At 61.0% G+C, this 55,316-nt stretch carries 56 protein-coding genes and 3 tRNA genes (1 of these 59 running past the window's edge); 36 read left to right on the top strand and 23 right to left on the bottom strand.

Features of this window, described 5'->3' with window-relative positions; genetic code table 11:
* From pyrI to LRL22_RS12935, 4 genes are all read right to left on the bottom strand, one after another.
* A protein-coding gene (gene pyrI, locus LRL22_RS12950; RefSeq protein ID WP_005339730.1) for an aspartate carbamoyltransferase regulatory subunit crosses the window boundary here: on the bottom strand, positions 1-58 show its start. 407 nt of this gene lie to the left of the window's left edge; only the first 58 of its 465 coding nucleotides appear in the window; the start codon lies at positions 56-58; the stop codon falls past the left edge of the window.
* A 15-nt stretch (positions 59-73) separates the two neighbouring features.
* Positions 74-994: an aspartate carbamoyltransferase gene (gene pyrB, locus LRL22_RS12945; protein WP_005339735.1), complete on the bottom strand. Its 921-nt coding sequence runs from the start codon at positions 992-994 to the stop codon at positions 74-76.
* Positions 975-1,169 (bottom strand): hypothetical protein, encoded by a 195-nt coding sequence (locus tag LRL22_RS12940; RefSeq protein ID WP_270905534.1) that lies wholly within the window; start codon positions 1,167-1,169, stop codon positions 975-977. Before LRL22_RS12940 ends, pyrB begins: the two co-directional genes overlap by 20 nt.
* A gap of 99 nt (positions 1,170-1,268) precedes the next feature.
* Complete coding sequence (locus LRL22_RS12935; protein ID WP_216976612.1) at positions 1,269-1,811, bottom strand: hypothetical protein; 543 nt, start codon at positions 1,809-1,811, stop codon at positions 1,269-1,271.
* 201 nt (positions 1,812-2,012) lie between these two features.
* Between LRL22_RS12935 and LRL22_RS12930 the strand changes: the two genes are divergently transcribed.
* Positions 2,013-2,089, top strand: a tRNA-Trp gene (locus LRL22_RS12930).
* A gap of 145 nt (positions 2,090-2,234) precedes the next feature.
* Here LRL22_RS12930 and LRL22_RS12925 read toward each other — a convergent pair.
* Positions 2,235-3,107 (bottom strand): LysR family transcriptional regulator, encoded by an 873-nt coding sequence (locus LRL22_RS12925; protein WP_216976615.1) that lies wholly within the window; start codon positions 3,105-3,107, stop codon positions 2,235-2,237.
* A 100-nt stretch (positions 3,108-3,207) separates the two neighbouring features.
* Between LRL22_RS12925 and LRL22_RS12920 the strand changes: the two genes are divergently transcribed.
* Both LRL22_RS12920 and LRL22_RS12915 read left to right on the top strand, forming a co-directional pair.
* Entirely contained in the window at positions 3,208-3,705 is a 498-nt protein-coding gene (locus tag LRL22_RS12920; protein ID WP_216976617.1) for a lactoylglutathione lyase family protein, read from the top strand.
* Positions 3,706-3,912: 207 nt separating this feature from the next.
* Positions 3,913-5,805, top strand: a complete 1,893-nt coding sequence (locus tag LRL22_RS12915) for a methyl-accepting chemotaxis protein (protein ID WP_216976618.1) — start codon at positions 3,913-3,915, stop codon at positions 5,803-5,805.
* 65 nt (positions 5,806-5,870) lie between these two features.
* Here LRL22_RS12915 and LRL22_RS12910 read toward each other — a convergent pair whose 3' ends face one another.
* Positions 5,871-6,383, bottom strand: coding sequence for a lipocalin family protein (locus LRL22_RS12910; RefSeq protein WP_127007115.1), 513 nt, complete (start codon positions 6,381-6,383; stop codon positions 5,871-5,873).
* Positions 6,384-6,400: 17 nt separating this feature from the next.
* Positions 6,401-7,303 carry an AraC family transcriptional regulator gene (locus LRL22_RS12905; RefSeq protein WP_019446575.1) on the bottom strand — a complete coding sequence of 301 codons (903 nt, stop codon included), beginning with the start codon at positions 7,301-7,303 and terminating at the stop codon, positions 6,401-6,403.
* A 157-nt stretch (positions 7,304-7,460) separates the two neighbouring features.
* On the opposite strand from LRL22_RS12905, the gene yqhD reads away from it, so the two are divergent.
* From yqhD to LRL22_RS12865, 8 genes are all read left to right on the top strand, one after another.
* Positions 7,461-8,624: an alcohol dehydrogenase gene (yqhD, locus tag LRL22_RS12900; RefSeq protein WP_139405384.1), complete on the top strand. Its 1,164-nt coding sequence runs from the start codon at positions 7,461-7,463 to the stop codon at positions 8,622-8,624.
* 508 nt (positions 8,625-9,132) lie between these two features.
* Entirely contained in the window at positions 9,133-10,659 is a 1,527-nt protein-coding gene (pntA, locus tag LRL22_RS12895) for a Re/Si-specific NAD(P)(+) transhydrogenase subunit alpha (RefSeq protein WP_040070064.1), read from the top strand.
* 11 nt (positions 10,660-10,670) lie between these two features.
* The gene (gene pntB, locus LRL22_RS12890) at positions 10,671-12,155 is read left to right on the top strand and encodes a Re/Si-specific NAD(P)(+) transhydrogenase subunit beta (protein WP_139472537.1); all 1,485 of its coding nucleotides are present in this window, start codon (positions 10,671-10,673) and stop codon (positions 12,153-12,155) included.
* Positions 12,156-12,253: 98 nt separating this feature from the next.
* Complete coding sequence (locus LRL22_RS12885; RefSeq protein WP_216976622.1) at positions 12,254-13,033, top strand: substrate-binding periplasmic protein; 780 nt, start codon at positions 12,254-12,256, stop codon at positions 13,031-13,033.
* A gap of 147 nt (positions 13,034-13,180) precedes the next feature.
* Positions 13,181-13,849 carry a helix-turn-helix transcriptional regulator gene (locus tag LRL22_RS12880; protein ID WP_216976625.1) on the top strand — a complete coding sequence of 223 codons (669 nt, stop codon included), beginning with the start codon at positions 13,181-13,183 and terminating at the stop codon, positions 13,847-13,849.
* 21 nt (positions 13,850-13,870) lie between these two features.
* A complete protein-coding gene (locus LRL22_RS12875; protein ID WP_216976627.1) occupies positions 13,871-15,172 on the top strand; it encodes an L-cysteine desulfidase family protein in 1,302 nt (433 codons plus the stop codon).
* Between the two features lie 133 nt (positions 15,173-15,305).
* Positions 15,306-16,706: an L-cystine transporter gene (locus LRL22_RS12870; protein WP_270905533.1), complete on the top strand. Its 1,401-nt coding sequence runs from the start codon at positions 15,306-15,308 to the stop codon at positions 16,704-16,706.
* Positions 16,707-16,804: 98 nt separating this feature from the next.
* Positions 16,805-18,133, top strand: coding sequence for a CoA-disulfide reductase (locus tag LRL22_RS12865; protein WP_270905532.1), 1,329 nt, complete (start codon positions 16,805-16,807; stop codon positions 18,131-18,133).
* A 145-nt stretch (positions 18,134-18,278) separates the two neighbouring features.
* Here LRL22_RS12865 and LRL22_RS12860 read toward each other — a convergent pair whose 3' ends face one another.
* Positions 18,279-19,034 carry an outer membrane protein assembly factor BamD gene (locus tag LRL22_RS12860; RefSeq protein WP_019446583.1) on the bottom strand — a complete coding sequence of 252 codons (756 nt, stop codon included), beginning with the start codon at positions 19,032-19,034 and terminating at the stop codon, positions 18,279-18,281.
* 117 nt (positions 19,035-19,151) lie between these two features.
* Here LRL22_RS12860 and rluD point away from each other — a divergent pair, with 117 nt between their 5' ends.
* From rluD to LRL22_RS12840, 4 genes are all read left to right on the top strand, one after another.
* Positions 19,152-20,132 (top strand): 23S rRNA pseudouridine(1911/1915/1917) synthase RluD, encoded by a 981-nt coding sequence (gene rluD / locus LRL22_RS12855; RefSeq protein ID WP_227341786.1) that lies wholly within the window; start codon positions 19,152-19,154, stop codon positions 20,130-20,132.
* Positions 20,133-20,345: 213 nt separating this feature from the next.
* Positions 20,346-21,083 carry a peptidoglycan editing factor PgeF gene (gene pgeF, locus LRL22_RS12850; RefSeq protein WP_270905531.1) on the top strand — a complete coding sequence of 246 codons (738 nt, stop codon included), beginning with the start codon at positions 20,346-20,348 and terminating at the stop codon, positions 21,081-21,083.
* A 202-nt stretch (positions 21,084-21,285) separates the two neighbouring features.
* On the top strand, positions 21,286-23,859 hold the full coding sequence (gene clpB, locus LRL22_RS12845) for an ATP-dependent chaperone ClpB (RefSeq protein WP_270905530.1): 2,574 nt from the start codon (positions 21,286-21,288) through the stop codon (positions 23,857-23,859).
* 60 nt (positions 23,860-23,919) lie between these two features.
* Complete coding sequence (locus LRL22_RS12840) at positions 23,920-24,744, top strand: MBL fold metallo-hydrolase (protein ID WP_270905529.1); 825 nt, start codon at positions 23,920-23,922, stop codon at positions 24,742-24,744.
* 223 nt (positions 24,745-24,967) lie between these two features.
* On the opposite strand, the gene asnA is transcribed toward LRL22_RS12840, so the two are convergent.
* Complete coding sequence (asnA, locus tag LRL22_RS12835; RefSeq protein WP_245097261.1) at positions 24,968-25,960, bottom strand: aspartate--ammonia ligase; 993 nt, start codon at positions 25,958-25,960, stop codon at positions 24,968-24,970.
* A gap of 154 nt (positions 25,961-26,114) precedes the next feature.
* On the opposite strand from asnA, the gene asnC reads away from it, so the two are divergent.
* On the top strand, positions 26,115-26,576 hold the full coding sequence (asnC, locus tag LRL22_RS12830; RefSeq protein WP_005339783.1) for a transcriptional regulator AsnC: 462 nt from the start codon (positions 26,115-26,117) through the stop codon (positions 26,574-26,576).
* An 8-nt stretch (positions 26,577-26,584) separates the two neighbouring features.
* Here the strand turns inward: asnC and LRL22_RS12825 are convergent, their stop codons facing one another.
* Positions 26,585-27,349, bottom strand: coding sequence for a substrate-binding periplasmic protein (locus LRL22_RS12825; RefSeq protein WP_123173967.1), 765 nt, complete (start codon positions 27,347-27,349; stop codon positions 26,585-26,587).
* 87 nt (positions 27,350-27,436) lie between these two features.
* Between LRL22_RS12825 and LRL22_RS12820 the strand changes: the two genes are divergently transcribed.
* Complete coding sequence (locus LRL22_RS12820) at positions 27,437-27,973, top strand: DUF2301 domain-containing membrane protein (protein WP_005357578.1); 537 nt, start codon at positions 27,437-27,439, stop codon at positions 27,971-27,973.
* Here the strand turns inward: LRL22_RS12820 and LRL22_RS12815 are convergent.
* Positions 27,970-28,374: a CBS domain-containing protein gene (locus LRL22_RS12815; protein WP_021231463.1), complete on the bottom strand. Its 405-nt coding sequence runs from the start codon at positions 28,372-28,374 to the stop codon at positions 27,970-27,972. The two genes, LRL22_RS12820 and LRL22_RS12815, sit on opposite strands and share 4 nt — an antisense overlap.
* A gap of 162 nt (positions 28,375-28,536) precedes the next feature.
* On the opposite strand from LRL22_RS12815, the gene LRL22_RS12810 reads away from it, so the two are divergent.
* The gene (locus tag LRL22_RS12810; protein WP_064337527.1) at positions 28,537-29,241 is read left to right on the top strand and encodes an SDR family oxidoreductase; all 705 of its coding nucleotides are present in this window, start codon (positions 28,537-28,539) and stop codon (positions 29,239-29,241) included.
* On the opposite strand, the gene LRL22_RS12805 is transcribed toward LRL22_RS12810, so the two are convergent.
* Positions 29,167-29,742 carry a 2-amino-4-hydroxy-6-hydroxymethyldihydropteridine diphosphokinase gene (locus LRL22_RS12805; protein ID WP_270905528.1) on the bottom strand — a complete coding sequence of 192 codons (576 nt, stop codon included), beginning with the start codon at positions 29,740-29,742 and terminating at the stop codon, positions 29,167-29,169. The two genes, LRL22_RS12810 and LRL22_RS12805, sit on opposite strands and share 75 nt — an antisense overlap.
* A 124-nt stretch (positions 29,743-29,866) precedes the next feature.
* Here LRL22_RS12805 and cydH point away from each other — a divergent pair, with 124 nt between their 5' ends.
* The 4 genes from cydH to LRL22_RS12785 all read left to right on the top strand — a co-directional run bounded on the left by cydH (position 29,867) and on the right by LRL22_RS12785 (position 33,264).
* On the top strand, positions 29,867-29,959 hold the full coding sequence (gene cydH / locus LRL22_RS12800) for a cytochrome bd-I oxidase subunit CydH (RefSeq protein WP_005339800.1): 93 nt from the start codon (positions 29,867-29,869) through the stop codon (positions 29,957-29,959).
* A 103-nt stretch (positions 29,960-30,062) separates the two neighbouring features.
* The gene (locus LRL22_RS12795; protein WP_270905562.1) at positions 30,063-31,463 is read left to right on the top strand and encodes a sensor histidine kinase; all 1,401 of its coding nucleotides are present in this window, start codon (positions 30,063-30,065) and stop codon (positions 31,461-31,463) included.
* Between the two features lie 5 nt (positions 31,464-31,468).
* Positions 31,469-31,987 carry a hypothetical protein gene (locus LRL22_RS12790; protein WP_040070048.1) on the top strand — a complete coding sequence of 173 codons (519 nt, stop codon included), beginning with the start codon at positions 31,469-31,471 and terminating at the stop codon, positions 31,985-31,987.
* Positions 31,984-33,264, top strand: a complete 1,281-nt coding sequence (locus LRL22_RS12785; protein WP_005339807.1) for a sigma 54-interacting transcriptional regulator — start codon at positions 31,984-31,986, stop codon at positions 33,262-33,264. The genes LRL22_RS12790 and LRL22_RS12785 overlap by 4 nt, the downstream gene beginning before the upstream one ends.
* Position 33,265: 1 nt before the next feature.
* Here the strand turns inward: LRL22_RS12785 and LRL22_RS12780 are convergent, their stop codons facing one another.
* Positions 33,266-33,748, bottom strand: coding sequence for a DUF1097 domain-containing protein (locus LRL22_RS12780; RefSeq protein WP_257700277.1), 483 nt, complete (start codon positions 33,746-33,748; stop codon positions 33,266-33,268).
* 369 nt (positions 33,749-34,117) lie between these two features.
* On the opposite strand from LRL22_RS12780, the gene msrP reads away from it, so the two are divergent.
* Positions 34,118-35,119: a protein-methionine-sulfoxide reductase catalytic subunit MsrP gene (gene msrP / locus LRL22_RS12775; protein WP_064338937.1), complete on the top strand. Its 1,002-nt coding sequence runs from the start codon at positions 34,118-34,120 to the stop codon at positions 35,117-35,119.
* Positions 35,110-35,736, top strand: a complete 627-nt coding sequence (gene msrQ, locus LRL22_RS12770) for a protein-methionine-sulfoxide reductase heme-binding subunit MsrQ (protein WP_005339821.1) — start codon at positions 35,110-35,112, stop codon at positions 35,734-35,736. The genes msrP and msrQ overlap by 10 nt, the downstream gene beginning before the upstream one ends.
* Here the strand turns inward: msrQ and LRL22_RS12765 are convergent.
* Positions 35,733-35,981, bottom strand: a complete 249-nt coding sequence (locus tag LRL22_RS12765) for a PepSY domain-containing protein (RefSeq protein ID WP_013724184.1) — start codon at positions 35,979-35,981, stop codon at positions 35,733-35,735. The genes msrQ and LRL22_RS12765 overlap by 4 nt on opposite strands.
* A gap of 63 nt (positions 35,982-36,044) precedes the next feature.
* Here LRL22_RS12765 and LRL22_RS12760 point away from each other — a divergent pair, with 63 nt between their 5' ends.
* From LRL22_RS12760 to LRL22_RS12745, 4 genes are read left to right on the top strand one after another with little or no spacing between them, the layout of a single operon-like run.
* Positions 36,045-36,383 carry a PepSY domain-containing protein gene (locus tag LRL22_RS12760; protein WP_005339825.1) on the top strand — a complete coding sequence of 113 codons (339 nt, stop codon included), beginning with the start codon at positions 36,045-36,047 and terminating at the stop codon, positions 36,381-36,383.
* A gap of 21 nt (positions 36,384-36,404) precedes the next feature.
* The gene (locus LRL22_RS12755; protein ID WP_005339826.1) at positions 36,405-37,061 is read left to right on the top strand and encodes a response regulator transcription factor; all 657 of its coding nucleotides are present in this window, start codon (positions 36,405-36,407) and stop codon (positions 37,059-37,061) included.
* Positions 37,058-38,407 (top strand): sensor histidine kinase, encoded by a 1,350-nt coding sequence (locus LRL22_RS12750; protein WP_005339828.1) that lies wholly within the window; start codon positions 37,058-37,060, stop codon positions 38,405-38,407. The genes LRL22_RS12755 and LRL22_RS12750 overlap by 4 nt, the downstream gene beginning before the upstream one ends.
* A 41-nt stretch (positions 38,408-38,448) precedes the next feature.
* Positions 38,449-38,910 (top strand): hypothetical protein, encoded by a 462-nt coding sequence (locus LRL22_RS12745; protein WP_108542312.1) that lies wholly within the window; start codon positions 38,449-38,451, stop codon positions 38,908-38,910.
* A gap of 84 nt (positions 38,911-38,994) precedes the next feature.
* Here the strand turns inward: LRL22_RS12745 and torA are convergent, their stop codons facing one another.
* Positions 38,995-41,475, bottom strand: a complete 2,481-nt coding sequence (gene torA, locus LRL22_RS12740; RefSeq protein WP_270905527.1) for a trimethylamine-N-oxide reductase TorA — start codon at positions 41,473-41,475, stop codon at positions 38,995-38,997.
* 23 nt (positions 41,476-41,498) lie between these two features.
* Positions 41,499-42,629 carry a NapC/NirT family cytochrome c gene (locus tag LRL22_RS12735; protein ID WP_005339847.1) on the bottom strand — a complete coding sequence of 377 codons (1,131 nt, stop codon included), beginning with the start codon at positions 42,627-42,629 and terminating at the stop codon, positions 41,499-41,501.
* Positions 42,630-42,905: 276 nt separating this feature from the next.
* On the opposite strand from LRL22_RS12735, the gene LRL22_RS12730 reads away from it, so the two are divergent.
* The 3 genes from LRL22_RS12730 (at position 42,906) to LRL22_RS12720 (ending at position 47,467) form a co-directional block, all read left to right on the top strand.
* Positions 42,906-44,873, top strand: coding sequence for an ATP-binding protein (locus LRL22_RS12730; RefSeq protein WP_204384640.1), 1,968 nt, complete (start codon positions 42,906-42,908; stop codon positions 44,871-44,873).
* Between the two features lie 55 nt (positions 44,874-44,928).
* Positions 44,929-45,426: a response regulator gene (locus LRL22_RS12725; protein ID WP_005341867.1), complete on the top strand. Its 498-nt coding sequence runs from the start codon at positions 44,929-44,931 to the stop codon at positions 45,424-45,426.
* A 67-nt stretch (positions 45,427-45,493) separates the two neighbouring features.
* On the top strand, positions 45,494-47,467 hold the full coding sequence (locus LRL22_RS12720; RefSeq protein ID WP_270905526.1) for a DNA topoisomerase III: 1,974 nt from the start codon (positions 45,494-45,496) through the stop codon (positions 47,465-47,467).
* Positions 47,468-47,507: 40 nt separating this feature from the next.
* Here LRL22_RS12720 and LRL22_RS12715 read toward each other — a convergent pair whose 3' ends face one another.
* Entirely contained in the window at positions 47,508-47,948 is a 441-nt protein-coding gene (locus tag LRL22_RS12715) for a DUF417 family protein (protein WP_005341854.1), read from the bottom strand.
* Between the two features lie 13 nt (positions 47,949-47,961).
* Positions 47,962-48,495, bottom strand: coding sequence for a carboxymuconolactone decarboxylase family protein (locus tag LRL22_RS12710; protein ID WP_201909772.1), 534 nt, complete (start codon positions 48,493-48,495; stop codon positions 47,962-47,964).
* 101 nt (positions 48,496-48,596) lie between these two features.
* On the opposite strand from LRL22_RS12710, the gene LRL22_RS12705 reads away from it, so the two are divergent.
* Positions 48,597-49,427 (top strand): AraC family transcriptional regulator, encoded by an 831-nt coding sequence (locus tag LRL22_RS12705; RefSeq protein WP_270905525.1) that lies wholly within the window; start codon positions 48,597-48,599, stop codon positions 49,425-49,427.
* A 40-nt stretch (positions 49,428-49,467) separates the two neighbouring features.
* On the opposite strand, the gene LRL22_RS12700 is transcribed toward LRL22_RS12705, so the two are convergent.
* Positions 49,468-50,823 carry a TrkH family potassium uptake protein gene (locus LRL22_RS12700; RefSeq protein ID WP_005356363.1) on the bottom strand — a complete coding sequence of 452 codons (1,356 nt, stop codon included), beginning with the start codon at positions 50,821-50,823 and terminating at the stop codon, positions 49,468-49,470.
* Entirely contained in the window at positions 50,820-51,473 is a 654-nt protein-coding gene (locus tag LRL22_RS12695) for a potassium channel family protein (protein ID WP_005339863.1), read from the bottom strand. The genes LRL22_RS12700 and LRL22_RS12695 overlap by 4 nt, the downstream gene beginning before the upstream one ends.
* A 127-nt stretch (positions 51,474-51,600) precedes the next feature.
* Between LRL22_RS12695 and murB the strand changes: the two genes are divergently transcribed.
* Both murB and birA read left to right on the top strand, forming a co-directional pair.
* Positions 51,601-52,638, top strand: a complete 1,038-nt coding sequence (gene murB / locus LRL22_RS12690; protein ID WP_270905524.1) for a UDP-N-acetylmuramate dehydrogenase — start codon at positions 51,601-51,603, stop codon at positions 52,636-52,638.
* The gene (gene birA, locus LRL22_RS12685) at positions 52,635-53,600 is read left to right on the top strand and encodes a bifunctional biotin--[acetyl-CoA-carboxylase] ligase/biotin operon repressor BirA (protein ID WP_270905523.1); all 966 of its coding nucleotides are present in this window, start codon (positions 52,635-52,637) and stop codon (positions 53,598-53,600) included. The genes murB and birA overlap by 4 nt, the downstream gene beginning before the upstream one ends.
* Positions 53,601-53,700: 100 nt before the next feature.
* Here the strand turns inward: birA and coaA are convergent, their stop codons facing one another.
* Positions 53,701-54,639 carry a type I pantothenate kinase gene (gene coaA, locus LRL22_RS12680; RefSeq protein WP_270905522.1) on the bottom strand — a complete coding sequence of 313 codons (939 nt, stop codon included), beginning with the start codon at positions 54,637-54,639 and terminating at the stop codon, positions 53,701-53,703.
* Complete coding sequence (locus tag LRL22_RS12675; RefSeq protein ID WP_157188376.1) at positions 54,636-54,785, bottom strand: hypothetical protein; 150 nt, start codon at positions 54,783-54,785, stop codon at positions 54,636-54,638. The genes coaA and LRL22_RS12675 overlap by 4 nt, the downstream gene beginning before the upstream one ends.
* Before the next feature lie 117 nt (positions 54,786-54,902).
* Here LRL22_RS12675 and LRL22_RS12670 point away from each other — a divergent pair.
* Positions 54,903-54,987 (top strand) — tRNA-Tyr (locus tag LRL22_RS12670).
* Positions 54,988-55,025: 38 nt separating this feature from the next.
* Positions 55,026-55,100: transfer RNA gene (locus LRL22_RS12665), tRNA-Gly, on the top strand.
* A 15-nt stretch (positions 55,101-55,115) separates the two neighbouring features.
* Here the strand turns inward: LRL22_RS12665 and LRL22_RS12660 are convergent.
* Positions 55,116-55,316: hypothetical protein (locus tag LRL22_RS12660; protein WP_213324834.1), on the bottom strand; the 201-nt coding region annotated here is incomplete at its 5' end.

Raw genomic sequence — 55,316 nt, 5'->3', positions numbered from 1 at the left:
GATCGATGACGGAGCCGTGACGGATGGCTTCGACTTGCAGTTGGTTCTTGTCAGACATGATATTCCCCTAAGCTCAGACAGTTTCGTTCAGTACCAGTGCCAGCAGCGCCTGGCGTGCATAGACCCCGTTCTCCGCCTGCTGGAAGTAGCAAGCGTGGGGAGTCTTGTCGACCGCTACATCGATCTCGTCGACGCGGGGCAGGGGATGCAGGATCTTCATGGTGGGCTTGGCCCCTTCCAGAGTCGCCAGTTCCAGAATGAACTTGGCGGCCATGTGCTTGTATTCAGTCTCGTCGAAGCGCTCTTTCTGGACGCGGGTCATGTAGAGGATGTCCAGCTCCGGCATCACCTCTTCCATGGTCTGGTGGACGCTGAACTGGATGCCCTTCTCTTCCAGCTCTTCACAGATGTAGTCCGGCATCGCCAGCGCTTCCGGGGAGATAAAGAAGAAGCGACAGTTGAACAGGCTGAGGGCCTGGGCCAGCGAGTGCACGGTGCGGCCATATTTCAGGTCACCGACGAAGGCGACGTTGAGGTTGTCCAGACGGCCCTGGGTCTCATGGATGGTGAACAGGTCGAGCAGGGTCTGGCTCGGATGCTGGTTGGAGCCGTCGCCGCCGTTGATGACCGGCACGCGGGAGAATTCGGAGGCTAGACGGGCCGCACCCTCTTTCGGGTGGCGCATCACCACCGCATCCGAGTAGGAGCCGATGATCTTGATGGAGTCAGCCAGCGTCTCGCCCTTCTTGGCGCTGGTGTTGCCACCGTCGGCGAAGCCGATGATGTTGCCGCCAAGGCGCTGTACCGCGGTCTCGAAGGAGAGGCGGGTGCGGGTGGAGGCTTCGAAGAAGCAGCTGGCAACCAGCTTGTCTTTCAACAGGCTGGTGTCAGGTTCAGCCTTCAACCGTTGTGCGGTTGAGACTACCAGTTCCATTTCTGACCGGGTCAGGTCCGAAATGGAGATGACATGTTTCTTATAGAGTGGATTGGTCATCGTCTGCATTCCCTTTGACATCATTGGAGGTTTTTCGGGCACAAAAAAAAGCCCCTGAAACAGGGGCTTTTTTTAAAAATAACTGGGGATCTTTGGGGTGGGAACCGGAAAAAATGGGGCCGCTCTGGTGCGCACCACCCGTCTGCAAGGCTGTTTTCTGAATCAAAAACTGCATCGTTTCGTCCCGACCTTTTTCAAAAACGGACAGATTATAGGGCCGCTTTTTTAATTGTCAAAATTTTATTTCTGATGCCAATTTCAGCGTGAAAAACGTTTAAGTGGCGGAAACATGACGACAAATCCACACCTTGTGCGTCTCTTGCAGCGATTCCCCATCGCGGGCCATGGCGCGCAAATAACCGAGTCTGTGGTGCCCTTCCAGCAGGCAGTATGGTTGTGGCAGCGGTTGCCCGTTCGGGTAACTGCACCCCTCGGCGGGCACCAGCACGATGACAGGTTCGGGCCAGGTGCCTTCGCTCAGCATCTTCTCGCCGAGCCAGGAGCGACGGACATAGCGGTTGCTGCGCAGCATCTCGCCCCAGCGCTCGATCACCTCCATATGGTGGGAGTCTATCTGATCCACCAGTTGCGCGGTGGGCCAGCTTTCACAGGTGAACTGATGGCTGGCGAGATCGATAAAGCTCCAGTTGGACTCAAAACCGCGCCAATGACGGTAAATCCACTGGGAAAGCACATTTTCAGGAATAAAGGGCACCAGCGGCGCGACCCGTTCAAGATAGGCGGGCAGGGCCTCTGTCTTGCGTTCATCCCTGAAATTGAGGGGCGCCAGTTGTTGGAGCAATCGGTAATTGAGCATAAGTGGCCTCCCGGTACCTGATTTCACCCTACCCCCATTTATGTCCCATTCCTACCCCGGCAGGGCTGCAAATACAGCAAGTTATCCCGCTTTGCTGCACAAACAACCGCGACTTGTTCGGGATTTGTGCAATCGCATCGAAAGCGTAAAAAAAGCCTTTACCTTTGATCTCCACTTTGTATACTACGCCTCGTTTGTTGCAGGGGCGTAGTTCCAATTGGTAGAACAGCGGTCTCCAAAACCGATGGTTGCGGGTTCGAGTCCTGCCGCCCCTGCCATTTTCAGAAAGGCCAGCTCATTGAGCTGGCCTTTCGCATTTCCGGCGTTCGCCAATTTATCCCTCTCTCCTTTCTCTTCTCCTTCTTGCCGTTAGCAGTCCGGTGACTGTGGCCAGATTGATCTCGATGTCTGTCGCAAGAGCGTTCAATGTGCAGCAACCCGCTGTTTCAGGACGGTGACCAGCCGCTGGTGGCGGGCGGGGAGCGGCCACTCGGCGCGGTAGATCAGCCAGAGGGTGTCGATCACTTCAATGCGGCTATGGATCACCCGGATCTTCTCCTGCTGGGCAAAGGCGGTGACGGCGAAGCGGGGCAGCACGGTAAAGCCGAGGCCGCGGGCGACCGGCTCCAGGATCAGGCCGATCTGGTTGGTAAAGCCGCGCAGGGGGATCTCGTCAACGCGCTGGCCGGGGTAGCGTCGTCCCAACAGGCGTTGTGCCATGCTGCGGCCATCCGGATGGTCGATAAAGCCGAGCTGACAGAGGTGCTGCCAGCTCTGCTCCTCGCCATCGTTGGGAACCACCAGACAGAGGGGTTCGCGGGCGAAGGGCTCGGCGGCGATGCTGGGGTGCTCCGGCGGTTGATCCACCAGTCCCAGATCGCTGCGCCCCGCCAATACCGCCTGCACTATGTCGGGGGTGGGGGCGAAACGGTGCTGGATGGTGAGTCCGGGGTGCTCCTGTTGCTGGTCGAGCAGCAGGGGATAGAGCAGCAGGCCGATGCTGCCGGGGGTGGACAGGGTGATGGCGCCGCGGTGAGGGTCGTCGTCAGAGAGACGGGCCCGCAGCTGTTCGGCGGCCTGCGCCTGCTGGCGGGCGAAGTCGAGCAGCACCAGCCCGCGCGGAGTGAGCTCCAGCTGACGAGGCTTGCGCAGCAGCAGGGGGCCGAATTCGGCCTCGAGGCGCGAGATATGCTGACTGACGGCGGCCTGGGTGAGATCCAGCCGTTCGGCGGCACGGGTAAAACTGCCGGTTTCATGCACCACCACCAGGGTGTGGAGCCAGAGCGGATTAACCATAAATTTAATTTATGCCTTCCATTAGTTTGACCTTATTTTTCATTATGTCGCCCCTTCCTATCATATCACCTGTTTCCCACACACAATTTCAAGGTGACGTATGACCTATCCACGCAACTTCTCCCACATCGGCATCACGGTGACTGACCTCGACAAGGCAGTCGAGTTCTATACCAAGGTGATGGGCTGGTATCTCATCATGCCGGCGACCACCATCACCGAGGATGATTCCGCCATCGGCGTGATGTGCAACGACGTGTTCGGCCCGGGCTGGGGCTCCTTCCGCATCGCCCACCTCTCCACCGGCGACAAGATCGGCATCGAGCTGTTCGAGTTCCCCAACAGCGAGCAGCGCGAAAACAACTTCGAATTCTGGAAGAGCGGGGTGTTCCACTTCAGCGTGCAGGATCCGGATGTCGAGGGGCTGGCGGCGCGCATCGTCGCGGCGGGCGGCAAGCAGCGGATGCCGGTGCGCGAGTACTACCCGGGCGAGAAACCCTACCGCATGGTCTACATGGAAGATCCCTTCGGCAATATCGTCGAGATCTACAGCCACAGCTATGAGCTGACCTACTCCGCCGGTGCATATCAGGGGTAAGTGACAGGCCGCCTTAGGGCGGCCTGCTGCTTTGTTGTTACAAGAGTCAGTAGCATGGAATAGCGATCTGGTTCACACGAATAGCGCGTTCTATTGTTGATAGATGGGAAAATATACAGATTCACTAAAGTCTGTTCATATTGCGGCCGATAGCCTTTGATACATCAGGGTTTTCCCTGCCTGACACAACAACAAGGATTCGTCGTCATGACCCTCTCTCTGCGCGGCAAGCTGCTGGCCACCAGTCTTGGCGTAGTGCTGCTGATGGCATCACTGCTCGGCATCGTTGCCTTTCACACCCTAAAATCCCGCACCATGAGCGCCATCCAGAGCGAGGCGGTCAACTATGGCCACGCCTACTCGGTCGCCATCGGCGAATGGATGACGGATCGCAAGAACACCGTCCATGCGTTGGTCAACCTGATCAGCGACAACCCCCAAGCCGAGCTGGTGCCGCACCTGAAGCAGGCCTACACCTCGGGCGGCTTCGGGCTCACCTATTTTGGCTCCGCGCAGGGGGTGATGACCCGGCAGGATCCCTCCCTCAACACCGGCAACTATGACCCGCGCGAGCGCCCCTGGTATCAGGATGCGGTGAAGGCGGGGCAGCTCATCGTCACCGCCCCCTATGTCAGCGTCACCATGCAGAAGCTGGTGGTCACCCTCTCCGAGCCGGTACTCCATCAGGGGGAGCTGGTCGGTGCCGTGGGGGCCAACCTGGCGCTCGACAAGCTGATCGACGAAGTGCTGGCGATGAAGGTGCAGGGTGAGGGCTACGCCATGCTGCTCGACAGCAGCGGCCTCATCGTCGGCCATCCGCAGAAGGATCTGGCGCTCAAGCCCATCGCCGAGCTGGCGCCGGGACTCTCTGCCGCCACCTTCCAGCAGTGGGGCCGCGAGAACAGCGAGCTGCACGCCGCCACTCTCGACGGGCGGGATGTGCTGCTGGCGGTACAACCGGTGCCGGGCACCGACTGGCTGCTGGCCATGGTGATGTATCGCGATGTGCTGGAGGCGCCGCTCAGCAGTCTGCTGTGGGAGCTGGTGGGGCTGACCCTGGTGCTGATGCTGGTGTTCAGCGCCCTGCTCACCGCCACCTTCAAATACCTGTTCGCCGATCTCGGTCGGGTCGCGCACGCCCTGCACGACATTGCCCACGGCGAGGGGGATCTCACCGTTCACATCAACACTCACAGCAAGGATGAGGTGGGTCAGCTGGCCCAGAACTTCAACCAGTTTGTGGCGCGGCTGCACGGTATCGTCAGCCGGTTGCGGGATGTGACCGTCGAGCTGGCGGCCCAGTCCCGTGCCCAGGCGGCCGGGGCGCAGGCCCGCAGTCAGCGGGTACGCCAGCAGCAGGACGAGATCGTGATGGTGGCGACCGCGGTGACCGAGATGGCCTCCGCTACCCAGGAGATCGCCGGTAACGCCGAGTTTGCCGCCACTACCGCCACCGATGCGGTTGCACTGGCGGTCGCCGGTCAATCCCAGGTTGGCCAGAGTCAGCGCAGCATTACCGGTCTGGCGGACGAAGTGGCCGATGCCAGCCAGATCATCAATGAGCTCGACAGCCATGCCCAGAAGATCAGCGGCATTCTGGCGACCATCAGCGGCATCGCCGAGCAGACCAACCTGCTGGCGCTCAACGCCGCCATCGAGGCGGCCCGGGCCGGTGAGCAGGGGCGCGGTTTCGCGGTAGTTGCGGACGAGGTGAGGGTGCTGTCGCGCCGTACCCACGACTCCACCGACGAGATCCAGCAGATGATCGAGACCCTGCAGCAGACTACCCGTCGCGCCGTGGGTGGCATGGAGACCAGCCGTCAGCTGGCGGGTACCAGCGTCGAGGATGCCGAAGCGGCCAACCAGAGCCTTGCCCGGATCAACGAGGCGATCGGCTCCATCAGCGACATGGCGACCCAGATCGCCGCAGCGGCCGAGGAGCAGACTTCAGTGACCGGCGAGATCAGCCGCAATACCGAGAATATCCGCCACGTCTCGCAAGAGCTGGCCGAGCAGGCGGGCAGCGAGGCGGCGCAGGCGGCCGAACTCAAGTCGTTGACCGAGCGGCTGGAGCAGGAGATCGGCCGCTTCCGGCTCTGACATCCCGCCACTCCAGCAACAGAAAGGGCAGCCCGCGGGCTGCCCTTTGTTTTTTTACGGCTGGCTTAAGGGGTCTGCTTGACCCAAATCAGCTGGTCGGTGGCAAAGCCCAGCGACTTCGCCTTGGCGACCAGCGCATCCACTTTCGCCTTGGGCGGGTTGGGTGAGCGGGAGAGGATCCAGAGGTAGTCGTGGTTGTAGCTGGTCACCAGCGAGAGCTGGTAATCGGGGTCGAGGTCGATGACGTTGTAGCCGCCGTAGAAGGGGCCGAAGAAACTCACCTTGAGCCGCGCCTCGTCCGGGTTGCCGACGAAGTAGGCCTTGCCCTCGGCTTCGCGCCAGCTGCCATCGCTCTGCTTGCCGCGGTTGAGCACCTTGACGCCACCGTCATCCCGCATGCTGTAGGTGGCGCTCACCTGCTCCAGCCCCCGCTCGAAGCTGTGGTCGAGGCGGGCGATTTCGTACCAGGTACCAAGATAACGATCGAGCTGGAAGCCGGTAACGGGGCGAATGCCATCGGCTATCCCGGTACAGGCCGTCAGCAGTAAAGCGGTGAACAGGCAAAGCAGTGAACGCATAAGTAATCCCTCTCTTGTTATCCCTCAATGATGCGCAGCTGGCCATCCCGGAAGCGGGAGGCCTGATCCGTCGGCGTGCTGCCGAAGAAGCGCTTGTACTCCCGACTGAACTGGGAGTTGCTCTCGTAACCGACTCTGGCTGCCGCGGTGCCCGCCTTGATACCGTCATGCAGCATCATCATCCGCGCCTTGTGCAGGCGAAACGACTTGATGTACTGCAGCGGCGAGGTGGCAGTGACCGCCTTGAAGTGGTGGTGAAAGGCGGAGACGCTCATGTTCACCTCCCGCGCCAGCTCCTCCATGGTGAGGTTGTCGGCATAACGGGACTCTATCATACGCAGCACCCTGGCGATCTGGCCCACATGGTTGTGGCGATTGGCGAGCGCCTGCAGCGCCGGGCCGCCCCCCTCGGTGAGAGCGTGGAACAGCATCTCCCGCACCGTCTGCGGCCCCAGCACCCTGGCGTGCAACGGGTTATCCATCAGCTCGATCAGTCGCTCGGCGGCGCAAAACATGGTTTCCGACAGGGGGACCGAGTGGACACCGCTCTTTTGCGGCGCGGGGGCGGGCAAGGCATCGCCCAGCTCCAGCAGCAGCTCTTGCAGGGTGACCAGATCGATCTCGATGGTAAAACCGATAAGCGGCTGCTCGGGGGAGGCGAAGCACTCGCACTCGCAAGGGAGCGGCAGGGTCATCAGCAGATAGTGGTTGGGGTCGTAGCGAAACACTTGATCCGCCAGATAACCCACCTTGTGTCCCTGCAGGATAACGATCATCCGCGGTTGGTAGAGCACCGGGGTGCGGCCATGGTGCTCGGTGGTATAGATGAGGTTGACCTGTTTCACCGGTGACGGGGTGATGCCGGGGGCGGTGACGTGGCGGGTCAATCTGGCGGCGAGGTCGCTGTAACGGTTTTGCATGGGCGCTCTTTGATTCGACAGTTCCGGTTTTCGCTGCTTTGTAGAAATAGGCAAGAATCAAGCAGGATGTTGTCTTGATGGTAGGGTGGTTCTGGAGAAAAATGCAATCACGATTTCGCGGCCAGGCCGCCCTGACTATCAGAAGAAGGCAATGTCGATGAACAACTTTACTCTCCATACTCCGACCAAAATCTTGTTCGGCCAAGGGCAGATCGCCCAGCTGCGCGAGCAGCTTCCGAGCGATGCCCGCGTCATGATCACCTACGGTGGCGGCAGCGTGGTACGCAGCGGCCTGCTGGAACAGATCCGCAACGAGCTGGCTGGCATGACCCTGTTTGAATTTGGCGGCATCGAACCGAACCCGGCCTACGAGACCCTGATGGGCGCCGTGGAGCTGGCCCGTGCCGAGCGGGTCGACTTCCTGCTCGCCGTTGGCGGTGGTTCCGTGCTCGATGGCACCAAGTTTATCGCCGCTGCCGCGCACTACGATCTGGCCAAAGATCCCTGGCACATTCTCGAGACCGTCGGCAGCGAAGTGCGTTCCGCCATCCCGCTCGGTTCCGTGTTGACCCTGCCGGCGACCGGTTCCGAAATGAACATGGGCGCCGTCATCACCCGTCGCAGCAGTGGCGACAAGGTGCACTTCTTCTCGCCGTTCGTGATGCCGCGCTTCGCCGTGCTGGATCCGGTGCTCACCTACACCCTGCCCGAGCGTCAGGTGGCGAACGGGGTGGTGGATGCCTTTGTTCACATCGTGGAGCAGTACCTCACCTATCCGGTCAATGCCAAGGTGCAGGATCGCTTCGCCGAAGGCTTGCTGCTGACCCTGATCGAAGAGGGCCCCAAGGCGCTGGCCGAGCCGCACAACTACGAGGTGCGCGCCAACATCATGTGGAGCGCCACCATGGCGTTGAACGGCCTGATTGGTGCCGGTGTGCCACAGGACTGGGCCACTCACATGCTGGGTCACGAGCTGACTGCCCTGCACGGCCTCGACCACGCCCAGACTCTGGCGGTGGTGCTGCCTGCCCTGCTGCAGGCCAAGCGCAAACAGAAACATGCCAAGCTGCTGCAATACGCAGAGCGGGTGTGGGGTCTGCACAGCGGTAGCGAAGCGGAGCGCATCGACGATGCCATCGCCGCGACCCGCGACTTCTTCGAGCGGATGGGGGTCAAGACCCGACTGCGCGACTACGGTCTGAAAGATCTGGGTATCGACACCCTGATCGGCAAGCTGGGTGAGCACGGCATGACCCGTCTGGGCGAGCACAGCGATATCGATCTGGTGCAGAGCCAGCATATTTATGAAGCGGCCTGGTAAGGGCCGCCAATCGGTGCCAAACGGGCGAAACGATTGAATTGCCGGGGCCCTCTCCCGCCATATGGCGGCTGAGTGGTCCCGCTTTTGTTGGGAAAATGTTACTTTTCGGCGTTTCGCTGCGAGAAGTGAGACGAAAGCGGATTTCGTAAGAACAAAAAACGCTAAGATAGAGGGCCGGTAAAACATTTTTTTTGACTGGTTGGATCACTTTTTTCAGCCGTTTTTACTGGTATAAGCCTCTAATTTGGTTTGTTTTTTTTAATCGTAGCCAGGGATGGGCTGAATTCTGTACGAGTGCCGTCGGGACTGCGGTTGTAATAAAACTCCAAAATTTGATACTAATCACCTTCGCGCCTGAAAAGCGGGGGGCCTGACCATGACAGGAGGTTGAGGTAAAGCCTACTGATTTTCATAACAAAGAGCCCTGGACCTGCACTTTGGTCATGTCTTGTTTCGTCAGAAGTGAGACACTGGGCAGCGATTGTTTATTAACCATCAGGGAATAGTCATGCAGATTGGAATACCGAGAGAGAGTCTCGCCGGTGAGACCCGGGTCGCAGCGACCCCGGCTACCGTCGAGCAGCTGAAAAAGCTCGGCTTCGAGGTCGCCATCGAGACCGGCGCAGGCCTGTCGGCCAGCTTCGATGATGCCGCCTTCGAGGCTGCCGGTGCCAGCGTGGTGCCGAATGTCTGGCAAGCCGACCTTATCTTCAAGGTCAATGCGCCGACCGATGCCGAGATCGCACAAATTAAAGATGGCGCCACTCTGGTGAGCTTCATCTGGCCTGCCCAGAACCCTGAGCTGGTCAAGAAGCTGTCCGAGCGCAACATCAATGTGATGGCGATGGATATGGTGCCGCGGATCTCCCGTGCCCAGTCCCTCGATGCCCTCTCCTCCATGGCCAACATCGGTGGCTATCGCGCCGTGGTTGAAGCTGCGCACCAGTTCGGTCGCTTCTTCACCGGTCAAATCACCGCAGCCGGTAAAGTGCCGCCTGCCAAAGTGCTGGTGATCGGTGCCGGTGTAGCCGGTCTGGCCGCCATCGGTACGGCCGGTTCCCTCGGCGCCATCGTGCGTGCATTCGACACCCGTCTGGAAGTGGCCGAGCAGATCGAATCCATGGGTGGGGAATTCCTCAAGCTGGACTTCGGTGGCGAAGACGGTGCATCCAGCGATGGTTACGCCAAAGTCATGTCCGATGAGTTCATCAAGGCCGAGATGGAGCTGTTCGCCCAGCAGGCCAAAGAGGTGGACATCATCATCACCACCGCCCTGATCCCGGGCAAGCCGGCTCCCAAGCTGATCACCAAAGAGATGGTCGACAGCATGAAGCCGGGCTCCGTCATCGTGGACATGGCCGCTCAGGCTGGCGGTAACTGTGAATACACAGTGCCGGGTGAGCTGCATGTCACCGCCAACGGCGTCAAGGTGATCGGTTACACCGATCTGCCGGGTCGTCTGCCTGCCCAATCCTCCCAGCTCTACGGTACCAACCTGGTCAACCTGATGAAGCTGATGTGCAAGGAGAAGGACGGCAACGTTGCCATCGACTTCGAAGACGTGGTTCAGCGCAACATGACGGTGATCCAGGCCGGTGAAGTGACCTTCCCGCCGCCCGCCATCTCCGTCTCTGCTGCCCCGCAGAAACCGGCAGCCGCCAAACCGGCCGCCAAGAAGGAAGAGGCCAAGCCCTCCAACAAGAAGTTCGTGTTCGGTGCCCTCGGCATCGCCGCCTTCGGCTGGATTGCGTCCGTTGCCCCGGCAGCTTTCCTCTCTCACTTCACCGTATTCATCCTGGCCTGTGTGGTCGGTTACTACGTGGTGTGGAACGTATCGCACGCCCTGCATACGCCGCTGATGTCGGTCACCAATGCCATCTCCGGCATTATCGTGGTCGGTGCCCTGCTGCAGATCGGGCAAGGGTCGACTCTGGTTACCGCGCTGGCGTTTATCGCCGTGCTGATTGCCAGTATCAACATCTTCGGCGGCTTCACCGTCACTCAGCGCATGCTGAAGATGTTCCGTAAGGATTAAGGGGGTTTAACGTGTCTCAAGGACTGGTAACAGCATCCTATATCGTTGCCGCCGTGCTCTTCATCCTCAGTCTCGCGGGACTGTCGAAGCAAGAGACGGCCAAACATGGCAACCTGTTCGGTATCGCGGGTATGGCCATCGCCCTGATCGCGACCGTGTTCAACCCGGAGACCAGTGGCGTTCACTGGATCATCCTAGCCATGGTGATTGGCGGTGCCATCGGCGTGCGTCTGGCACTCAAGGTCGAGATGACCGAGATGCCCGAGCTGGTGGCCGTGCTGCACAGCTTCGTGGGTATGGCAGCGGTGCTGGTGGGCTTCAACAGCTTCATCGATTTGCACCCTTCTGCACCTGCTGAGGTCGTCGTCTCCGTCGGTTCCAACCTGGATGCCACCCTGGCAGCCGCCCGTGCGGCGTTCGAGCAGGCCAACAGCGTTGCCCAGGTCGAGCACCTGACCGGCGCCATGCTGAACATCCACCTGGTCGAGATCTTCCTGGGCGTCTTCATTGGTGCCGTAACCTTTACCGGTTCCGTGGTTGCCTTCGGCAAACTGCGTGGTCTCATCTCCTCCAAGCCGCTGATGCTGCCGCACCGCCACAAGCTGAACCTGCTGGCCGTGGTCGCTTCTCTGGCGCTGATGGTCTACTTCGTCAACGCGGGCGGCTCTACCTTCGCCCTGCTGGTGATGACCCTGATCGCCTTCGCCTTTGGCTGGCATCTGGTTGCCTCCATCGGTGGCGCAGACATGCCGGTGGTGGTCTCCATGCTGAACTCCTACTCAGGTTGGGCGGCGGCTGCGGCGGGCTTCATGCTCTCCAATGACCTGCTTATCGTCACCGGTGCCCTGGTGGGTTCCTCCGGTGCGATCCTCTCTTACATCATGTGCAAGGCGATGAACCGCTCCTTCATCTCCGTTATCGCCGGTGGCTTCGGCTCCGACGGCGTAGCCTCCACGGCTGATCAGGAGATGGGCGAATACCGCGAAACCAGCGCCGAGGAAGTGGCTGACCTGCTGAAGAACTCCAGCTCCGTCATCATCACCCCGGGCTACGGCATGGCGGTGGCGCAGGCACAGTATCCGGTGGCTGAAATCACCCAGAAGCTGCGTGATCGTGGCGTCAAGGTGCGCTTCGGTATCCACCCGGTTGCCGGTCGTCTGCCTGGCCACATGAACGTGCTGCTGGCGGAGGCGAAAGTCCCGTATGACATCGTGCTGGAAATGGACGAGATCAACGACGACTTCGCCGATACCGATACCGTGCTGGTGATCGGTGCCAACGACACCGTCAACCCGGCCGCGATGGAAGATCCGGGCAGCCCGATCGCCGGTATGCCGGTGCTGGAAGTGTGGAAAGCGCAGAACGTCATCGGTTTCAAGCGTTCCATGAATACTGGCTACGCCGGTGTCCAGAACCCGCTGTTCTTCAAGGAAAATACCCAGATGCTGTTTGGCGATGCCAAGGCCAGCGTCGAGGCAATCCTGAAAGCACTGTAAGTGCCACTCAGAGACTGGATATCAAGGAGGCTTCGGCCTCCTTTTTTATTGCTCATCCCTTGTATATCCTCAATCCATACGGACCATGAGGGATCTCCATGATGTGGTGTCAGGGTTGGCGAAGGATCGGGTTGTACGGCTGGCTGCTGGCCTCCCTGTTGGGTGCCGGTTTGGCGGCTGCGGCGGACAAACCGCCGACACTGACGCTGCTGACCGAGCTGTGGCCCCCTTATGTGATGCGTGGTGACAATGGCGAGCTGGCCGGCGCCGATCTCGATCTGGCCTGTACCGTGTTGCGCCAGATGGGTTATCGCACTGAAATCAGGGTGCTGCCCTGGAAGCGGGTTCTGCAGCAGGCCCGTCTCAGACAGGGGGATGCGGTGCTTGATGTCTTCTTTGAACCTTCCCGCCAGCACTGGCTCCACTACCCCGAAGAGCCGCTCTCTTACAGCGGTGAAGTGCTCTTCTATCCGACGGTTCGTCCGGTGGATTTCAAGCAGCTCTCCGACCTCAAGGGTCTGCGGATAGGTATTCAGGAAGATTATGCCTACAGCCCCGATTTTCTGACCGATCCCGGGGTGATCCGGATGCCGATGACGGGGGAGGGGAATGCCATCAAACAGCTGCATCTGATGATGGCCGGTCGGCTGGACGGGGTGGTGCTCAACGAGCGGGTCGGTCGCTACTTGCTGCATACCCAGGGGCTGCAGGATCAGGTGAGCCACGGCTCGCGTCTGCTGACCGACGACAACCGCAATTTCCTCGCGTTTACCCACAAGCCCGGCCACGATCAGCTGGCTATCCGCTTCTCCTCTGCCCTCAAGGCGTTCAAACAGACTCCCGCCTACAAGCAACTGCTGGCCCGCTATCACCTCTGAGTTGCCGCCCTGCTGTGCGCCGCTTCACAATTTGTCGCACTTTGTTAAAAGGTGGGCATAATGGCGAGCAAAAAGGGGATGCCGCTCAACATTAGTTGATCTTGTTGATAGTAGAATCAACTGCGGTTTACTCAGAGTTACTCATATATGTCCACAGCAGCCACCACTGACCAGATCAATTCGTTAACGGATGAAGAACGTCATCTGATCGCCAGTTTTGAGCCCGCGGTCGAGGCGCTGGCCGCGCTGTTTGGCGCAGGGTGCGAGGTGGTGTTGCATGCGTTCGATACGCTGGATGCATCGGTTATCAAGATTGCCAACGGCCATGTCACCGGTCGTCGGGAGGGGGCGCCGGTCACCGACTTTGCCCTCAACCGCTTGCAGGGGGAGGCGGGCAGCCAGTGGAGCAGCTACTTCAGCCGTACCCGCGACGGGACGCTGATGAAGTCCTCTTCCATCACCATCAGCAACCGGCAGGGCAAGCCCATCGGCATGCTCTGCGTGAACTTCAGTCTGGATACCTCCCTTGGCAGCCTGCTCGATACTTTTGCGCTGCCCGCGGCACCGGCGCCGCTCAACAACGAGACCTTTGCCAGCTCGGTGGACGATCTGGTGACTCAGGTGATTGAGAAGGTGGATCGGGACGATTCGCTCTCCTGCACGGTGCGCAACAAGGAGATAGTGACCCGGCTCTTCGACATGGGGATCTTCGAGATCAAGGAGGCGGCCCAGCTGGTTGCCCGGATGCTCGGCATCTCCCGTCATACTGTTTATCTGCATATCCGCAACTACAAGGCGGATCTGAACAAGCAATAACTGCCTGCGGGCATCCTGAACATGAGAAACACTGCGATGAAAGCACAATGGACCGACTTTATTACCCTGCTCAAGCGTGAAGTGGTGCCGGCCCTGGGCTGTACCGAGCCGATGTCGGTGGCGCTGGCGGCGGCCAACTGCCGCAAGCTGCTGGGGGTGACCCCGACCCGCGTCAGCGTCTGGGTCAGTGGCAATCTGTTCAAGAACGGCATGGGAGTCGGGGTGCCGGGCACCGGCATGATCGGCCTGCCGGTAGCCGCTGCGGTCGGTATAACAGGGGGCAATCCCGATGCCGGGCTGGAGGTGCTCAAGACCCTCACACCAGAACAGGTGGAAGCGGCCAAGGCGCTGCTGCCGGTGATCAAGGTGGATGTGAAGGATGTACCGGATGTGCTCTACGCCGAGGTGCTGGCCGAAGTGGAGGGCCATAGTGCCCGGGTGGTGATCTGCACCGACCACACCCGCATCATCCTGATGGAGAAGGATGGCGAGGTGCTGATGGAGCAGGCCAGTGCCCCCGGCGTGCAGATCCAGCCAGCCAAATCCGCCAAACCGGCCATGACCCTGCGGGAGATCGTCGATTTTGCATTGGAAGTGCCGCTGGCGGAGATCGACTTTATCCGCGAGGCCGCCACCATGAATCAGGCGCTGGCGGACGAAGGGTTACAGGGCTACGGCCTGAAGATCGGCAAGATCCTCACCGAGCAGGTGGAGCGCAAGCTGCTCTCCGATGACCTGATGACGCTGGCGATGCGCCTCTCCTCTGCTGCCTCCGATGCGCGGATGGATGGCGCCATGCTGCCCGCCATGTCCAACTCCGGTTCCGGCAATCAGGGCATTGCCGCCACCATGCCTGTGGTCGCGGCTGCCCGCTTCCTCAAGGCGAGCGACGAGCAGCTGACCCGAGCACTGGTGATGAGCCATCTGGTGGCCATCTACATCAAGACCTATCAGAACAAGCTGTCGGCCCTCTGCGCCGCCAGTACCGCCGCCATGGGTGCCGGTGCCGCCATCACCTGGCTGCTGGGCGGCCAGTATCAGCAGATCAGCCACTGCATCAACAACATGATTGGCGATGTCTCCGGCATCATCTGCGACGGCGCGGGCAGCGCCTGCTCCATGAAGGTCTCCACCTCCACCTCGGCGGCGGTTAAGTCTTCGCTGATGGCTATCAACAACCTGCATGTCCCCCAGAGCGAGGGGATCGTCTCCGACGATGTGGACCAGACCATCGCCAATCTGGGCCGCCTCTCCAAAGAGGGGATGCTGGATACCGACATCGAAATCATCAACATCATGCGAGCGAAACAGCAGAAGCAGTGAATCTGTGACAAGGGGGCGATAGACCCCCTTGTTCTTGTCACGACGGCGCAGACCGTCTGACACGGTTGCCAGGGCAAGCATGGCGCTTGCTCTTGTTTCTCGGGCGCAAGCCCGCTTTTTGGGGAGTCACACCATGACATTTAGCGTTATCGGCAATCTGGCCATCGCCGCCATCTTGCTGTTCTTTCTCTACCGGTTACAGGAAAAACATGTGAGCTTCACCCGCCGGGTATTTGCCGGTCTGGGGCTCGGTATTCTGTTCGGCGCTGCGTTGCAACTGCTTTACGGTGCTGGTTCGCCGGTCATTGTTCAGACCATCGACTATCTGGATATCGTGGGTAGCGGCTATGTGAAGCTGCTGCAAATGATCATCATCCCGCTGATCATGGTCTCCATCATCAGCGCTATCTTGAAGCTCAATGGCGGCACCGCGCTGGGCAAGATCAGCGCCATGACCATAGGCGTGTTGATCTTCACCACCGCCATCGCCGCCGGGGCGGGCATCCTGATGTCCAACCTGTTTGGCCTGACGGCTGAAGGGCTCACCTCCGGTGCCGCCGAAAGCGCCCGTGGCGCCGCGCTGCAGAGCACCCTCGGCAGCGTCGAGAGCATGTCTTTCGCCAAGATGATGCTGGAGTTCATTCCCGCCAACCCCTTCCTCGACATGACCGGGGCCCGCAAGACCTCCACCATCGCCGTGGTGATCTTCTCCATCTTCATTGGCCTCTCCGCTACCGGCATCGCCCGCAAGAAGCCGGAGATCTTCGCCAGCTTCAGCCACTTCGTGGCCGTGGCTCATGCCATCGTAATGCGAATGGTGACTCTGGTGCTGCGCCTGACCCCGTTCGGCGTACTGGCGCTGATGACCAAGGTGGTCTCCGGCTCCAACTATGCGGATATTCTTAACCTGCTCAGCTTTGTGATGGCCTCTTACGGCGCCATCGCCATCATGTTTGTCGTGCACCTGCTGCTGGTGAGCATGGTCGGCATCAACCCGCTGCGCTTCCTCAAGAAGATCACGCCGGTGCTGGCGTTTGCCTTCACCTCGCGCACCAGTGCGGGCTCCATCCCGATGAACGTGCAGACCCAGACCAAGTCGCTGGGTATTCCTGAGGGGATCGCCAACTTCGCCGCCTCCTTTGGTTCCACCATCGGCCAGAACGGCTGTGCCGGTATCTATCCGGCCATGCTGGCCGTGATGATTGCCCCGACCGTCGGGGTCAACCCGATGGATCCCGGTTTTATCATGACCCTGATCGCCATCATCACCGTCAGCTCCTTCGGGGTGGCCGGGATTGGCGGCGGCGCCACTTTTGCCGCGCTGATCGTGCTCTCCGCACTGGACTTCCCGGTGGCGCTGGCCGGTCTGCTCATTTCCATCGAGCCGCTGATCGATATGGGCCGTACCGCGCTCAACGTCTCCGGCTCCATCACCGCAGGGGCGGTCACCAGCCGCCTGATGGGCGAGACCGACATGCATGTGTTCAACAGCGATCACGAAGTGAGTCTGGACGGCGAAGAGTCCACCGTCTGATTTGCTGTCGGTTGATCTGCCCGTGGAAAGGGGCGACCCTTTCCCGTCATAGACCGCAGGGAGGGCATGCCCTCCCTGCGCCATTGAGAGGAAAAACTATGAGAATTCTGATCATCGGTGGCGAAGCCGCCGGTATGAGTGCGGCCGCCAAGGCGCGCCGTCTGGCCAAAGATGCCGAGATCGTGGTGTATGAGGCCTCCGAAGTGATCTCTTTCGGTGCTTGCGGCCTGCCTTACTTCGTCGGTGACGAGTTTCAGGAGCCCGGCTACATGGCCGAGTTCACCCCGGAGCAGTTCGCCGCCAAGGGGATCGAGGTCAAGATTGGCCATCGGGTGCTGAGCGTTGACGCAACTGCCCAGACCCTGCAGGTGGAGCACAACGGCGACACCTTCACCGATCGCTACGATCGGCTGATGATCGCCACCGGCGCCCGCGAAGTGATGCCCCCCATCCCCGGCTTGCAGCAGCAAGGGGTATTTGGTCTGCGCCGGATGGCCGACGGACTGGCGCTCAAAGCTGCGGTGCAAGACAAGAACAATCGCCGCGTTGTGGTGATTGGCTCCGGCTTTATCGGGCTGGAGGTGGTCGAGGCGCTGGTCCATCAAGGCAAAGAGGTGCGTCTTATCGAGCTGGCGGATCGGGTCATCCCCGACGCGTTTGATGGCGAGATCACCCAGCACATCGAAACCGAACTGCGCGAGCAGGGGGTCTCTCTCCATCTGGGTGAGCGAGTTGAAGCGCTGCTGGGGGATGGCCGGGTGACCGGCGTGCGCACCAGCCAGGGTGAGTACGAGGCCGATATCGTGGTGGTCTGCACTGGGGTCAAGCCCAACACCGAGTTTCTGGTCGATACCGGCATCGAGCGGCTCGGCAACGGCGCCATCAAAGTGGATCGTCAGGGACGCAGCTCGCTGGCCAACGTCTGGTCGGCCGGCGACTGTGCCAGCGTCTGGCACAGCGTAAAGCAGCAGCAGGTCTATGTACCGCTCGCCACCATCGCCAACAAGCTGGGGCGCATGGTGGGTGAGAACCTGGCCGGGGCCGAGCAGGAGTTCCCGGGTACCCTCGGTTCTGCGGCGCTCAAGGTGTTGGGGCTGGAGGCGGGCCGTACCGGCCTCTCCGAGCAGGAAGCCAAGGCGATGGGCATCGACTATCGCACCGTGGTGATAAAGGACAAGTGCCACACCAACTACTGCCCGGGTCAGTCCGACATTCACGTCAAGCTGGTCTACGAGGCGGGCAGCAAGCGGCTGCTGGGCGGCCAGATCCTCGGTCGCAAGGGGGCGGTACACCGCATCGACGCGCTGGCGGTGGCCATCACCATGGGGGTGACCACCGAGCAGCTCGGCATGCTGGACTTTGCCTATGCGCCGCCCTTCTCCCGCACCTGGGATGCCCTGAACGTGGCGGGTAATGTCGCGAAGTAAGCGTTGCGATGACGGCGTTGGGAAGGCGCCGTCACGCTGACCCAGCTCTGCAGAGCTTCTGCGGGTAATATCAGTGGCTAAATTGCAGCGATAAAAAAACCGATGCCTTGGCATCGGTTTTTTGTTACCGGTTTATCCGTATCACTCAGCCACGGCCGAGGCGGTTCTCCGGGTAGTTCTTGGCCAGCACTTCGCGGGCATGCTTGGCCAGCTGTGGCATTTTCAGGGCGTCGTAAGACTCGACCATGATCTCCAGTGCCTTCTCGGTTTCGGCTGTGTCGGGGTAGGTCTCGACAATCAGCTTGGCCCGGTTGGCGGCCGCGACCAGTGCATCACGCTTCACGTAATACTCGGCCACGCTCAGGTCATATCGGGCCAGACGATTCTTCAGGCCAATCATGCGGGCGCGGGCATCGGCGGCATAGACGCTGTTGGGGTAGTTCTGCAGCAGGGTCTTGAAATCCTGGAATGCCTGACGGGCATAAGCAGGGTCTTTGTCATCCCGATCGATACCGAACAGGCTCTGGAAGAAGTTGTAATCCGCCGCCATGTTGGTCAGGCCGCGCATATAGAAGACGTAATCGATATTTTTATGCGCCGGATTGAGGCGGATAAAACGGTCGATATTGGCGATCGCCTGAGCGGTATCATCCTGCTTGTAGTAGGCATAGATGAGGTCAAGTTGCACCTGATTGGAGTAGGCACCGAACGGATAGCGAGAGTCCAAAGCCTCCAGCAATTCAGTGGCTTGCACGTAATTGCCAACGTCCAGTTTGAGGCGTGCTTTCTGGTACAGGGTCTCCGGCGGTTCGTCGGGTACCTTGGGTTTGGTGCTGGAACAGCCTGTGATCAAGGTAGCGACCAAGGCGAGCGACATCAGCAGGTGAGACTTCTTTCCCATCAACAACATCCGGTCCATTTCCACGAAATTGGCAAAGTATCCGTTATGCTTGGCTAAAAGAAAAGCTAGAATACCCGGATTATTTCGAATTGATACCCCCCGCTCAAGAGACCATACATGAGCCAGCATATTGAACTGACAGGCGAATTCCAGGATCACCAATTCGGGCAGCGACTCGACCAGGCCCTGGCCGAATTGTTTCCAGACTACTCCCGCACCCGCATCAAGGAGTGGATTTTACAGGACAGAGTGACCCTGGACGGTCAGGTTGCCAACACCCCGCGCGAGAAGATTCTGGCCGGGCAGCAGGTGCATGTGAATGTCGAGCTGGAAGATGATACTCGCTGGGATGCCCAGGATATCGAGCTCAACATTGTTTATGAAGATGAACACATTCTGGTGATCGACAAACCGGCCGGTCTGGTGGTTCACCCGGGCGCAGGTACGCCGGATGGCACCATCCTCAACGCCCTGCTGCACCGCTACCCCGGCATTGCCGAGGTGCCCCGCGCCGGTATCGTGCACCGTCTGGATAAAGACACCACTGGTTTGATGGTGGTTGCCAAAACCGTACCCGCCCAGACCCATCTGGTGGAAGCGTTGCAGGCGCGCCAGATCACCCGTGAGTACGAAGCGATCGCCATCGGTCACATGACCGCAGGTGGTACGGTTGATGCGCCCATAGGCCGTCACCCGACCCAGCGTACCCATATGGCCGTGGTGCCCAATGGCCGCCCCTCTGTGACCCACTACCGGGTGCACGAGAAGTTCCGTGGCCACACCCGTCTGCGTCTGCGTCTGGAAACCGGCCGTACCCACCAGATCCGTGTCCACATGGCGCACATCAAACACCCGCTGGTGGGGGATCCCGCCTACGGTGGCCGTCTGCGCCCGCTGCGCAACGCGACCCCCGAGCTGACCGAGGCGCTGCGCAACTTCCATCGTCAGGCGCTGCACGCCACCATGCTGCAGCTGGCTCATCCCATCACGGGTGAAGTGATGCAGTGGCACTCCCCCACGCCGCAAGACATGGTGGCGCTGATGGAGGTGCTGCGTGCCGACACCCTCGCCAATCCGGATGAATTGGTCTGGAAATAGTGGCTTGATTGAGGCACTGCACTCCTGAATAGCCCTCGCCAACCTGGACGAGCTGGTCTGGAAAGGGTGATGAATCTGGCGGTATTGCGACAACTTCTGCCGTAACCCGCCGATACAGCGCGTAGCACACAGAACCTTGAAACGGGGCGTCTTGACTGGTTGCAGCCAAGAGCCCCGTTTCCATTTGAACGATAGAGCGTGAAGGAGTGAGCAATGAAATGGATTGAACCCGACTGGCCTGCGCCAGCGCGCGTCCGGGCGCTTTCGACCACCCGTGACGGTGGCGTCAGCGAAGGGGTCTTTGCCGGTCTCAATCTGGGCGCCCATGTGGGGGATGAACCGGTGCGAGTCGAGGCCAATCGGGCCCGGCTGCAGCAGGCGGCCGCCATCCCGGGGCCCCTTAACTGGCTCAATCAGGTGCACGGCACCGTGGTTCATCCAGTCAGCAGCCATTATGAGCAGGCGCCGGATGCCGATGCCGCCTGCGCCCATGAGGCGGATCAGGCCTGCATCGTGATGACCGCCGACTGTCTGCCGGTGCTGTTCTGCGATCGGGCAGGCACAGTGGTGGCCGCTGCCCATGCTGGCTGGCGTGGACTGAAAGAGGGCGTGCTGGAGGCGAGCATCGTCGCCATGGGCTGCGAGCCGGGCGAGCTCCTGGCCTGGATGGGCCCGGCCATTGGCCCTACCGCATTTGAAGTGGGGGGGGAGGTGCGCGAGGCCTTTATGGCTGAGCAGGCTGAAGCAGAAGCTGCGTTCGTCCCTTCGTCCAACGACGGCAAATGGTTGGCGGATATCTACCAGCTGGCGCGGTTGCGCCTCGCCCGTGCCGGCGTTACCGCCGTCTATGGCGGCGAATACTGCACCTTCAGCGACAGCGAGCAGTTCTACTCTTATCGTCGCGACGGCCAGACCGGCCGGATGGCCTCCCTCATCTGGTTGGCCCGCTAAGCAATCACCCGCCAAGTAATAGCCCGTCTCTCTCAAGACCAGAGCCATATGAGAGAGGCGGGGATCATGTTCTTGTCCCGTCTTGCAGAAAAAATAACCAGTCCATGCCCTTGAAATAGCCCGTACGGGCCTCATCTTTCATCTCAGAAAGTTATGTTGTTTGCCGCGCAAGCGGCGTCTGCCTGTTTGAAGGGGGAGTGCAATGCGCCTCGATCGCCTTACCAGCAAATTCCAGATTGCTATTTCCGATGCCCAGTCTCTTGCGCTGGGTCGTGACCACCAATTTATCGAACCCGTTCACCTGATGACCGCACTGGTCAATCAGGATGGCGGCTCTATCCGTCCGTTGCTCACCCTGACCGGGATGGATATCAATGCCCTGCGCTCCCGTCTCGGTGAGGAGCTGGATCGCCTGCCGCGCGTCAGCGGCGTAGAAGGGGACGTGCAGCTCTCCAACGGCCTCGGCCGCCTGCTCAACGTCTGCGACAAACTGGCCCAGCAGCGCAAGGATCAGTTCATCTCCTCCGAGCTGTTCGTGCTGGCAGCCCTCGACGACAAGGGAACGCTAGGTGAGCTGCTGCGCGCCCAGGGGCTGACCAAAGAGAAACTAGAAGCGGCCATCGACAAGGTGCGTGGCGGCAAGAAGGTGGAGGATGCCAACGCCGAGGAGAATCGTCAGGCGCTGGAGAAGTACACCATCGATCTGACCGAGCGGGCCGAAATCGGCAAGCTCGACCCGGTGATCGGCCGTGATGACGAGATCCGCCGTACCATTCAGGTGCTGCAACGCCGTACCAAGAACAACCCTGTGCTGATCGGTGCCCCCGGTGTCGGTAAAACCGCCATCGTCGAGGGACTGGCTCAGCGCATCATCAACGGCGAAGTGCCGGAAGGGCTCAAAAACAAGCGGGTGCTGTCGCTGGACATGGGGGCGCTGGTGGCCGGTGCCAAGTATCGCGGTGAGTTTGAAGAGCGGCTCAAGGCTGTACTGACCGATCTCGCCAAGGAGGAGGGCAACGTCATCCTCTTTATCGACGAGCTGCACACCATGGTCGGCGCCGGCAAGGGCGAAGGGGCCATGGACGCGGGCAACATGCTGAAACCTGCGCTGGCCCGTGGCGACCTGCACTGCGTCGGCGCCACCACCCTGGATGAGTACCGTCAGTACATCGAGAAAGATGCCGCGCTGGAGCGCCGTTTCCAGAAGGTGCTGGTGGAAGAGCCGAGCGTGGAGGACACCATCGCCATTCTGCGCGGCCTGAAAGAGCGTTACGAGCTGCACCACCATGTGCAGATCACCGATCCTGCCATCGTGGCGGCGGCCCAGCTGTCCCACCGCTACATCGCGGATCGCCAGCTGCCGGACAAGGCCATCGACCTTATCGACGAGGCGGCAGCCAGCATCCGGTTGCAGATCGACTCCAAGCCGGAGGCGCTCGATCGCCTCGAGCGGCGCATCATCCAGCTCAAGCTGGAGCAGCAGGCGCTGATGAAAGAGGACGATGACGCCAGCCGCAAGCGTCTGGAGCTGATCAATCAGGAGATTGGCGAGAAGGATCGGGAATACAACGAGCTGGACGAAGTGTGGAAGGCCGAGAAGGCCGCCCTCGCTGGCACCCAGCATATCAAGGCTGCGCTGGAGCAGGCCCGTCAGGATCTCGATGTGGCGCGCCGGGCAGGCGACCTGGGCCGGATGTCCGAGCTGCAGTACGGCCGTATCCCCGAGCTGGAGAAGCAGCTGGATCTCGCCACTCAAGCCGAGATGCAGGAGACCAGTCTGCTGCGCAACCGGGTCACCGATGTGGAGATCGCAGACGTCCTGGCCCGCTGGACCGGTATTCCGGTCGCCCGCATGCTGGAAGGGGAGCGCGACAAGCTGCTGCGGATGGAAGATCAGCTGCACAGCCGGGTGATTGGACAGGAAGAGGCGGTCGATGCGGTTTCCAACGCCATTCGTCGCTCTCGTGCTGGTCTCTCCGATCCGAATCGCCCCATCGGCTCCTTCCTGTTCCTGGGGCCCACCGGGGTGGGCAAGACCGAGCTGTGCAAGGCGTTGGCCGAGTTCCTGTTCGATACCCAGGATGCCATGGTGCGGATCGATATGTCCGAGTTCATGGAGAAACACAGCGTGGCCCGTCTGGTGGGGGCGCCTCCCGGATACGTGGGTTATGAAGAGGGCGGTTATCTGACCGAGGCGGTACGCCGTCGTCCCTACTCGGTGATCCTGCTGGACGAGGTGGAGAAGGCGCACCCGGATGTCTTCAACATCCTGCTGCAGGTGCTGGATGATGGCCGCCTGACCGATGGTCAGGGGCGTACCGTCGATTTCCGCAACACCGTGGTCATTATGACCTCCAACCTTGGTTCGGATCTGATTCAGGAGCACCACTCCGAGAAGGATTACGACGAGATGAAGGCCATGCTGATGGAGGTGCTGACCCGCAGTTTCCGGCCGGAGTTTATCAACCGGATCGACGAGACCGTGGTGTTCCATCCGCTCGGCGAGGAGCACATCAAGTCCATCGCCCGCATCCAGCTCAAGAGCCTGATGGGCCGTCTGGAGGCTCAGGGTTACGAGGTGGAGGTGAGCGAAGCGCTGCTCAACAAGCTGGTTCACGCCGGGTTCGACCCCGTCTACGGGGCACGACCCCTCAAGCGGGCGATCCAGCAGAAGGTGGAGAACCCGCTGGCGCAGGCGCTGCTCTCCGGCCGCATCGTTCCCGGCAAGAAACTGCTGCTGGGAGCCGACAGCAACGGCCTCACCATGACCCAGTAATGGGATTGTCGATGAAAAACGCAGGCCTTGTGCCTGCGTTTTGTTTTCAGGGGAAGCGAGATGCTGAAGTTTTCCGTGCTGGTGGATGACGACGTTCATCTGCCAGGCTGTCTGCCCGAGCGAGGGTTGGCGCTGCTGCTGGAGTGTGACGGCCTCAGGGTGCTGTTTGATAGCGGCCGTGGCCGGGCGCTGTGCCACAACGCCGCCGTGATGGGGATCGATCTCGCCTCGCTCACGCATGTGGTGCTCTCCCACGGTCATTATGACCATGTGGGCGGGGTCGGCTCGCTGCCCGTCTATCCAAGACCCATCCCGCTCATCGCCTGTCCGGACGTGTTTTGCGAGCGGGGCTACTTCCTGTCGCTGCCCTTCTGGCGACGCAACCTCTATCGCCTGTCGGGGGCGCTGGCTCGGGAGTCGCTGCCGGCCAGAGGCTTGCTTCCCCACTGCTCAGCCGAGCCGGTGTGGCTCTCGGATCGTCTGGTGTTCCTCGGCAGCATTGTGCGGCGCGACCGGGCTGCGCCTTCGCTGCTCGGCTACATAGTGCGGGGTGGGCGGGTGGAGAAAGACCTCATCAGCGACGACTCGGCACTGGCTTTTAAGAGCTCCAAGGGCCTTATCGTCTTTATCGGCTGCGGTCACGCCGGGGTCGAGAACATCGTCGAGTGGGCCAAGGAGGTGTGTGGTGACGAGCGGATCCACGCCGTCATCGGCGGCCTGCACCTGAAGTTTTCCGGCCCACAGCGGGCGGTGGCGCTCGGTTCCTATCTGCAGGAAGAGGCGGTAGAGCTGTTGTTTGCCTGCCACTGCACTGGCAGCAGAAAGGCGGGGTTGCCGCGCCAGCGCCAGATCGGGGCGGGTTTTGAGCACAGTTTTTCGGCGTAAAAAAAACGGCAATCCGAAGATTGCCGGGAGGAATGTAGTGAAGCGACCTGACGTGGGTTGAGCGGGTCGCAGGGGCAAGCCCCGGTTTCGCCGTGGGCCATCAGGGATGACCACGCGACTTACAGCATGTCCGGACTGCGCTCGTTCAGTCCGCACCGCCACACAACTTCAGTGCTGACCCGCGTGCCACTGCGCGCAGGCCAGACCGATGAAATCAACGCGTTTACAGCATGCCCGGGATGGCGGCCTTCATTTCAGAGGGCCACACACCAACCTGTACCTGACCAATATGCTCTTTTTGCAGCAACAGCATGGCCAGACGAGATTGGCCGATGCCGCCGCCGATGGTCTGCGGCATCCGTGCTGCCAGCAGATCCTGATGCCAGTCGTACTGCAGGCGATCCTCATCGCCGGTGATGGCCAGCTGGCGGCGCAGTGCCTCGGCGTCAACCCGGATCCCCATGGAGGAGATCTCGAAGCTGTCTTGCAGCACCGGGTTCCACACCAGAATGTCACCGTTCAGACCTGCCAGACCCAGCTCGCTGTTGCTGCTCCAGTCGTCATAGTCCGGGGCGCGGACATCGTGACGCTCACCGTGGGAGAGGGCACCGCCGATGCCGATCAGGAACACGGCCCCCAGCTCTTTGGCGATGGCACGCTCGCGCCCCTTGGCATCGAGATCCGGGTAACGGGCCAGCAGCTCTTCGCTGTGCAGGAACTGGATCTCGGCCGGCAGGAAGGGGGTCAGCTCATGCTCGGCACAGACCGCGCGCTCGGTGGCCTTGATGGCGGCCCAGATGCCGCGCACGGTTTCCTGCAGATAGGCCAGATCGCGGCGCTCGCTCGGCATCACCTTCTCCCAGTCCCACTGATCCACGTAGACGGAGTGGATGGGGGTGAGCTTGTCTTCATCCGGACGCAGCGCCTTCATGTGGGTGTAGATCCCTTCGCCCGGGCCGAACCCGAAGCGACCCAGGGTCTGGCGCTTCCATTTGGCGAGTGAATGGACCACTTCGTAGCTGTGCTCCGGCAGGGTTTTCACTTTGACCTGCACTGCATTCTCGTGGCCAGAGAGGTTGTCCTGAGTGCCATCACCGACTCGGCTCAGAATGGGGGCTTGCACCTCCATCAGACCCAGTTGTTGGGCGAGTTGGCGGGAGAACATCTCTTTGACGAAGCTGATCTGCTGTTGGCTGCGAATGTAGTGCTGTTTCATGCTGAATTCCTGTTTCAAACCCCGTTGGATGTGGTGATTCTTCAACGGAATACCAACTAAATTCAATATTCGATAATAGAAATAGGTTTTGTGTATTTTTTTCTTCAAAATAAGCCGTTATTTAATGAGGTATCGTCAATGGGAGTGCAAAAAAATGCCGGAAAATTACCGAATCGATAATCTCGATCAGGCCATCCTCACCGCTCTGATGGAGAATGCGCGGATCCCTTACGCCGAACTGGCGAAACAACTGGCGGTCAGCCCGGGCACCATCCATGTGCGGGTGGAGAAGATGAAACAGGCGGGGATCATCGAGGGGACACGGGTGCAGGTTAACCCCAAGAAGCTGGGTTACGACGTCTGTTGCTTTATCGGGATCAATCTGAAGAGTGCCAAGGATTACCCCTCGGCACTGGCCAAGCTGCAGGCGCTGGACGAGGTGGTGGAGGCCTACTACACCACCGGCCACTACAGCATCTTCATGAAGGTGATGACCCGCTCCATCGACGAGCTGCAGATAGTGCTGATCAACAAGATCCAGACCATCGACGAGATCCAGTCCACTGAAACCCTGATTTCGCTGCAAAACCCTATCCTGCGGGATGTGAAACCCTGACCCCTTGATCAGGGTTCGATATAGGGGATGGCATACTTGTCGTAGAGGGCCTTGAGGCTGCCGTTGCGTTTCATGCGCAGCAGTTCGGCATCGTAGGCCGCCATCAGGGCGGGGGTTTGTGCATCCGCCCGTGCGCGGGCCCAGGTGTTGAAGTAGGGGCTGCTCTTGAGCGGTTTGGGCAGGTAATCGATCTTTCCCGTCAGCCCCTCTTCCTTGATCTGGGTGAAGGCGGTGACCAGCGGCATGGGCACGGTATCGATCCGTCCGGCCAGCAGTTTGCGCAGTTGCAGCTGGTTCATGGTGATCTCCTGAAACTGATAGGCCGGGTCGGTCATGGCTGCTGCCAGTTCAGGGGTATAGGAGAAATCCTTGGTCACGCCGATGCGCCAGGGTTTGAGATCGGCCAGCGTTTCGTAGCGGATCTTCATCAGGTCCGCCTTGCGCACGAAGAAGTGCCAGCTGTGGCGAAGATGGGCCTGTTGGGGATAGATGAGATAACTCTCCCGCTCTGCCTTGTAGGAGTGGGTCATCACCAGGTCGCAGGCGCCGGTTTCGGCGTTGCGGGTGAGGCGGGCACCGGAGTCGGCCAGCTCGATCCGAAAGGGCGTCTCCAGCTTGTCGAAGATGGCGGTGACTATGTCGATATCGAGTCCGCGGGGTTTCTGATCGGCATCGAGAAACTTGAGCGGGGGCTCCATGGTGCCGCAGATCACCAGCTCCTTGGCGGGCAATCCGAGTGGAAACAGCAACCAAAACAGGGGGATCACACGCAAACTACGTCTCCTGAGCCCGTTTGAAGATATTCCAAGACCTGATTCCAGTATATTGGATGGCACCTGATCCGTTGGAAGCGACTGTTTATGGCAAATCCTGAAATCGAGAGCCCGCTGGACGGGATCGACAAGTTGACCGTCTCGCTCTACCGCCTTGGCTTGAGTGCGGCAGCCTTGTTGCTGCTTTGCCGCGGTGCGGCGCTGCTGAGCGGGATGGCACTGCTCCCGTCGGCACAATGGTTGATGTCGCTGGCAGTGGCAAGCGCAATCTGCGGCTTCTCGCTGCATATCTACGACAAGCGGATTCGCCTGATTCTGCAGGGATTTGGGTGGGGCGCACTGGCCCTGGCAGCGGTGGGGGCTCCGGATGCGCTGGTGCTGGGGGCGGCGTTGGCGACCCTCTCCGGGCTGGCGTTCAAGGAGCAGTTTTGTTTCGCCATTCCCGGCATCAAGCTGGTGCCCGTATTGCTGCCGGCGTTATGGCTGCTGGAGTGGTTGCGGGTGGAGTGGGCCGCCGCACTGGTGGCGCTGGTATGCGGGGCCCTGTTGACCTTGCTGGCGCTGGCCAAGTGGCGGATGCCCCTGCACTTCGATATCGGTGACAAGGGGCGTTACCAGATCTAGGTCTGTTGGCACACCTTCATCTGCTGGTTGAGGGCCTGCATCACCTGACGGCGGCTGATGATGCCGATCACCTTGCCCTGTTGCAGCACCGGGTAGATCTTGGGCTTGGCATCGGCCATCTGGCGAGCCAGATCCAGAATGCTCTCATCCGGCCCGACCGAGAGGGGCGAGCGGTTCATCAGATCCTCCACCCGGGTGCGGGTATCGCAGTGGTAGCTGCCGGTGAGCAGGCTGGGGATGCAATCTTGTTCGGAAAGAAAGCCGATCAGCCGTTTCTGCTCATCCAGCACCGGCAGGCCGCCAAGACCCGATTGATGCAGGCGATCCAGTGCTTCTGCCAGGCCGAGTCCGGCAGTGAGGGTGTGGGTCAGGCGACCCATGTGGTGGTGTACTTTCAGCATGGTGGTGACTCCGCAAGAGGGTGATGCCGCCACTATGACGCGGGTGGGTGGCCCGCGACCAATGGCTTGTGCCGCAGGGATTGATAGGCACAAGCCATCGGCGGTGATCCGCTGGTAGGCGGGCTTCGTTCATGCAAGACCATGAAAGGGAAAGGAGATCGTATGCGTGCATTGGTTACGGGCTGCGGCCGTCGACTCGGATTTTATCTCTGTGAACAGCTGGTGGCGGCGGGCTGGCAGGTGACGGGCAGTTATCGCAGCGAGCGGCCGGAGCTGGCCACGCTGGCGGCACTGGGGGTCGAGCTGGTGCAGGCGGATTTTGGCCGGGAAGAGGACGTTGGCAAGCTGATTGATGTGCTGGCTGCCCATCAGGATCTGGCGCTGGTGATCCACAACGCCTCTGCTTTCGAACCTCAGGCAACTGATCCGGCGGCGCAACTGGCCCAGTTCGAGCAGTTCTACCGGGTACACATGGCGGCCCCCTTCCAGCTAAACCGGGCGTTGGCCCCCCGGCTGGCCAGCAATCCCAACGCCAGCATCATTCACATCACCGATATCTATATCCATGCCCCGGCCCCCCGTTTTGCCAGCTATGTGGCGACCAAGGCGGGAGCCCATTCACTGGCCATGAGCTTTGCCCGGGAGCTGGCGCCTGCGGTTCGGGTCAACACCATAGAGCCGGGCCCCATTCTGTTTCTCGACGAGCATGACGAGGCGTGGCGCCAGCAGGTGTTGGCAAAAACACCGCTGGCGCGGGAGGGGGGACTTGAGCCCATCTGGCAGGCGGTGCAGCTACTGGTGGGGAACAGTTATATGACGGGGGCCAGCATCAAGGTGGATGGCGGGCGCGCGCTGGCTACCCTCTGAAGATTTGCCAAGCACCAGCGGCTCCAGCCCGACCTGCCGGGTCAGCAAGTCCTTGCCGGGTTTGAGCTTGCCCGACGGGGCAGGGAGCGTCACTTGCAGCGCCACCTTGGGGTCATGCACCTCGCCATGGCCGTAGAGCTCGGCCAGCAGCTCCGCCAGATAGGAATCGACCTCTGCCGAGGTAAAGTCACCGCTCCTGTTGCTGGCCAGAATATCGATGTCGAGCGGCCGGTCGTGCACCTTGCAGAGCGGATCGCTGCGATCCCGGCCGTGGGCCACCTCGAGGGCGACAAAGTGCTGCTTGAGGCGGGCGGTATCGAGCGGGCTCTCCACCACCAGCAGGCAGTTGAGAAAGTCGTGGTTTGAGTGCATTCCCACCGGCTTGGTGCGGATCACCGAACTCAGCCGCAGGGGGCCGACGTTCGCAAGCAGCTCGGCCAGCGCGCGGCTGACATGGATATGCGGGTCAATATTGGAACCAATGCTACACAGATAGAACATGCTCACCTTCCCGGGGTTGGGCTCATCTGAAATGTATACGCAGCTCACGGTTATCGGATTAACTATGGCTTAACATTGTCTTATCTATTGTGATCCGGCACTGATTGGCAGAAAGGAGGTTTGCATGAGTGTGGAGCTGAAATGGGCGCTGTTGACCGCCTCGGGCGCGCTGGCGATGATCATGATTATCTGTCTGGCCTCTGTCGCGTTGGCGTGAATCACCACAATCCAGATAATACAAACCGGCCTGTTGGCCGGTTTTGTTTTTTGGGGCGGTGCGGCTATGCTGGCGCACCGGTGAGAATGCAAGAGAAGAGATGATGACCAAGGTTCGCCCACGCTCCCTGCTGCAGGTGGTATTGATGGGATTTGTGCTGGTATTGATGCCGCTGGGCGGCATGATCTGGCACAACAGCACCTCCCTTGCCCACCTCAGTCAGCTCACCAGCGACGAGATGGAGCGGGCAGTCAAGGATACCCGCCGCGCCACCCTGCTGACGGCGCAAGCCATCGATATCGAGCGCACCTTGCGCCGCTTCGCGGTGCTGGGGGATCGCCGCAGTCTCACCAGCTACCAGCAGCAACTCGACGGGTATCGGGTGTTGCTGGCGGAGCACCGCAACTCCATCACCGACGGCCAGCTCTACAGCGGGCTCGATCAGGGGCTGGCCTGGCTCGACAGCCTGCAGGATGCCGCGCTGGCCCGTGCGGCGGTAGCGGGGGGCAAGCTGGAGCAGTTCAACGATGCCAACAAGCAGCTCGAAATAGTCACCCGCAGCCGGGTTGACGAACACATGGATCGGGTGCAGCTCACCATCGCCGGACTGACCAGCGAGCTCTGGTGGGTGAGCGGAGCGGTGGCGGCGCTCAGCCTGCTGATGGTCTTTATCTTCACCTACCTCATCATCCACCCGGTACGACAGATTGAGTCGCGCATCTTGAGCCTGGGTGCCGGGGTCGAACCCGATCCCAAGCCGGTTGACGGCCCTGCCGAGCTGGTATTGCTGGGGGAGCGGATCGTCTGGCTGCACGACAAACTCAAGGAGCTGGAGCTGCAGAAATACCAGTTCCTGCGCCATGTATCTCACGAGCTCAAGACCCCGCTGGCGGTGCTGCGGGAAGGGACGGATCTGCTCTGCGAGCAGCTGGTCGGGCCTTTGACGCCGGATCAGCTGGAGATCTGCCAGATGCTCGATGAGAACAGTCGGCGCCTGCAGACCCTGATCGAGCGGCTGCTCGACTTCAACCGGCTCAGTCAGCAGGAGGCCTTCGAACTGGAGCCCGTCCCCCTGCTGCCGATGTTGTCGGAACTTTCTGCCGAGTACCGGCTGGCATTGGAGTCCAAGCAGATCCGTGTACACTTGCCGACCGTGCCGGTTACCCTGTGGGCGGAGCCCTACCGGCTACGACTGATCCTCGATAACCTCTTCTCCAACGCCGTCAGTTACGGCGCCAGCGGGGGCAATATCTGGATCAGGGCAGGGCAGGATGAACAGATAAGCTGGCTGGAAGTGGCCAACGAGGGGCACAAGATCCCCGTGGCCGATCAGCAACGTATTTTTGAACCCTTCGAGCAGGGCAGCACAGTGCGGCAAGGTCTCTTGAAAGGCTCGGGCATGGGCCTCTCCATCGCCCGCGAGTCTGCCAACAGCCTGGGGGGGGAACTGGTTCTGGTAGAGGATGAACAGGCTGATGTCTGTTTCAGGTTGACGTTGAAATGAGGACTATGAAGATACAACGTGTATTTCCAGCTCTGATGGCAGGGCTGCTCGCGGGTTGCTCCTTGCTGCCGCAACAGGCACAGCGGGAGTCCTCCGATATCGCTTTTGCCAAGCGGATGGAGTTTGCCAACAAGGAGATGCAGGTGCGTCTGCAATACTCCGACTGGCTGCTGGCCAGTCACCCCCAGCAACGGGTGCAGGAGCGTCAGCGTCTGAAAGGGGCCGACGATCTGGAGAGCCGGGTCAGTCTGGCGATGGTGGACTCCCACCCCGCCGAATCGGTGGCCAATCGCACCGCCGGTCTGGCGCGCCTGAAGCAGATGCTGCCCGAACTGGGTCTCGATGCGCAGGCCTTTTTACGTAGCTGGATCGCCCTCGGCGAGCAGCTGCTGGCCCGCGACAGCCGTCGCGATGACCAGAGTCAGGAGATCCAGCGGCTGCGCCGCCAGATCGAGCAGCTGACCGCTATCGACGACCAGCTCAACCAGCGCAAGCTGAACGAGAATCGTGAGGTAATACCATGAGCCGGATCCTGTTGGTGGATGACGACGTCAGCCTGCTCAAACTGATGAGCATGCGGCTGCGTAGTCAGGGTTATGAAGTGGATACCGCCGACAGCGCGGAAGGGGCCCTCGACCGGTTGCGTCAGCAACGGGCCGATCTGGTGCTGAGCGATCTGCGGATGGCCGGCATGGACGGTCTGGCGCTGTTCGAGCGGATCCAGGCCCAGTGGCTGGGTTTGCCGGTGATCATCATGACCGCCCACGGCACCATCCCGGACGCCATTCAGGCGACCCGCTCCGGCGTATTCAGCTTCCTGACCAAACCCATCAACAAGGATGAGCTGTTCGCCACCATCGAACATGCGCTGAGTCTGACCCGGCCGAAACAGCAGCAGGAGTGGCAGTCGCTGATCCTGACCCGCAATCCCCAGCTGGAACAGCTGCTGATCCAGGCCCATAGCATTGCGACCATGGAGGTACCGGTGCTGATCATGGGGCCGTCAGGCTCCGGCAAGGGGGCGATGGCGCAGGCGCTGCACCAGGCCAGCCAGCGGCGCGACAAGCCGCTCCATACCATCAACTGTGCCGCCATTCCGTGGGCGTCACTCGACCTGCAGCTGTTTGGTGAAGATGGCCAGTCCGGTCTGTTCGAGCAGGCCAAGGGGGCGACCCTGTTTCTCGACGAGATTGGCAGCCTCTCCGAATCCCTGCAGGCCAAGCTGCTGCAGGTGATGGAGGAGTATGGTCAGGGCACGCCGGAGGTGCGGGTGCTCAGCTCCAGCCATCAGGATCTGGTCAAGGCGATGGAGGAGGGGCGCTTTCGGGAAGATCTCTTCTACCGTCTCAACGTTGCCAATATCACCTTGCCGTCTCTCAGTGCCCGCAGCGAGGATATCCCCCTGCTGGCCCGTCAGGCGCTCGACGATTACCGCAGCCGCCACAGCGACTGCGCCGCCATGGGTTTTTCGCCCGAGTCGCTGGCGATGCTGGCGGCCGCTGCCTGGCCCGGCAACGTGCGCCAGCTCTGCAACGTGGTGGAGCAGCTCGCCAGCCTCTGTTGCAGCCCGGTGATTGGGGTCTCCATGGTGGAGTCCGCCCTGAGCGGCGGTGGCGGTGGCATCCCCTCGTTCAACGAGGCGCGGGCCGAATTCGAGAAGGAGTATCTGATCCGTTTGCTGCGCACCACCGAGGGCAACGTGACCCTGGCGGCCAACATGGCGGGAAGAAATCGTACCGATTTCTACAAGTTATTGAATCGGCACGGTATCGAAGCTGCAAACTTCAAATCGAAGGGATAAATCAGGCGGGGTCAACTACCGCCGGAGCGGCATCGGCTTTCTGGGTTTTATGGGAGAGCCAGAGGCCGCTCGCCTTCATCAGGTAACCGAACAAGGCGCCTATGATGAGGGAGGGCAGGATCAGCCGCCACTCGCCAGCCGCCCCGAAGGTGGCACAGCAACCGGCAAAGGTGCCGGGAATGTAGGCGAGCCACTGCTGCTTGGCCTGTACGCACATCAGGGTGGCGACCACCCCCGTCATCACATAACCCGCCACACCCGCTCCCCACAGACTGTCGCCATGGATCAGCAGCAGTGCCCACAGCATGCCGCTGGTGTTGCAGAAGATGGTCTGCAGCAGCGCCTTGTAGCCGCCGCTTGACGCGAAATAGCTGGTGCAGCCGAGAAAGCCGACCCAGGAGATAAGGCCGAACGCGACGGCAATCCAGCCCCAGACGGCGGAGAGAATTCCAGTGGTGATGGCGATGGCGATCAGTGGGCTCATGGGGGCGACTCTTCAGTTGGCTTCGCAAAATGGGCAGCCTACCCCCGGCAATCGGGGCGGCAAGCGGGGGCGGAATTGTGTGTGATCTTCATCACCCTTTTCAACTCAGGAATACGCTTGCGCTCGCGAAAAAAATTCATTGGTGACCGGCCTGACAGTCGGCCATAGTTAGAGGCCCTGTCCTGCTCATGGAGTGAGTCTGATGGCGCCAAATGTGATCGTTCCCCTGCTGGTGTTCGTAGTCCTGTTTCTGGTCGGCACCATGGCCAAGGCACTGCCCCTGCACCACATGATGTAAATTTGTGTGAAATAAAAATCTGCCGGGGCGGGTCTTATCCATACTGCCTCACTCAGCCCCGGGAGTTTTTCATGTTGATCAAGCGTCGTACCGCCCACCCTCTCACCGAACAGGATGTCACCCCGGAAGCCGTCTATCAGGACCGCCGCCTTATTCTCAAGGGGCTGGGTCTGGGCGCGGCTACTCTGGCGTTTCCCACTCAGGCCGGTGTACTCGATCTGCTGCGCGGTAAAGAGGATGCTCCCCAATTAGCTACTAGGCCGCTTAACAGCAAGCCTGCGGAGCGCCCGGCCAATCTGGTGCTGACGCCGGAAGAGAAGGCCACCAGTTACAACAACTTCTATGAGCTCGGCACCGACAAGTCCGATCCGGCTCGCAACGGCCATTACCTCAAGCCCGAACCCTGGACCCTCAAGGTGGAGGGGGAGGTGGCCAAGCCCTTTACCCTCGATGTGTGGGACCTCATCAACAAGAGCGAGCTGGAGGAGCGGATCTACCGGCTGCGCTGCGTCGAAGCCTGGTCCATGGTGCTGCCCTGGAACGGCATCTCGCTGGCGGAGATCATCCGCCGTGCCGAGCCCACCAGTCGCGCCAAGTTTGTTGCCTTCGAAACCCTGTTTGATCCGAAACAGCTGCCGGGGCAGGCCTCCAGTCTGGGGGGCGGTATAGAGTATCCCTATGTGGAGGGGTTGCGTATCGACGAGGCGATGCACCCTCTCTCTTTCCTTGCGATGGGGCTCTACGGCAAGACTCTGCCCGCCCAGAATGGCGCGCCGATCCGGCTGGTAGTGCCGTGGAAGTATGGCTTCAAGAGCATCAAGAGCATCGTCTCGATCCGGCTGGTGGAGGAGATGCCGCCGACCACCTGGAACCTGCTGGCTCCCAACGAATATGGCTTCTACGCCAACGTCAACCCGCAGGTGGATCACCCGCGCTGGAGTCAGGCCAGCGAACGTTTCATCGGCGAGGGCGGAGTGTTTGGCGCCAAGCGTCAGCCGACCCTGATGTTCAACGGCTATGGTGACGAAGTCGCCTCGCTCTATCAGGGGATGGATCTGCGCCAATGGTACTGAGATTGAAACCGGCCCATATCAGCGGCTTGCGGGCGCTGGTGCATCTGGGCTCCTTGGGTTTCCTGCTCTGGCTGGTTTTTGCCATTCCGGCAGGCCTGCTGGGGGGCGATCCGGTGCCCGAGCTCATCCACTACCTCGGCAAGGGGGCGCTCAACCTGCTGCTGCTCACCCTGCTGGTGTCGCCGCTGGCCAAGCGCTGGCGGCAGGGGCAGCTTATCAAGCTGCGCCGCCCCCTCGGGCTCTGGTGTTTTGCCTGGGCGCTGCTCCACTTTATGGCGTGGCTGGGGCTGGATCTGCAGTTTGACTGGGGGCTGATTGGTGGCGAGCTGGTCAAGCGCAGCTACATAGTGGTGGGGATGGTGGCATTGCTGCTGCTGGCCGCCCTCAGCATCACTTCGCTGCCCGCATTGCAGCGCCGCATGGGCGCCGCATGGCAGAAGCTGCACAACTGGGTCTATGCCATCGCCTTGCTGGTGCCGGTGCACTACTGGTGGTCGCTCAAGAGTGGTTGGGGGGAGCCCCTCATCTACCTGCTGCTGGCCTGCGCCCTGCTCTGGCCGAGACGGGAGAAACTGCTGCGCCCCATGCGGGGGCGCTGGAATGCAAAAGAGGCCTAATCGGCCTCTTGTTGTTTGATCTCGCCAGTGTAGGCATCGACGATGAGATGCACCTTCTGATCCTGGCGATTGAGGGTTTTGACCTCGAATTTGTCCCCTTCCAGCTCCACTTCCCGAATGTCGTGATACCCTTGCGCCAGCAGGAGTTTGACCAGCCCGGCCATGTCGAGACGGCTCTGGGCCGCCCAGCTTGTGGCACTCAGTAGGCAAAGGATCAGCAGGAAACTGCGCGGGATCATATTCATTCCGGATTCATGGCTGGCAGACTATAAACGCCATTATGTTAGGTTTTTGGAGATGAATCATCCATGAATAGAGCGCTCCCTCTGCTTGGGTTATTGCTGCCGTTGCTGGCGCAGGCGGTCACGCCTGATGAAGCCATGCTGCAGCAAGCTGTCCATGAGGGACGGGTTCGGCCCTTCCATGAAATGATGGAGGTGGCGGCCAGATTGCCGGTGCGGGTGTTGCGGGTGGATCTGGGGGAAGAGGATGGTATCTGGCTCTATGAACTGCGAGTCATCGATCGGGAAAACAGCGTGATCAAGGTAGCCTATCGGGCCGACAACCTTGAGCTGGTGTGGGCCAAGGGCCACCATCTGGAGCGGTTGTTCGAACCGCCAAAGCCCCCGGTCGAGGATGATGAATAACCCCTGTGTGGAAGCCTGTTCATGCGAATTCTGATTGTTGAAGACGAAAAAATTCTGGCTGGCCAGCTGGCCGAACAGTTGCGCCTCTCCGGCTTTGTTACCGACCTCTGCCACGATGGCAACGAGGCCGGTTTCCTCGGCGAGACCGAACCCTACGACGCCATCATTCTCGACCTCGGTCTGCCGGGGCGCGATGGCCTGAGCGTGCTGAAGGAGTGGCGCAGCAAGGGGATCGATACGCCGGTGCTGGTACTGACCGCCCGTGGCCAATTGCACGAGAAGATCGAGGGGCTCAACGCCGGTGCCGATGACTACCTCACCAAGCCGTTCCAGGTGGCCGAGCTGGTGGCGCGGGTCCATGCGCTGGTGCGCCGGGCGGCAGGCAACGCCAGCTCCATTCTGGAGATTGGCGGAGTGCGGCTCGACATGGCGGCGTCGCAGGTGTGGTACGAAGGGACTCCCATCAAACTGACCGCCCACGAGTTCCGGGTGCTGGGTTATCTGATGCAGCACAGGGGCAAGGTGGTATCGCGCAGCGAGCTGATCGACCACATCTATGCTCAGGATTTTGACCGTGACTCCAATACCGTGGAGGTGTTCATCGGCCGGATCCGCAAGAAAACCAACCCCGATCTGATTGAGACAGTGCGCGGCCTCGGGTACCGGATCAACGAATGAGGCTGGTCAGAACCCTGCGGGGGCGACTGGTCGCCATCGCGCTGGTCTGGTGCGGGCTGTTTCTGTTCGCCACCGGTTTCAGCCTGCAGACCATGATGCGCAACTACTGGCAGGAGGCGGAGGCCGATGGCCTGCGCCTGCAGCTCTATGATCTGCTCTCCCGGCTGGAAGTGGCCAAAACTGGCCTGCCGGTGGTCACCGGCTCCCTCTCCGATCCCCGCTTCAATCAACCCTACTCCGGCTACTACTGGCAGCTGGAGCTGGGGCGCGATGTGGTGGGGCGCTCCCGTTCCCTGTGGGATACCAACCTGAAGAGCGACGGCCTCAAGTCGGCGTTTGGCGATCCCGACCTCTTCGTCGGCAAGGGGCCCAACAAGGAGCCGCTGCTGATCATGACCCGCACCGTGCTGCTGCCCGGTTCGGATCGGGTGTTCACTCTGGTGATGGCCAAGGACAGTAGCGCCCTGACCCAGACCCTCAACAAGACCCGCATCAGCCTGTTCCTCGGTCTTGGCTTTGCCGCCGCCGGTCTGGTGCTCGGCTTCATGTTCCAGATCGTCTACGGCTTGCGGCCGCTGCACCTGCTGCGCCGCGAACTGGGGCGGGTTCACGAGGGTCATCAGGAGGGATTCCGGCTGCGCTATCCGCTGGAGATCCAGCCGCTGGTTGAGGATATCAACCGGCTGCTGCACCACTACGGCGAACTGTTGCAGCGGGCCCGTTCTCACACTGGCAATCTGGCTCACGCCCTCAAGACGCCGCTCAGCATCATGCGCAATCAGGTGGCTCAATTGCCGCCGGAGGATCAGGCCGCCATCGGCGAGCAGCTCGACCAGATCCAGCGCCATATCGACTATCACCTCGGCAAGGCGCGGGTGACCGGCGCCGCCAAGATCCTCGGGGTCTCGACCCCGGTGCGGGCGCGAGTGGAGTATATCTGCCGCGCCTTCTCCCGCCTCTATCCGGGCAAGACAGTGGATCTGCAAGTGCCCGCCAATCTGGCGGTCGGGGTGGAGGAGCAGGACTTCGACGAGATGGTAGGCAACCTGCTGGAGAACGCCTTCAAGTGGTCTGCCAGCGAGCTGCGCATCTCCAGCGCCGAGCTGGGGGGCTGGATCACCTTGCGTATCGAGGATGACGGCCCCGGCATGAGCGAGGATCAGATCGCCAAGGCGGTGCTGCGCGGGGTGCGGCTCGACGAGAAGGTACCAGGCTCGGGCCTGGGTCTCAACATCGTCTCCGATCTGGCGGAAGCCTATCGGGGCAGTTTCATCATGGGCCGCGCCGAACTGGGCGGTCTGGCCGCCTCCCTCTCGTTGCCCAAGGTGGCAAGAGTCGAGAGCTAGGCATAACATATGGCATTTGTTTTAGCCTGAGGAAGAGAAGCATGACCGACGATCCGTGGGCACTGTGTCACCTTGACGATTCGTTTGATGCCTCTGTGCTGGGGGTCAAGGGCGCCCAGATCCAGTGGTTTGAAGACAGGGATGGCCTGATCGCGTTCCTTCTGGAAGATTTTGTCGACCTGCTGGCCGATGTGGGCGAGCTGGACGAGGAGCAGACCGAGCAGGCGCGCGAGCGCTTCACCCTGCTGGTGGAGCAGAGCTTTGACGATCGCACCCTGATGGATGCCATCAACGATCTCGCCTCCGGCCTGCGTCGCATCGCCTGGTTGGGGCCGCTCTCGGAGCTGGCCGAGATCAGCGACGAGTTTGCCTCCGGCCTGCGCCGCTATTTCTGGAGCCAGTACGACGGGGATGAAGATGACCCGGACGCCTGGGTGCCGGAAGAGCTGTGGCCGCAGCTGGTGGAGTGCGCGCAGGAGTATATGGAAGAGGGGGATTTTTAAATCCGTCCGGACTATGTGTGCTCTTTGGCAGACAGATAAAGAAACGGCGCCTTGATGGCGCCGTTTTATTGGGTGGCAATCGCCTTAGCCGTTGGCCGGTACCGCGTGGGCGGTGTTGGCCAGCACCGGGCCAGTGTACTTCTCGATCTGCAACTGGGCCATGTGGCCGCAGTTGCCCTGCGCCAGACTGGACGAGCCTTCGTCGAAGGTGAGGCAGTTGACGTTGCCGTTCTTGCAGATGCTGCCCGCTTCGCCCGGCTTGGCCGGGTCGTACCAGGCCCCTTCGCAGATCCGCACCACCCCTTGGCGCACATCCTCGGAGAGCAGGGCGCCCACCAGGATCTGGCCGCGCTCGTTGAAGGCACGCACCAGATCCCCCTGGGCGATGCCACGAGCCTTGGCATCCAGCGGATGGATCATGATCGCCTCGCGGTCGGCGATGGCGAACTTGTCCCGCAGCGGAGTGTTGTCGAGCTGGGAGTGCAGCCGCTGGGTCGGGTGGGAGGTGTTGAGCGACAGCGGATAGCGCGCCGCCACCTCGCTCTTCACCCACTCCTTGGGCTCATACCACTTGGGATGGCCGGCACAGTCGGCGTAACCCATCCCCGCCACCGTGTTGGAGAAGATCTCGATCTTGCCGGACGGGGTGCCGAGCGGATTGAGCAGCGGATTCTCGCGAAAATCGGCGTGACGGATCCACTGGCGGTTGGCCTCGGGGATCGGGAAGCGGATGTAGTTGTTGGACTCCCAGAACATATTGAACGGCGGCAGCGCCACGCGGGCACCACGGGCCTGCGCCGCCATGCCGTCGTACATCTGCTTGAGCCACAGCATCTCGTCCTTCCCTTCGGTGTACTGCTCTTGCACACCCAGCTTGGCGGCGATGGCGCTGAAGATGTCGAAGTCATTGCGGGACTCGTGCTGGGGCGGCACGCACTGGTGCATCGGGAACACATAGCGCTGAGAGTAGTCGCCCCCCATCTCCAGATCATTGCGCTCGTAGCTGGTGGTGACCGGCAGCACGATATCGGCGTGCTTGGCGGTGGCGGTCCAGTAGGGCTCGTGAACGATCACGGTCTGCGGTTTGCGCCACGCCTGCAGCAGGTTGTTGGTGTCCTGATGGTGGTGGAAGGGGTTGCCGCCCGCCACGTAGACCAGCTTGATGTCCGGATAGGTCACCTTGCGGCCGTTGAAGTCGATGGTCTTGCCCGGGTTGGCGAGACAGTCGGCGATGCGCGCCACCGGGATTGGGGCCGGGCTGTTCTTCGGTGCGTTGCCGGCGGAGATACCCGCCAGAATGCCGCCCTTGGCGGTGGGGCTGCCACCGGAGGAGTAGTGGTAGCTGAAGCCGTAGCCGCCGCCCGGCAGGCCGATCTGGCCCAGCATGGAGGCCAGAGTGACCAGCATCCAGTTCGGCTGTTCACCGTGCTGCTGACGCTGCATGCCCCAACCGGCCATGATCATGGTGCGCTTGGCGGCCATGTCGAGGGCCAGCTGGCGGATCACCTTGGCATCGACGCCGCAGACGCTGCTCGCCCATTCGGCGCTCTTCGGTTGGCCGTCATCCTTGCCGAGCAGATAGTCCAGAAACTTGTCGAAGCCGACGGTGTAGCGATCTAGGAAAGCCTGATCGTGCTTCTTCTCGCTGTAGAGGGTGTGAGCCACACCCAGCATCATGGCCACGTCGGTGTAGGCGTTCGGCGCAATCCACTCGGCACCGACCAGCTTGGCGGTCTCGTTGTAGATGGGATCGATGCTGATGACGCGGGTGCCTTTCTCCTTCAGCGCCATGAAACCGGCCTGACCTTCGTGATCCGGCATGTTCCAGCTGTTCTTCAGGGTCACTTGAGCGTTGACCCCCCACAGCACCACCAGTTCGGCGTTCTCCACCACGTTGGGCCAGGCGGTCTGCTGCTCGTACACCTCGATGGAGCCCATCACATGGGACATGATCACCTGAGCCGCACCGGTGGAGTAGTCACCGGCATAACCGGTGAAGCCACCGGAGAGGTTCATCAGGCGGTGCAGCAGGGTGCGGCTGTTGTGGAACATGCCGACGCTTTTCCAGCCGTAGGATCCGGCGTGGATCGCCTGCGGGCCGAAGTCACTCTGCACGCGCTGGATTTCACCGGCCACCAGTTCGATCGCCTTGTCCCAGCTCACTCGCACCCACTCGTCGGCACCGCGCAGCTCGGGTTTGGCGCCCGGGCCGTGCTCCAGCCAGCTCTTGCGTACCATGGGGTACTTGATGCGGTTCTTGGCGTACACCTGGAACGGCGCCATGTCGATGAGATCGTTAGGCGCCGGATCATCGGCTACCGGCTGGACGCGCACCATGCGGCCATCTTCGACGATCGCCTCGAAAGCCCCCCAGTGGGCGCCGGTCAGAATGCCCTTCTGGGCGGGCACCAGGGTCGGGAACTGGCTCAATGCGGTGCTGATGGCTTGCGCCAGCGCACTCTTGGGAAAAATGCCGCCGAGCAGGGGCAGGGCTGCGCAGGCCCCGAGCCCCTTGAGCAGGTTGCGGCGGGACAGATTGGTCTTCTTGTCATTGAAAAAAGTCATAACGGTTTTCCTCTGTGCCAGCCTTAGTGGGCCGCGCTCATGTCACTGGCGTGTTTCTGGACATACTGGGTCAACATGCGAGCCTGTTCCGGGGTCAGGGAGGTACGAGATTCCATCCCCTTGATGACGCCGATCCACTGGTTGGCATTAAAGTGATCCAGCGCGGTGAGGCCGTGGCAGCCGGTACAGTTGTTGGACATCAGGGTGGAGGCGTATTGCCACAGCTTGCCCTGATCGCCGATGAGCTGGCTCTGGTCGACCCAGGCGGTCAGCTTGACCTGATGCCAGGTGAGGTTGGTGGCGCTGTCGGTTTCGCTCTGGCCGGTGACCAGCGCTTTCTTGGCGGCATCGCCGACCAGTACGCTGAGGATCCGCTTGCCCGGTGCGGCGTAGAACACTTCGCTCACACCATCCTGTTGCCAGCCTTCGATCTGCACCTTGGCGCGGCCGTTTTCGTTGGCCAGCACTTCCACCTTGGTGGAGGGCATCAGGGTGCCTTCGTCGGTCTTGGCGGCGGCATCGAGGAACAGCGGGGTGGTAGCGATGGCATAGCGGGTGGTGACGTTGGCCGGGGTCTGGGCCGCAGCCTGCGCCAGCTCGCTGGCACCGGCGGCAGCCAGGCCGCTCATGTCAGGCATGATGTGGGCGACACCGCGGTGGCAGTCGATACAGGTCTGGCCTTCCTTGATGGCGACCGGGTGCTCGGCACGGGCATTGGGGCGCTGGGCCAGAATGTCCATCGCCTCGTAGCTGTGGCAGCTGCGGCAGGTGGCGGAGTCGTTGGCTTTCAGCTCGTCCCAGACGGACTGAGCCATCCGCAGCTTGTGGGCTTCATACTTTTCCGGGGTGTCGAGCGTGCCGATCGCCTCGTGATAGATATCCTTCACGGCGCGGATCTTGGTCCACAGGTAGGAGGTGGGGTCGCCCGGGATGTGGCAGTCGGCGCACTCGGCGCGGATCCCTTTGGTGTTCTGGAAGTGGACACTACCCTGATACTCGGCGAGCGGAGTCTGCATGGAGTGGCAGGAGACGCAGAATTCGGTGGAGCTGGTCTTGTGCAGCACGGTCACGGTGACACCCAGTGCCGCGACACCCAGCAGGGCCCCGAGCAGCAGGAGCCAGAACCAGGTTTTTCTTATCAGTTTTCCAATCATGGCGGCGTTTTCCTACGGTCAATAATTACCTACATAGTACTAGTCCAATAGTAGTAGTAATGACAGGGATAAGGCGTTGACCTCCATCATGGTTTATATTTTTTATTGTTGTCACATTTTGTCTTTTGTTTTGTTATTGACAGATTTGTCGAATTAAATTCAGTTGTTTTCTGTTTTATCTATTTGTGCACTTTCCGCGACAGCTGTTAGCCCCCTCGCAAAACCCCACAAGATTCGCTGATATAGTGAGCAGTGAGCCTCAACGGAGTGTCGCTGATGAGCCCTTTCTCACTGCTGTGTGTCGCCGCCAACGTGCAACTGCTGGCCGAATTCGAACAGGAGTTGGCTCCGCTGCTCGGCCATTTCGCGCTGGTGGTGGTGGTCGGTCAGGGGTCGGCGGAGCTGGCCTTGGACGAGCTGGATCGCAAGGGGCAGCCACCCGCCGTGGTGGTGTGTGACAGCGAGCTGGGGGATGGGCGAGGGGCTGATTTTCTGATCCGCCTCGGCAGCCGTCACGAGGCGTGCCGCAAGATCCTGCTGGGCAGCCAGCCGGAGATGAAATCGATCATCGAGGCGGTGAACCTAGGTCGTCTCGACTACTACCTGCAACGCCCTTGGCGCGATGGCAGCCTGCGCCGTGCGGTGATCGAGCAGGCGAGCCACTTTGTATTGCAGCGTCCCGAGGCGGACCTGCTGAGCTATGCCGCCGTGCTCGACAACCAGAAACTGCTGCGAGCCCACGTCGATCGCCAGTTGGCTGCCTATCGGCAGGGCTTTATGGATTACACCCACTGCAGCGATGAAGAGCTGTCGCGGGTGGTGATCGACGGCCTCTATCAGTTTTTCGAGGGTAATGACGAGGAGCGGGTCTGCCGCCACTACAGCCCGGGCCATGTGCTGACCCGCGAGGGGGAGCCCAACAGCTTCCTCTGGTTTATCGCCAAGGGGGAGGTGGTGCTGCGCAAGCGGGACGAGCAGGGGATCGACCAGGAGGTGGTGCACTACCGTACCGGCTCGCTGGTGGGGGGCATGTCCTTCGTGACTGGAGAACCCGCCTTCACCACCGGCGTGACTCTGACCGGTGCCGAGGTTATCAAGCTCGACAAGCTGCAATTCTCCCGGGTGATGCAGGCGCGCAGCGAACTGCTCCCCTCCTTTACCAACCTGCTGCTGCGTCACTTCAACCGTCGCCTGCAAAACAGCATCCGTACCGAGATGCGGCTGCAACAGACCCTCAACTCCCTCGATGCCGCTCACGCCCAACTGGTGGAGAGCGAAAAAATGGCGATGCTGGGTCAGCTGGTGGCCGGTGTTGCCCACGAGCTGAACAACCCGGTGGCGGCCATTATCCGTGGCAGCGAGACCCTGCGGGCCGCCATCCCCGATCTGGTCAATCTCGAACTGCCCGCCTCCATCAAGGGGCTGGGCAACCAGACCCTCTGTCAGGCGCTCTCCTCCCAGCCGGTCTCGACCAGCGAGGTCCGTGACAAGACCCGGCAGGCTGAGGGGCGCTTTGGTGATCGCCAGCAGGCGCGGCTGGCGGTGCAGATGAATCTGGATGACGAGCTGAACTGGCAACGCTGGTTTGCCAGCCGCACTGCCGACGAGCGGGAGGCGCTGCTCTCGCGGCTGGAGCTGTTCCAGCAGACCGGCAGCTTCCTGCGCAATATCGAAGTGTGTGCCCGTCGCATCGGCGATCTGGTCAAGAGCCTCAAGCAGTATGCCCGGCAAGATCGGGCCGAGCCCTCGTTGGTGGACCTGCACGAGGGGCTGGAAGATACCTTGATGATTTTCGAAAACCGCCTCAAGCATCATGAGCTCTGCAAGGAGTACCAGCCGTTGCCGCTGGTGCGCTGTCACCCCATCGCCCTGCAGCAGGTGTGGACCAACCTGATCGCCAACAGTCTGGATGCCATGAGCGGCCCGGGGCGACTCACCATCCGTACCGGATTGCTGGATCCCGAGTGGGTCATGGTAGAGATTGAGGATAGCGGTTGCGGCATCGAGCCCGAGCTGTGGCAGCGGATCTTCGATCTCAACTTCACCACCAAGCGGGAGGGCCATTTCGGCCTCGGTATCGGTCTGAGCGTCTCGCTGCAGATAGTGCAACAGCACCACGGCCGGATTGAGGTGGACTCGGCGCCGGGCCGCTACACCCGTATGCGGGTCTGTCTGCCGCTGGATGGCATGGGGCAGGCCGGTTACGGGGGCGAACCTCATCACAACAAGGAGCATGCGGCCTGAGCCGTCGCCAGCATCAATCGCGCGGCGTGCCAAACCATGTCGCCAAGGAGGAGCAATGAACAAACACTATCTGATCCTGTGTGTGGACGATGAGCGGGAGGTGCTGGATGCGGTGATCCACGATCTCGCCCCGTTCCGTTCCCACTTCGAACTGGAAGCCGCCGAGAGCGTTGATGAGGCGCGTGCGGTGGTGGAGGAGTGGGAGCGCGACGGCAACAAGCTGGCGCTGATCCTCTGTGACCACATCATGCCGGGAACCCTGGGGGTCGATTTTCTGGTGGAGCTGAACCGGCGTGCCTCCACCCGTGCCAGCCGCAAATTGCTGCTGACCGGACAAGCTGGGCTGGAGGCCACCGTCGAAGCGGTCAATCGCGGCGGGTTGCACTACTACCTCGCCAAGCCGTGGAAGCTGGAGACCCTGCAAGAGGCGGTGCGCGAACAGCTGACCGACTACCTGCTGGCGGAAGATGGCGAAAATGCCTTCCACTATGCACCGCTGCTCAATCAGGCGCGGCTGTTTGCCGCCATCCACGATCACCCGTTCGACGAATAGGGGCAGTTGGGCTTTCGCGGTGGCAGTTGTATACTGTCTGCATATACAGTATTGCAGGTAGCCACCGATGCGACTCTTTATCGCCGAGAAGCCCACGCTGGGCCGCGCCATTGCCGATGCCCTGCCCAAGCCCCATAAGAAGGGCGACGGTTTTATCGAAACAGCCCAGGGGGATGTGGTCACCTGGTGCATCGGCCATCTGCTGGAGCAGGCCGAGCCCGATGCCTATGACGCCGCCTTCAAGCAGTGGCGGATGGAGCATCTCCCCATCATCCCTGCCCAGTGGCAGCTGGTGGCCAAGCCCAAGACCAAAACCCAGCTCACCGTCATCAAGCGGCTGATCAAGCAGGCGGACTGCGTGGTCAACGCCGGTGACCCGGACCGGGAAGGGCAGTTGCTGGTCGACGAGGTGATCGACTTTCTCGGCTACCCGAAAACCAAGCCGGTGCAGCGCTGCCTCATCAGCGATCTCAACCCGCCCGCGGTGCGTCGTGCCCTCGACAAGCTCAGAGACAACAAGGAGTTCGTACCGCTGGCGGTCTCGGCGCTGGCCCGCAGTCGGGCCGACTGGCTCTACGGTATCAACATGACCCGCGCCTATACCCTGCTCGGGCGCAAGGCCGGTTGCAGCGAGCTGCTCTCGGTTGGCCGGGTGCAGACCCCGCTGCTGGGGCTGGTGGTGCGGCGGGATCTCGAGATCGAGGCCTTCGTCCCCAAACCCTTCTACGAGGTGCTGGCCCATCTGCTGACCGATAGCAACGAGCGCTTCACCGCCAGGTGGCTGCCATCGGAAGCCTGTCTGCCGTGGCAGGATGAGGAGGGGCGGGTGCTCAACCGGGCGCTGGCCGACAAGGTGGTGAGCCGGATCAACGGCCAGCCTGCACAGGTCGAATCGGTGGAGGAGCAGGCCCGCAAGCAGGCGGCGCCGCTGCCCTACAACCTCTCCAGCCTGCAGATCGATGCCGCCAAGCGCTTCGGCATGGATGCCAAGCGGGTGCTCGACATCTGCCAGAGCCTCTACGAGCGCCACAAGCTCATCACCTATCCGCGCTCCGATAGCCGCTATCTGCCGACCGACCACTTCAAGCGGGCCGAACAGGTGCGCGGTGCCATCGTCGCCACAGCGCCTGCGCTGGCCAAGGCGGTGAGCGAGGCAGACGGCAAGATCCGCAGCAAGGCGTGGAACGACAGCAAGGTGGATGCCCACCACGCCATCATCCCCACCGAGAAGCAGGGCAACCCCGCCACGCTGGGGGCCGACGAGGCGAAGCTCTATGGCCTGATTGCCCGCCAGTATCTGCTGCAGTTCTATCCCCCGTTCGAATACAACGACAGCAAGGTGCTGCTGCGCATCGCCGGTGGTCTGTTTCAGGCCAAGGCGCGGCGCATCCTTAAGGCAGGCTGGAAGACACTGCTCGGGGTGGAAGAGGATGACGACGAAGAGAAAGCGGGCACGTTGCCTGCCCTGAAAGAGGGAGAGCAACTGCTGTGCGAGCGGGGCGAACTGCAGGAGAAAATGACCCAGCCGCCCAAGTCGTTCACCGATGCGACTCTGCTGGCGGCCATGACCGGCATCGCCCGCTATGTGCAGGATCCCGAGATCCGCAAGACCCTGCGCGACACAGACGGCCTCGGCACAGAAGCGACCCGGGCAGGCATTATCGACCTGTTGTTCAAGCGCCGCTTTCTGGTGCGTCAGGGCAAGAGCATCAAGGCGACCCCGACCGGGCGGGCGCTGGTGCAGGCGTTGCCAGCCACCGCCACCACGCCGGATATGACTGCGCTGTGGGAGCAGAGCTTAGGCCAGATCGCCGAGCGTCACGGCAGCTACCAGCAGTTTATGGGGCCGCTCACCGAGCAGCTCAACGGCCTGATTGAAGGGGCGCGGCAGGACTCCGGCGCCAGCTTCAGCGCCCTGCCCAAGGAGGCACCTGGTGCCGGCAAGCGGCGTTTTACCAGGCGCAAGAGTCCGGCGGCCAGCACGACTGGCGGTCCCCGACCGCGCAAGACGGCCAGCAAGCGCCAGACCAGGGCGGCATAACGAAAAAAGGCGCCCATCCTGGGCGCCAAAGGCATTGTTGTCAGGCTGCCTGAGTGGACAAGCTGGCACGGATCCTGTGCTGGTAGTGCAGAACCACACCGAGAAACACCAGATCCTTGAACAGGAAGAACTCGGTGACTGGCACGCCGTCAACCACTTTCCAGACACCTGTCAGGGTCAGCAGGAAGCTCAGCGTCGCCAGGAAGGTGACGATAGCCCCCATGCTGCACCAGTAACCGATGCGAGGTTGCCACAGACCCACGACCAGTCCGATGGCGATCACTATCTCGACCACCCCGATCAGGTTCGATACGCTCTGTTCCGACAGAGGGCCATAGAGCCAGCTCATCAAGGGGTGGCTGGCTACCAGTGGTTTGATGGCGGCTGCCTCTGTCGGAGTAAACTTGAAGACGCCGATCCAGAGCAGGGTCAATACCACGCCCGCCAGAGCGACCAGAAAGCCTTTGTCATGTTGCTGCATGGGGGCTCCTTGTTTAAGGGGTCAGAGTGACGGGCGGGAAGTCGATCTCGGTCGCTGCCAGGTGGTTGCCATAGTTGGTCAGGGTATTGACCACCACCTGGCCGAGTACCTCCAGCAGCAGCTCGTCATCTACGCCTGCGGCACGGGCGCTAGCAAGCTGCTCGTCACTGATCACCCCGCGCTGACTGACCAGTGCCGTTGCCAGTTGCAGCAGGGCGTAATCAAGGGGAGCCGAGGCTTGGCCGAGTCGGGCTGCCCGGATCTCCTGGGCCGAGAATCCGGCCTTGCCCGCCAGTAGTGTGTGGGCAGACAAACAGTATTGGCAGGCGTTGGCTTGACCTATGGCCAGTGCCAGCAACTCCCGTTGTGGGGCAGTGAGGCGCCCCTTGCCAAGCGCCTCGGCAAAGGCCAGGAAGCCATTGAGCAGGGCTGGTGAGTGGGCCAGGGTGGCGTAGAGGTTGGGCACCATACCCAGATTGCGTTGCAGGGTGGCCAGGGTCTGGGCGGCTGCGGGTTGCGGCTGGGATACGGGTTGGATACGGCTCATGATCTTCTCCTGTGGTAGTGAAGGTACGGGAGACAGTGTGCCGTCATTCGTGATACGGTTTATCACTCATCGTCTGCAAATAAATACTATTCGTCTCAAATATGGATCCGCTCTCTGCCCTGTTGGTTCATGCTTCCCCCGAAGCCAAGATCTTCTTCGCCGGCAACCTGTGCCAGAACTCCTCCAGTGATGATTATCCGAGTGGCGGACATCTTCATCTGCTGCGCAGCGGTGCCGTCATGCTGCGTGAAGAGGGGGGAGCAAGCTTGCTGCTCGAGGAGCCGACCCTGATCCTGTTCCCTCGGGGACGTCCTCACAAGCTTGAACCCAGAACGCTGGGGGGTTGTGATTTGGTGTGCGCCAATGTCGCATTCGGCAAGGGGGGCGCATCGCCGTTGCAACTGGCATTACCGGGCTCGCTGGCGCTGCCGCTACGTGAGCTGCCAGCCCTGACTCCGGTGCTGAGTCAGCTGTTTGACGAGGCGTTTCACCCCCGCTACGGGCAGGATCCGCTGATCTCCCGCTTGCTGGAGGTACTGTTGATCCTGCTGCTGCGTCATCTGGTCGAGCAAGGGGTGTGTCAGCAGGGGATGCTGGCAGGTATTTCCGATCCCCAGTTGGCCAAGGCGATCTCGGTGATGCATCAGCGTGGGGATGAACCCTGGACGGTGGCCACGCTGGCGCGGGAGGCCGGCATGTCGCGTGCCCGCTTTGCCGCGAGGTTTCAGGAGCGGGTTGGTCAAGCGCCGCTTGGTTATCTGACCCGCTGGCGCATGGCGCTAGCCTGCCAGCAACTGCTGGCGGGGGAGTCCATGATGCAGGTGGCGTTGGGGGCGGGGTACAGCAGCAGTGTTGCCTTTGGTCGGGCATTCGAGCGGGAGCTGGGGGTGAGCCCGGGGCGCTGGCTCAAGGCGCAGCAACAAGCCGAATAAAAAACGGGGCAGCCAGTGGCTGCCCCGTGTTCATGGTTGGTCAGCCGGTATAGACGTTCTCTTCCGGATAACGGATGCGGGTCTCGACCGGGCGGGCCAGCATAAAGGCCAGGGTGAGGGGACCGAGACGGCCGCAGATCATCACCAGCACCAGGATCAGCTTGCCCGGCTCGCTCAGGGAGGCGGTGATGCCGGTGGAGAGGCCGACGGTGGCAAATGCCGAGATGGTCTCGAACATGATTTTGTCGAACGGCAGATCCTCGGTCACCATCAGCAGGAACATCGCCAGCATCAGCACCATGGTGCTGACGATGATGATGGCCAGCGATCGGGTCACGATCTGGGGCGACAGGGTGCGGCCAAAAGCGGTGACATGGGGCCGCTTGGTCAGAAATGCCTTGGTCGCCAGCAGCACGACTGCGAAGGTGGTGACTTTGATACCACCACCGGTGGAGGTGGCACCGGCACCGATAAACATCAGCATCATCAGGAACAGCAACGCCGCCGGGGTCATCAGCCCGATATCTATGGTATTGAAACCGGCGGTACGGGCACTGGCAGACTGGAAGAAGGCTGCCAGCAGTTGGCCACCGATTCCTGCCTTGCCGAGGGTGCCGGGGTTGTTGTGTTCCAGCAGCCAGAACATCAGGGTACCGGCCAGCAGCAGGGCCGGGGTCATCAGCAGCATCAGCTTGCTGTGCAGCTTGAGCTTGCGCCAGCGGCGGTTGCGCACCAGATCGACGATGACGGTAAAGCCGATCCCCCCCAGGATCAGCAGACCGGCGATGGTCAGGCTGATGATGGGGTCGTCCCTATAGTCCATCAGGTTGTTGGCAAAGAGCGAAAACCCGGCGTTGTTGAAGGCCGATACTGCGTGGAAGAAGCTGACATAGAGGCCGTGCACCCACCCCATCTCGGGCACCCAGCGGATCGCCATGATGCCGGTACCGATCAGTTGGGCGATAAAGGCGAACAGGACGATCCGTTTGACCAGCTGAATGATGTTGACCGAGCCTTCCTGTCCCAGCGCCTCCTTGGCCAGCACCTGTTGGCGCAGACCGACCCGCTTGCTGAAGATGGCGATCAGCAGCAGGGTCATGGTCATCTGGCCCAGACCGCCGATCTCCATCAGCATCAGCAGGAAAATCTGCCCCTGCAGGGTAAAGGCGGTGCCGGTATCCACCACGCCAAGACCTGTCACGCTGATGGCCGAGGTGGCGGTAAACAGGGCGTTGACGAAGGTAACCTCGCCATTGTGGCTGGAGGGTTGCACCAGAAAGATGGTGCCAATCAGCAGAATGATCAGAAAGCTGCCGAGGATCAGCCGGGCTTCGCTCCAGCGAGAGTCCTGCTCCCGATGGAGGGCGAAGGCGTAGCTGCTGCGCCAGTTGATCATAGGGTTTCGAGCCAGTGGTCGATGGCGTGCTTGTTGCCCGCCAGGATCAGGATGTCGCCCAGTTGCAGCTCCATCTTGCCGGTCAGTACGTTGTGCAGCACATCACCACGCTTGATGGCGAGCAGCTGGAAATCGCTCTGTTGCAGCAGGTGGAAGTCGCCCAGTTCCCGGCCGTTCTGTTGCAGGCCAATCACGAACTCGGTCAGCACCATGTCGTGGCCCAGCTCCAGATAGTCGAACAACCGGTTGTCCAACATGCTCTGGGCGACCCGGCGGCCCATGTCCCACTCCGGGTTGATTACCTTGTCGGCGCCCACTTTCTGCAGGATCTTGGCGTGGAACTTGTCGCGCGCCTTGACCCACACCTTCTTCACGCCCGCCTCTTTCAAGACGAGGGTAGTGAGGATGCTGGTCTCCAGGTTGTCACCGATGGCAACGAAGACGATATCGAAATTGGCCAGTCCCAGCTCGGCCACGGTGGCCTCGTCGGTAGCATCCGCCACGATCACGTGATTGCAGAGGGCGGCGATTTGCCGGGTCTTGCTCTCGTCGATATCGATGGCCAATACTTCGGCATCTTGCCGTTGCAGCTCTTCGCACAGCGCGCTGCCAAACAGGCCCAGGCCGATGACGGCAAACTGGTTGTTCATGAGTTATTCCTCAGCAGTTGAAGTCGCCTACTCTAAACCACTGCTATTCCCCCGAAAAGGGCTCGGGTTTTTCGTCATGGGGTAACTTGAGGTAGACTGCGCCCTTGCACCAAGCCGGGATAGACCGATGAAACTGAATGCCAACGCCTCCTTGTTGAAGCTCAACACCCTTGCCCTCGATGCGTACTGCCTCTGGCTGGCCGAGGTGGAGCAGGTTGCCGATCTGGCGACCCTGCGTGCCGATCCACAGCTCAACCCGTTGCCACGCCTCAATCTGGGCGGCGGCAGCAACATGCTCTTCACCACGGATTTTCTCGGCCTGGTGGTGCTCAACCGGCTCAAGGGGATTACCGCTGAAGATGGTGGCGATCACTGGTTGCTCCATGTGGCGGCCGGTGAAGATTGGCATCAGCTGGTGCGCCATACCTTGCTACAGGGCTGGTTCGGGCTGGAGAATCTGGCGCTCATTCCCGGTACGGTCGGTGCAGCGCCGGTGCAGAACATCGGTGCGTATGGCGTTGAGCTGGCCGACTTCTGCGCCTATGTCGAGGCGTTCAACTGGCAGAGTGGCGAGATTGAACGGATCGCGGCGGCAGAGTGCCGCTTCGGTTATCGCGACAGCATCTTCAAACACGAGTATCAGGATTCCCACCTGATCACCGCCGTCGGGCTCAAACTGCCCAAGGCGTGGCAACCTGTGCTGGGTTATGGCCCGCTGGCGGCGCTCGGTGACGCGCCTTCGGCGCAGGCCATCTTCGATACCGTCTGTGCCACCCGCATGGCCAAACTGCCGGATCCCGCCGTACTCGGCAATGCCGGCAGCTTCTTCAAAAATCCGGTGGTGCCTGCCGCGCTGGCGGAGAATCTCAAGGCGCGCTATCCGCAGATGCCCTGCTATCCGGCCGGAGAAGGGCAGGCCAAGCTGGCGGCGGGCTGGCTCATCGATCAGTGTGGTCTGAAAGGTTTCGCCATCGGTCGCGCCGCTGTTCATCAGGAGCAGGCGCTGGTGCTGGTCAATCTGGGGGGCGCCAGTGCCATGGAGCTGATCGCGCTGGCGGCCCATGTTCGCGACAGCGTGGAGCAGACGTTTGGCGTGGTGCTGGAGCATGAGGTGCGCTTTATGGGCGCGCACGGTGAAACCTGGCTCGACGAGGTGCTCTCATGACGTTGACTCCCATCAGACAGACCCTGATCACCCTGCTTAGCGACGGCCAGTTTCACTCCGGCGAACAGCTGGGTGAACAGCTCGGCATCAGCCGGGCGGCGGTGAGCAAACACATGGCGGCGCTCAAGGAGCTGGGGCTGGATCTCTTTAGCCTGACCGGCAAGGGCTACCGGTTGGCGTTGCCGATGGCGCTCTATGATCAGGCTACCTTGCAGGCACTGGCCCCGATGGCGCCGGTGCACTGTTTTCCGGTCATTGGCTCGACCAATCAACACCTGCTGGATCGGGTCAATGAGCTGCGCTCCGGCGAGAGCTGTCTGGCCGAGTGTCAGACAGCCGGGCGCGGGCGTCGTGGCAAACCCTGGATTTCGCCATTCGGTTGCCAGTTGATCCTCAGCATGTACTGGCGGCTGGAACAAGGCATGGCGGCGGCCATGGGGCTCAGTCTGGCGGTCGGCGTGGCAGTAGTTGAAGCGCTGGAGTCCCTTGGCTATCAAGGCGTCGAGCTCAAGTGGCCGAACGACCTCTACTATCAGGGCCGCAAGTTGGCGGGAATACTGGTGGAGATGAGTGGTAGCGCCGGTGCCAGTTGTCATCTGGTGATCGGCATCGGTCTCAATCTGGCGATGCCTGCCCGCGAAGGGGAGAAGATCGATCAGGCCTGGGCCGAGCTGCGCCACATCAATCCCGAGCTGGTCGATCGCAATCAGTTGGCAGCCCGGATGATCGTCCATCTGCAGCGGGCGCTGCACACCTTTGAGCAGCAGGGGCTGGCAAGCTTTGTCGATGAGTGGAACCGGCTCGATCACTTTGCCGGTCGCCCGGTGCGCCTGCTGATGGGGGATCAGGAGATCCGTGGCATCGCTCGCGGCATCGACGATCGCGGTGCCCTGCGGTTGGAGACGGAGGAGGGTACCAAGTTCTATCTGGGTGGCGAACTCTCCCTGCGCCGGGGTGATTGAGCGTTGCGCTTGGCGATAACCGTTAGCGACAAAAAAGAGAGGGGACCTGCGGGTCCCCTCTCTGTTATCCGGCTATCTGCAACGGTGCGAACTGCCGTGTTTATTTGCGCAGCTTGATCTGTTCGATGGCGTGCTCGTTGCCCTTGGTCAGGATCAGGTTGGCCCGCTCCCGGGTCGGCAGGATGTTCTCCTGCAGATTGAGATAGTTGATATCCTGCCAGATGTTGTTGGCGATCTGGGTCGCTTCGCTCTCGGTCAGCTTGGCGTAGTGGTGGAAGTAGGAGTCCGGGTCCGAGAAAGCGCCGCTGCGGAATTTGAGGAAGCGCTCGATATACCAGGTGCGCAGCAGGTCGGCTTCGGCATCCACATAGATGGAGAAGTCGACGAAATCGGAGACAAAGACCCGGTGAGGCTCTTGCGGATAATCCATGCCACTTTGCAGTACATTGAGCCCTTCCAAGATCAGGATGTCCGGCTGCTCTACCACCTTCTTCTCGTCAGGGATGATGTCGTAGATAAGGTGGGAGTAGACCGGCGCTTCGACCTTCTCGTGGCCGGCACGGATATTGGCGACAAACTCCACCAGATGGCGGATATCGTAGGATTCCGGGAACCCCTTGCGGCGCATCAGGCCGCGCTCTTCCAGTACCTTGTTGGGATAGAGGAAGCCGTCGGTGGTGACCAGCTCCACCCGCGGGTGTTCCGGCCAGCGCTCCAGCAGGGCCTGCAGAATACGGGCCGTGGTACTTTTGCCCCCCGCCACGCTGCCGGCAATGCTGATAATATAGGTGCCCTTGCCGCGGGACTGGCCGAGGAACTGCTCCAGCACCCGGCTGCGACGCTGTTTGGCTTTGACATAGAGATTGAGCAGGCGGGAGAGAGGCAGGTAGATCTCTTCCACTTCCCGCAATGACACCTTCTCGTTGATCCCGCGCAGGGTCTGCAGATCGTGTTCGGTCAGGGTCAGGGGGACCGAATCGCGCAATAACGCCCATTGTTCGCGGGTGAATTGCAGATAGGGGTTATGCTCTGTCGTCATGGTGTCATCACTGTTTCTTGGGCACGGCGACCATACACCAAGGGTGGGGGAGCGACAAGGGACGCAGCAGGATTGGCTGATTTCCAGCCGCTTTTTTGCAAACTTCCCAGCAATAAAGCGTATTTTGCCAGGTTCAATGGTTGCATCCCCCAAATCCTTACAATAAAATGCGCGACGCTTGGATGTCTGTCGTCTATTTGCCGTGCAAAAGCGATAAAAACAGTGGGTGCAAGCAGAATTACCGCTGTGACAATCTGGCATCTGGAGGGGTTCCCGAGCGGCCAAAGGGATCAGACTGTAAATCTGACGGCTCTGCCTTCGAAGGTTCGAATCCTTCTCCCTCCACCATATTTCTCTGCGGTTTGAGTTCTTTGGGTTAGAGAAATGCGGGCATCGTATAATGGCTATTACCTCAGCCTTCCAAGCTGATGATGCGGGTTCGATTCCCGCTGCCCGCTCCAAGATGCTGATATGGCTCAGGCGTTAGCAGAGCCGCACCCTAGGGTGAGTTCGGCAAGCGAACCAGCCATCAGTACCTCTCTCTTTCCCACCAGATTCAAATCCATCATATAAACTGTTCTGTGGTTAGCTTGCCACCGCGTACTCAGCGTTAGTTTAGAGGGACGATCATGTCTAAAGAAAAATTTGAGCGTAATAAACCGCACGTTAACGTGGGT

The sequence above is a fragment of the Aeromonas sp. PI_26 genome, from assembly GCF_027854445.1.
GTDB classification, from domain to species: domain Bacteria; phylum Pseudomonadota; class Gammaproteobacteria; order Enterobacterales; family Aeromonadaceae; genus Aeromonas; species Aeromonas veronii.
This window is presented reverse-complemented; position numbering and strand designations above follow the sequence as displayed.

Coding starts and splice junctions, on each gene's coding strand:
- LRL22_RS12735 (WP_005339847.1), bottom strand. CDS start 42,629: ATGATTGGAAAACTGATAAGAAAAACCTGGTTCTGGCTCCTGCTGCTC.
- LRL22_RS12915 (WP_216976618.1), top strand. CDS start 3,913: ATGACCCTCTCTCTGCGCGGCAAGCTGCTGGCCACCAGTCTTGGCGTA.
- birA (WP_270905523.1), top strand. CDS start 52,635: ATGACGTTGACTCCCATCAGACAGACCCTGATCACCCTGCTTAGCGAC.
- LRL22_RS12820 (WP_005357578.1), top strand. CDS start 27,437: ATGGCAAATCCTGAAATCGAGAGCCCGCTGGACGGGATCGACAAGTTG.
- LRL22_RS12865 (WP_270905532.1), top strand. CDS start 16,805: ATGAGAATTCTGATCATCGGTGGCGAAGCCGCCGGTATGAGTGCGGCC.
- rluD (WP_227341786.1), top strand. CDS start 19,152: ATGAGCCAGCATATTGAACTGACAGGCGAATTCCAGGATCACCAATTC.
- asnC (WP_005339783.1), top strand. CDS start 26,115: ATGCCGGAAAATTACCGAATCGATAATCTCGATCAGGCCATCCTCACC.
- LRL22_RS12750 (WP_005339828.1), top strand. CDS start 37,058: ATGAGGCTGGTCAGAACCCTGCGGGGGCGACTGGTCGCCATCGCGCTG.
- pyrB (WP_005339735.1), bottom strand. CDS start 994: ATGACCAATCCACTCTATAAGAAACATGTCATCTCCATTTCGGACCTG.
- LRL22_RS12870 (WP_270905533.1), top strand. CDS start 15,306: ATGACATTTAGCGTTATCGGCAATCTGGCCATCGCCGCCATCTTGCTG.
- LRL22_RS12880 (WP_216976625.1), top strand. CDS start 13,181: ATGTCCACAGCAGCCACCACTGACCAGATCAATTCGTTAACGGATGAA.
- LRL22_RS12705 (WP_270905525.1), top strand. CDS start 48,597: ATGGATCCGCTCTCTGCCCTGTTGGTTCATGCTTCCCCCGAAGCCAAG.
- LRL22_RS12925 (WP_216976615.1), bottom strand. CDS start 3,107: ATGGTTAATCCGCTCTGGCTCCACACCCTGGTGGTGGTGCATGAAACC.
- LRL22_RS12760 (WP_005339825.1), top strand. CDS start 36,045: ATGAATAGAGCGCTCCCTCTGCTTGGGTTATTGCTGCCGTTGCTGGCG.
- LRL22_RS12675 (WP_157188376.1), bottom strand. CDS start 54,785: ATGCAACCATTGAACCTGGCAAAATACGCTTTATTGCTGGGAAGTTTG.
- torA (WP_270905527.1), bottom strand. CDS start 41,475: ATGACTTTTTTCAATGACAAGAAGACCAATCTGTCCCGCCGCAACCTG.
- LRL22_RS12840 (WP_270905529.1), top strand. CDS start 23,920: ATGCTGAAGTTTTCCGTGCTGGTGGATGACGACGTTCATCTGCCAGGC.
- LRL22_RS12935 (WP_216976612.1), bottom strand. CDS start 1,811: ATGCTCAATTACCGATTGCTCCAACAACTGGCGCCCCTCAATTTCAGG.
- yqhD (WP_139405384.1), top strand. CDS start 7,461: ATGAACAACTTTACTCTCCATACTCCGACCAAAATCTTGTTCGGCCAA.
- LRL22_RS12920 (WP_216976617.1), top strand. CDS start 3,208: ATGACCTATCCACGCAACTTCTCCCACATCGGCATCACGGTGACTGAC.
- LRL22_RS12910 (WP_127007115.1), bottom strand. CDS start 6,383: ATGCGTTCACTGCTTTGCCTGTTCACCGCTTTACTGCTGACGGCCTGT.
- LRL22_RS12885 (WP_216976622.1), top strand. CDS start 12,254: ATGATGTGGTGTCAGGGTTGGCGAAGGATCGGGTTGTACGGCTGGCTG.
- LRL22_RS12810 (WP_064337527.1), top strand. CDS start 28,537: ATGCGTGCATTGGTTACGGGCTGCGGCCGTCGACTCGGATTTTATCTC.
- LRL22_RS12875 (WP_216976627.1), top strand. CDS start 13,871: ATGAGAAACACTGCGATGAAAGCACAATGGACCGACTTTATTACCCTG.
- cydH (WP_005339800.1), top strand. CDS start 29,867: ATGAGTGTGGAGCTGAAATGGGCGCTGTTGACCGCCTCGGGCGCGCTG.
- LRL22_RS12730 (WP_204384640.1), top strand. CDS start 42,906: ATGAGCCCTTTCTCACTGCTGTGTGTCGCCGCCAACGTGCAACTGCTG.
- murB (WP_270905524.1), top strand. CDS start 51,601: ATGAAACTGAATGCCAACGCCTCCTTGTTGAAGCTCAACACCCTTGCC.
- LRL22_RS12940 (WP_270905534.1), bottom strand. CDS start 1,169: ATGCAGTTTTTGATTCAGAAAACAGCCTTGCAGACGGGTGGTGCGCAC.
- LRL22_RS12710 (WP_201909772.1), bottom strand. CDS start 48,495: ATGAGCCGTATCCAACCCGTATCCCAGCCGCAACCCGCAGCCGCCCAG.
- LRL22_RS12700 (WP_005356363.1), bottom strand. CDS start 50,823: ATGATCAACTGGCGCAGCAGCTACGCCTTCGCCCTCCATCGGGAGCAG.
- LRL22_RS12720 (WP_270905526.1), top strand. CDS start 45,494: ATGCGACTCTTTATCGCCGAGAAGCCCACGCTGGGCCGCGCCATTGCC.
- LRL22_RS12755 (WP_005339826.1), top strand. CDS start 36,405: ATGCGAATTCTGATTGTTGAAGACGAAAAAATTCTGGCTGGCCAGCTG.
- coaA (WP_270905522.1), bottom strand. CDS start 54,639: ATGACGACAGAGCATAACCCCTATCTGCAATTCACCCGCGAACAATGG.
- LRL22_RS12745 (WP_108542312.1), top strand. CDS start 38,449: ATGACCGACGATCCGTGGGCACTGTGTCACCTTGACGATTCGTTTGAT.
- pntA (WP_040070064.1), top strand. CDS start 9,133: ATGCAGATTGGAATACCGAGAGAGAGTCTCGCCGGTGAGACCCGGGTC.
- LRL22_RS12905 (WP_019446575.1), bottom strand. CDS start 7,303: ATGCAAAACCGTTACAGCGACCTCGCCGCCAGATTGACCCGCCACGTC.
- LRL22_RS12695 (WP_005339863.1), bottom strand. CDS start 51,473: ATGAACAACCAGTTTGCCGTCATCGGCCTGGGCCTGTTTGGCAGCGCG.
- LRL22_RS12805 (WP_270905528.1), bottom strand. CDS start 29,742: ATGTTCTATCTGTGTAGCATTGGTTCCAATATTGACCCGCATATCCAT.
- LRL22_RS12795 (WP_270905562.1), top strand. CDS start 30,063: ATGACCAAGGTTCGCCCACGCTCCCTGCTGCAGGTGGTATTGATGGGA.
- LRL22_RS12725 (WP_005341867.1), top strand. CDS start 44,929: ATGAACAAACACTATCTGATCCTGTGTGTGGACGATGAGCGGGAGGTG.
- LRL22_RS12860 (WP_019446583.1), bottom strand. CDS start 19,034: ATGGGAAAGAAGTCTCACCTGCTGATGTCGCTCGCCTTGGTCGCTACC.
- clpB (WP_270905530.1), top strand. CDS start 21,286: ATGCGCCTCGATCGCCTTACCAGCAAATTCCAGATTGCTATTTCCGAT.
- pgeF (WP_270905531.1), top strand. CDS start 20,346: ATGAAATGGATTGAACCCGACTGGCCTGCGCCAGCGCGCGTCCGGGCG.
- LRL22_RS12780 (WP_257700277.1), bottom strand. CDS start 33,748: ATGAGCCCACTGATCGCCATCGCCATCACCACTGGAATTCTCTCCGCC.
- msrP (WP_064338937.1), top strand. CDS start 34,118: ATGTTGATCAAGCGTCGTACCGCCCACCCTCTCACCGAACAGGATGTC.
- msrQ (WP_005339821.1), top strand. CDS start 35,110: ATGGTACTGAGATTGAAACCGGCCCATATCAGCGGCTTGCGGGCGCTG.
- LRL22_RS12765 (WP_013724184.1), bottom strand. CDS start 35,981: ATGAATATGATCCCGCGCAGTTTCCTGCTGATCCTTTGCCTACTGAGT.
- LRL22_RS12785 (WP_005339807.1), top strand. CDS start 31,984: ATGAGCCGGATCCTGTTGGTGGATGACGACGTCAGCCTGCTCAAACTG.
- LRL22_RS12715 (WP_005341854.1), bottom strand. CDS start 47,948: ATGCAGCAACATGACAAAGGCTTTCTGGTCGCTCTGGCGGGCGTGGTA.
- LRL22_RS12815 (WP_021231463.1), bottom strand. CDS start 28,374: ATGCTGAAAGTACACCACCACATGGGTCGCCTGACCCACACCCTCACT.
- asnA (WP_245097261.1), bottom strand. CDS start 25,960: ATGAAACAGCACTACATTCGCAGCCAACAGCAGATCAGCTTCGTCAAA.
- LRL22_RS12790 (WP_040070048.1), top strand. CDS start 31,469: ATGAAGATACAACGTGTATTTCCAGCTCTGATGGCAGGGCTGCTCGCG.